The organism is Paracidovorax cattleyae (assembly GCF_900104515.1).
In the GTDB taxonomy this organism is placed as follows: domain Bacteria; phylum Pseudomonadota; class Gammaproteobacteria; order Burkholderiales; family Burkholderiaceae_C; genus Paracidovorax; species Paracidovorax cattleyae.
On sequence record NZ_FNJL01000014.1, the window covers coordinates 1 to 55426 of the forward strand.

58 protein-coding genes (1 of these 58 cut by a window edge) are annotated in these 55426 nt (G+C 68.3%); 34 read left to right on the forward strand and 24 right to left on the reverse strand.

Features of this window, described 5'->3' with window-relative positions:
- The 5 genes from BLR05_RS12925 to BLR05_RS25890 form a co-directional block, all read left to right on the forward strand.
- On the forward strand, positions 1-303 hold a 303-nt coding region (locus BLR05_RS12925; RefSeq protein ID WP_143015908.1), incomplete at its 5' end, for a transposase.
- 164 nt (positions 304-467) lie between these two features.
- Positions 468-1001: a hypothetical protein gene (locus BLR05_RS25885; protein WP_143015909.1), complete on the forward strand. Its 534-nt coding sequence runs from the start codon at positions 468-470 to the stop codon at positions 999-1001.
- 200 nt (positions 1002-1201) lie between these two features.
- Positions 1202-1435: a hypothetical protein gene (locus tag BLR05_RS12930; protein WP_208606013.1), complete on the forward strand. Its 234-nt coding sequence runs from the start codon at positions 1202-1204 to the stop codon at positions 1433-1435.
- Positions 1392-1667 (forward strand): Imm32 family immunity protein, encoded by a 276-nt coding sequence (locus BLR05_RS27750; protein WP_152034229.1) that lies wholly within the window; start codon positions 1392-1394, stop codon positions 1665-1667. The genes BLR05_RS12930 and BLR05_RS27750 overlap by 44 nt, the downstream gene beginning before the upstream one ends.
- A 13-nt stretch (positions 1668-1680) precedes the next feature.
- Positions 1681-2514, forward strand: a complete 834-nt coding sequence (locus tag BLR05_RS25890; RefSeq protein WP_143015910.1) for a hypothetical protein — start codon at positions 1681-1683, stop codon at positions 2512-2514.
- Between the two features lie 93 nt (positions 2515-2607).
- Here BLR05_RS25890 and BLR05_RS12935 read toward each other — a convergent pair whose 3' ends face one another.
- The 8 genes from BLR05_RS12935 to apbC all read right to left on the reverse strand — a co-directional run bounded on the left by BLR05_RS12935 (position 2608) and on the right by apbC (position 14581).
- On the reverse strand, positions 2608-3105 hold the full coding sequence (locus tag BLR05_RS12935) for a group II truncated hemoglobin (RefSeq protein ID WP_225978963.1): 498 nt from the start codon (positions 3103-3105) through the stop codon (positions 2608-2610).
- A gap of 112 nt (positions 3106-3217) precedes the next feature.
- Positions 3218-5749 carry an ABC transporter permease gene (locus BLR05_RS12940; RefSeq protein ID WP_092834872.1) on the reverse strand — a complete coding sequence of 844 codons (2532 nt, stop codon included), beginning with the start codon at positions 5747-5749 and terminating at the stop codon, positions 3218-3220.
- Positions 5750-5868: 119 nt separating this feature from the next.
- The gene (locus BLR05_RS12945; RefSeq protein WP_092834873.1) at positions 5869-6261 is read right to left on the reverse strand and encodes a hypothetical protein; all 393 of its coding nucleotides are present in this window, start codon (positions 6259-6261) and stop codon (positions 5869-5871) included.
- A 128-nt stretch (positions 6262-6389) separates the two neighbouring features.
- Positions 6390-7631, reverse strand: coding sequence for a formate dehydrogenase accessory sulfurtransferase FdhD (gene fdhD / locus BLR05_RS12950; RefSeq protein ID WP_092834874.1), 1242 nt, complete (start codon positions 7629-7631; stop codon positions 6390-6392).
- Positions 7632-7638: 7 nt separating this feature from the next.
- Positions 7639-9978 (reverse strand): FdhF/YdeP family oxidoreductase, encoded by a 2340-nt coding sequence (locus tag BLR05_RS12955; RefSeq protein ID WP_092835045.1) that lies wholly within the window; start codon positions 9976-9978, stop codon positions 7639-7641.
- A gap of 139 nt (positions 9979-10117) precedes the next feature.
- On the reverse strand, positions 10118-11638 hold the full coding sequence (locus tag BLR05_RS12960; protein WP_092834875.1) for a methyl-accepting chemotaxis protein: 1521 nt from the start codon (positions 11636-11638) through the stop codon (positions 10118-10120).
- Positions 11639-11653: 15 nt separating this feature from the next.
- The gene (locus BLR05_RS12965; RefSeq protein WP_092834876.1) at positions 11654-13294 is read right to left on the reverse strand and encodes an OFA family MFS transporter; all 1641 of its coding nucleotides are present in this window, start codon (positions 13292-13294) and stop codon (positions 11654-11656) included.
- Between the two features lie 195 nt (positions 13295-13489).
- Entirely contained in the window at positions 13490-14581 is a 1092-nt protein-coding gene (apbC, locus tag BLR05_RS12970; RefSeq protein ID WP_092834877.1) for an iron-sulfur cluster carrier protein ApbC, read from the reverse strand.
- Positions 14582-14702: 121 nt separating this feature from the next.
- On the opposite strand from apbC, the gene BLR05_RS12975 reads away from it, so the two are divergent.
- The 7 genes from BLR05_RS12975 (at position 14703) to BLR05_RS13000 (ending at position 22240) form a co-directional block, all read left to right on the forward strand.
- The gene (locus BLR05_RS12975; protein WP_092834878.1) at positions 14703-15290 is read left to right on the forward strand and encodes a restriction endonuclease; all 588 of its coding nucleotides are present in this window, start codon (positions 14703-14705) and stop codon (positions 15288-15290) included.
- Between the two features lie 13 nt (positions 15291-15303).
- Entirely contained in the window at positions 15304-16560 is a 1257-nt protein-coding gene (locus BLR05_RS12980) for a patatin-like phospholipase family protein (protein WP_092834879.1), read from the forward strand.
- An 89-nt stretch (positions 16561-16649) separates the two neighbouring features.
- Positions 16650-18401 carry a ubiquinone-dependent pyruvate dehydrogenase gene (gene poxB / locus BLR05_RS12985; protein WP_092834880.1) on the forward strand — a complete coding sequence of 584 codons (1752 nt, stop codon included), beginning with the start codon at positions 16650-16652 and terminating at the stop codon, positions 18399-18401.
- Between the two features lie 101 nt (positions 18402-18502).
- Entirely contained in the window at positions 18503-20608 is a 2106-nt protein-coding gene (gene metG / locus BLR05_RS12990; RefSeq protein WP_092834881.1) for a methionine--tRNA ligase, read from the forward strand.
- Positions 20609-20707: 99 nt separating this feature from the next.
- Positions 20708-21436 (forward strand): LysM peptidoglycan-binding domain-containing protein, encoded by a 729-nt coding sequence (locus BLR05_RS12995; RefSeq protein WP_225978965.1) that lies wholly within the window; start codon positions 20708-20710, stop codon positions 21434-21436.
- Positions 21433-21852, forward strand: a complete 420-nt coding sequence (locus BLR05_RS25895) for a hypothetical protein (RefSeq protein WP_143015911.1) — start codon at positions 21433-21435, stop codon at positions 21850-21852. The genes BLR05_RS12995 and BLR05_RS25895 overlap by 4 nt, the downstream gene beginning before the upstream one ends.
- Before the next feature lie 67 nt (positions 21853-21919).
- Positions 21920-22240, forward strand: coding sequence for a hypothetical protein (locus BLR05_RS13000; protein WP_092834883.1), 321 nt, complete (start codon positions 21920-21922; stop codon positions 22238-22240).
- Here BLR05_RS13000 and BLR05_RS13005 read toward each other — a convergent pair.
- Complete coding sequence (locus tag BLR05_RS13005; protein ID WP_225978966.1) at positions 22225-22860, reverse strand: YitT family protein; 636 nt, start codon at positions 22858-22860, stop codon at positions 22225-22227. The genes BLR05_RS13000 and BLR05_RS13005 overlap by 16 nt on opposite strands.
- A gap of 103 nt (positions 22861-22963) precedes the next feature.
- Positions 22964-23533 (reverse strand): outer membrane protein assembly factor BamE, encoded by a 570-nt coding sequence (locus BLR05_RS13010; protein WP_092834885.1) that lies wholly within the window; start codon positions 23531-23533, stop codon positions 22964-22966.
- A 156-nt stretch (positions 23534-23689) separates the two neighbouring features.
- Between BLR05_RS13010 and BLR05_RS13015 the strand changes: the two genes are divergently transcribed.
- The 9 genes from BLR05_RS13015 to BLR05_RS13055 all read left to right on the forward strand — a co-directional run bounded on the left by BLR05_RS13015 (position 23690) and on the right by BLR05_RS13055 (position 31245).
- Positions 23690-23893, forward strand: a complete 204-nt coding sequence (locus BLR05_RS13015; protein WP_092834886.1) for a DUF3460 family protein — start codon at positions 23690-23692, stop codon at positions 23891-23893.
- A 74-nt stretch (positions 23894-23967) separates the two neighbouring features.
- The gene (locus BLR05_RS13020) at positions 23968-24819 is read left to right on the forward strand and encodes a segregation and condensation protein A (RefSeq protein ID WP_092834887.1); all 852 of its coding nucleotides are present in this window, start codon (positions 23968-23970) and stop codon (positions 24817-24819) included.
- A gap of 66 nt (positions 24820-24885) precedes the next feature.
- Positions 24886-26475: an L-aspartate oxidase gene (gene nadB, locus BLR05_RS13025; RefSeq protein WP_092834888.1), complete on the forward strand. Its 1590-nt coding sequence runs from the start codon at positions 24886-24888 to the stop codon at positions 26473-26475.
- 34 nt (positions 26476-26509) lie between these two features.
- Complete coding sequence (gene bioA, locus BLR05_RS13030) at positions 26510-27877, forward strand: adenosylmethionine--8-amino-7-oxononanoate transaminase (protein ID WP_092834889.1); 1368 nt, start codon at positions 26510-26512, stop codon at positions 27875-27877.
- Positions 27874-28563 (forward strand): dethiobiotin synthase, encoded by a 690-nt coding sequence (gene bioD, locus BLR05_RS13035; RefSeq protein ID WP_092834890.1) that lies wholly within the window; start codon positions 27874-27876, stop codon positions 28561-28563. Before bioA ends, bioD begins: the two co-directional genes overlap by 4 nt.
- Positions 28560-29798 (forward strand): 8-amino-7-oxononanoate synthase, encoded by a 1239-nt coding sequence (gene bioF, locus BLR05_RS13040; protein ID WP_092834891.1) that lies wholly within the window; start codon positions 28560-28562, stop codon positions 29796-29798. The genes bioD and bioF overlap by 4 nt, the downstream gene beginning before the upstream one ends.
- The gene (queE, locus tag BLR05_RS13045) at positions 29795-30433 is read left to right on the forward strand and encodes a 7-carboxy-7-deazaguanine synthase (RefSeq protein WP_092834892.1); all 639 of its coding nucleotides are present in this window, start codon (positions 29795-29797) and stop codon (positions 30431-30433) included. The genes bioF and queE overlap by 4 nt, the downstream gene beginning before the upstream one ends.
- Before the next feature lie 32 nt (positions 30434-30465).
- Complete coding sequence (locus tag BLR05_RS13050; protein ID WP_092834893.1) at positions 30466-30843, forward strand: 6-pyruvoyl trahydropterin synthase family protein; 378 nt, start codon at positions 30466-30468, stop codon at positions 30841-30843.
- 42 nt (positions 30844-30885) lie between these two features.
- Positions 30886-31245 (forward strand): 5-carboxymethyl-2-hydroxymuconate Delta-isomerase, encoded by a 360-nt coding sequence (locus BLR05_RS13055; RefSeq protein WP_026433038.1) that lies wholly within the window; start codon positions 30886-30888, stop codon positions 31243-31245.
- 54 nt (positions 31246-31299) lie between these two features.
- On the opposite strand, the gene BLR05_RS13060 is transcribed toward BLR05_RS13055, so the two are convergent.
- The 5 genes from BLR05_RS13060 to nadC all read right to left on the reverse strand — a co-directional run bounded on the left by BLR05_RS13060 (position 31300) and on the right by nadC (position 37142).
- Positions 31300-32508 (reverse strand): hypothetical protein, encoded by a 1209-nt coding sequence (locus BLR05_RS13060; protein ID WP_092834894.1) that lies wholly within the window; start codon positions 32506-32508, stop codon positions 31300-31302.
- Position 32509: 1 nt separating this feature from the next.
- Positions 32510-33004 carry a hypothetical protein gene (locus BLR05_RS13065; protein WP_092834895.1) on the reverse strand — a complete coding sequence of 165 codons (495 nt, stop codon included), beginning with the start codon at positions 33002-33004 and terminating at the stop codon, positions 32510-32512.
- A gap of 241 nt (positions 33005-33245) precedes the next feature.
- Positions 33246-35045 (reverse strand): chorismate-binding protein, encoded by a 1800-nt coding sequence (locus BLR05_RS13070; RefSeq protein ID WP_092834896.1) that lies wholly within the window; start codon positions 35043-35045, stop codon positions 33246-33248.
- Positions 35042-36169 carry a quinolinate synthase NadA gene (nadA, locus tag BLR05_RS13075; RefSeq protein ID WP_092834897.1) on the reverse strand — a complete coding sequence of 376 codons (1128 nt, stop codon included), beginning with the start codon at positions 36167-36169 and terminating at the stop codon, positions 35042-35044. The genes BLR05_RS13070 and nadA overlap by 4 nt, the downstream gene beginning before the upstream one ends.
- An 88-nt stretch (positions 36170-36257) precedes the next feature.
- On the reverse strand, positions 36258-37142 hold the full coding sequence (gene nadC / locus BLR05_RS13080; protein WP_092834898.1) for a carboxylating nicotinate-nucleotide diphosphorylase: 885 nt from the start codon (positions 37140-37142) through the stop codon (positions 36258-36260).
- A 141-nt stretch (positions 37143-37283) separates the two neighbouring features.
- Here nadC and panB point away from each other — a divergent pair, with 141 nt between their 5' ends.
- Both panB and panC read left to right on the forward strand, forming a co-directional pair.
- Positions 37284-38174: a 3-methyl-2-oxobutanoate hydroxymethyltransferase gene (gene panB / locus BLR05_RS13085; protein WP_092834899.1), complete on the forward strand. Its 891-nt coding sequence runs from the start codon at positions 37284-37286 to the stop codon at positions 38172-38174.
- 71 nt (positions 38175-38245) lie between these two features.
- Positions 38246-39094, forward strand: a complete 849-nt coding sequence (gene panC / locus BLR05_RS13090) for a pantoate--beta-alanine ligase (RefSeq protein ID WP_092834900.1) — start codon at positions 38246-38248, stop codon at positions 39092-39094.
- Positions 39095-39369: 275 nt separating this feature from the next.
- On the opposite strand, the gene BLR05_RS13095 is transcribed toward panC, so the two are convergent.
- The 4 genes from BLR05_RS13095 to BLR05_RS13110 all read right to left on the reverse strand — a co-directional run bounded on the left by BLR05_RS13095 (position 39370) and on the right by BLR05_RS13110 (position 41787).
- A complete protein-coding gene (locus BLR05_RS13095; RefSeq protein WP_092834901.1) occupies positions 39370-40398 on the reverse strand; it encodes an NAD(P)H-dependent glycerol-3-phosphate dehydrogenase in 1029 nt (342 codons plus the stop codon).
- An 87-nt stretch (positions 40399-40485) separates the two neighbouring features.
- The gene (secB, locus tag BLR05_RS13100; protein WP_011796887.1) at positions 40486-40944 is read right to left on the reverse strand and encodes a protein-export chaperone SecB; all 459 of its coding nucleotides are present in this window, start codon (positions 40942-40944) and stop codon (positions 40486-40488) included.
- Between the two features lie 124 nt (positions 40945-41068).
- A complete protein-coding gene (gene grxC, locus BLR05_RS13105; protein WP_092834902.1) occupies positions 41069-41326 on the reverse strand; it encodes a glutaredoxin 3 in 258 nt (85 codons plus the stop codon).
- Between the two features lie 53 nt (positions 41327-41379).
- Entirely contained in the window at positions 41380-41787 is a 408-nt protein-coding gene (locus tag BLR05_RS13110; protein WP_092834903.1) for a rhodanese-like domain-containing protein, read from the reverse strand.
- Between the two features lie 88 nt (positions 41788-41875).
- On the opposite strand from BLR05_RS13110, the gene gpmA reads away from it, so the two are divergent.
- The 4 genes from gpmA to BLR05_RS13130 all read left to right on the forward strand — a co-directional run bounded on the left by gpmA (position 41876) and on the right by BLR05_RS13130 (position 45633).
- Positions 41876-42619, forward strand: a complete 744-nt coding sequence (gene gpmA, locus BLR05_RS13115; RefSeq protein WP_092834904.1) for a 2,3-diphosphoglycerate-dependent phosphoglycerate mutase — start codon at positions 41876-41878, stop codon at positions 42617-42619.
- Between the two features lie 169 nt (positions 42620-42788).
- Positions 42789-44228, forward strand: coding sequence for a S41 family peptidase (locus BLR05_RS13120; protein ID WP_092834905.1), 1440 nt, complete (start codon positions 42789-42791; stop codon positions 44226-44228).
- A 108-nt stretch (positions 44229-44336) separates the two neighbouring features.
- Positions 44337-45122: a HesA/MoeB/ThiF family protein gene (locus BLR05_RS13125; RefSeq protein ID WP_092834906.1), complete on the forward strand. Its 786-nt coding sequence runs from the start codon at positions 44337-44339 to the stop codon at positions 45120-45122.
- Positions 45123-45237: 115 nt separating this feature from the next.
- A complete protein-coding gene (locus BLR05_RS13130; protein ID WP_092834907.1) occupies positions 45238-45633 on the forward strand; it encodes a response regulator in 396 nt (131 codons plus the stop codon).
- A 202-nt stretch (positions 45634-45835) separates the two neighbouring features.
- Here the strand turns inward: BLR05_RS13130 and BLR05_RS13135 are convergent, their stop codons facing one another.
- Complete coding sequence (locus BLR05_RS13135; RefSeq protein ID WP_013596140.1) at positions 45836-46468, reverse strand: response regulator; 633 nt, start codon at positions 46466-46468, stop codon at positions 45836-45838.
- Between the two features lie 144 nt (positions 46469-46612).
- Between BLR05_RS13135 and BLR05_RS13140 the strand changes: the two genes are divergently transcribed.
- The 6 genes from BLR05_RS13140 to BLR05_RS13165 all read left to right on the forward strand — a co-directional run bounded on the left by BLR05_RS13140 (position 46613) and on the right by BLR05_RS13165 (position 51166).
- Positions 46613-47953, forward strand: a complete 1341-nt coding sequence (locus BLR05_RS13140; RefSeq protein WP_092834908.1) for a sensor histidine kinase — start codon at positions 46613-46615, stop codon at positions 47951-47953.
- Positions 47954-48228: 275 nt separating this feature from the next.
- Complete coding sequence (locus BLR05_RS13145) at positions 48229-48393, forward strand: DUF1328 domain-containing protein (protein WP_011796896.1); 165 nt, start codon at positions 48229-48231, stop codon at positions 48391-48393.
- Positions 48394-48444: 51 nt separating this feature from the next.
- Positions 48445-48840, forward strand: a complete 396-nt coding sequence (locus tag BLR05_RS13150; RefSeq protein WP_092834909.1) for a hypothetical protein — start codon at positions 48445-48447, stop codon at positions 48838-48840.
- A 98-nt stretch (positions 48841-48938) separates the two neighbouring features.
- A complete protein-coding gene (locus BLR05_RS13155; RefSeq protein ID WP_092834910.1) occupies positions 48939-49493 on the forward strand; it encodes a ferritin-like domain-containing protein in 555 nt (184 codons plus the stop codon).
- 112 nt (positions 49494-49605) lie between these two features.
- The gene (locus BLR05_RS13160) at positions 49606-49920 is read left to right on the forward strand and encodes a BON domain-containing protein (protein WP_092834911.1); all 315 of its coding nucleotides are present in this window, start codon (positions 49606-49608) and stop codon (positions 49918-49920) included.
- A 169-nt stretch (positions 49921-50089) separates the two neighbouring features.
- Entirely contained in the window at positions 50090-51166 is a 1077-nt protein-coding gene (locus BLR05_RS13165; RefSeq protein WP_092834912.1) for a zinc-binding metallopeptidase family protein, read from the forward strand.
- Positions 51167-51190: 24 nt separating this feature from the next.
- Here the strand turns inward: BLR05_RS13165 and coaD are convergent, their stop codons facing one another.
- The 4 genes from coaD to BLR05_RS13185 form a co-directional block, all read right to left on the reverse strand.
- Complete coding sequence (coaD, locus tag BLR05_RS13170) at positions 51191-51694, reverse strand: pantetheine-phosphate adenylyltransferase (RefSeq protein WP_092834913.1); 504 nt, start codon at positions 51692-51694, stop codon at positions 51191-51193.
- Between the two features lie 73 nt (positions 51695-51767).
- A complete protein-coding gene (gene rsmD, locus BLR05_RS13175; protein WP_092834914.1) occupies positions 51768-52397 on the reverse strand; it encodes a 16S rRNA (guanine(966)-N(2))-methyltransferase RsmD in 630 nt (209 codons plus the stop codon).
- On the reverse strand, positions 52394-53752 hold the full coding sequence (locus tag BLR05_RS13180) for a M16 family metallopeptidase (protein ID WP_092834915.1): 1359 nt from the start codon (positions 53750-53752) through the stop codon (positions 52394-52396). Before BLR05_RS13180 ends, rsmD begins: the two co-directional genes overlap by 4 nt.
- Positions 53753-53778: 26 nt before the next feature.
- Positions 53779-55233, reverse strand: a complete 1455-nt coding sequence (locus BLR05_RS13185; RefSeq protein WP_092834916.1) for a M16 family metallopeptidase — start codon at positions 55231-55233, stop codon at positions 53779-53781.
- 29 nt (positions 55234-55262) lie between these two features.
- Here BLR05_RS13185 and ftsY point away from each other — a divergent pair, with 29 nt between their 5' ends.
- A protein-coding gene (gene ftsY / locus BLR05_RS13190; RefSeq protein WP_092834917.1) for a signal recognition particle-docking protein FtsY crosses the window boundary here: on the forward strand, positions 55263-55426 show its start. 1120 nt of this gene lie beyond the right edge of the window; the window shows 164 of its 1284 coding nt (coding positions 1-164); the start codon lies at positions 55263-55265; its stop codon lies beyond the right edge, outside the window.

Genomic DNA, 55426 nt, shown 5'->3' on the forward strand with positions numbered 1-55426 from the left:
GGCCACTCGGTGAAGCGGGGTTGGGCGGATCAAGGCTACATGGGCGAGGCGGCAGCAGAGGCCGCACGGGACAACGGCATCGAGCTGCAGATCGTGAAGCTGCCCGAGGCGAAGAAGGGCTTCGTGCTGCTGCCGCGGCGCTGGGTGGTGGAGCGAAGCTTCGGCTGGCTGGCGAGGTTCCGCAGGCTTTCTCGGGATTATGAGCGGCTGCCCGAAGTGCTCAGCGGACTGCATTTCCTGGTGTTTGCAGTGCTCATGTTGCCCGCCGCCGCGCGGGTGCTGGCCGCAGCGGGAAGTTCATAACACCCTCTAGTTGGGATCGCCCCTATAGGAAGATCTGCTTGACTATCGGCGCAATTTAACCTGATTAATTTAATTGGCAATTTCAATTTAGCAAATCAAATCTTCCTCGTTTTTCTTCAAAGTAATACCCGCACCTTAATGCAAAACCCACGGAGTTATTGCAGATGATTTTACAAAGCTTACCACCAACATCAAAGTCTTTTGCAGAAAATAATTCATTCAATGAAAAATTTTTTAAAAATTTAACTACACGCTCACTACAAGCACTCGGAGGTTTAATTACTCATCAATTCTTCAAAGAAAAAGGAAAGATGACCAAAGACACTGATGCCTTAGTACTTCATCAGCTATCAATCTTGATCCAGGACAATCTCCTAGAGTGGGAAAATGTCGGAGCAACCCTGCCAATTAATGGCAGAGGCGATCCCGTCCCCGAGAGCTTCAAGAAAATAGATCAAGAGCTAAACGGCCTAGCGAGCCAAGTGACCGACTACTCAACAGAAATTGGACTGTGCGCCCTTTACACAAGCGATCACAGCGAATCTCGATCTTTTCTCCTACAATTATTAAGCGCAACCAATCTCACAAACCGCGAATCAATTGACGCAGCCATCTTGAATCTTTTACCAAGAGGGGACGGATGGGGACCGACTATTTCACAAGAAGAATACACAATAATAACAAGAAATATTGCGTAATTCGCCAGATACTTTATTTCTATCTTTATTTTTCCGAACACTCACGCTTGAACGGAAAATCGCAGATCGCCGGAATCCCACTCCCTTCACCAATAACCTCTACGAATCTTGAGGTTACTTGAGCTTCAGTGCATACACAGATATGGCCAGGAAAGGTGAAAAATATTCACCCGTACAGAGCGCCGCTACAGGACAAGGATGTGCAAAACAAGATTGACGAGCAAACATTCTTCGAGTCAAACAACGGAGAAGTAAATTTTTGGATTGAACAAGAATCATCAATACATCTAAAAGCAGTCACCAGAGACAGTGATCCTGTAGAGATTTCTGCGGAGGAAGCTATGGAAATTGCCGAGAAGCTTAAAGCATTCGCACTCCAAATTTTGACAAATGAAAATCAACAAATTCCAGCTGTACGCCACATCCAAGGATGATGCAATATCGTTTAAGACTCATGAGATCGCCATATCTGCCGACCCAGACACTTTGCGCAAAATAGGGCTATTTTTCATTAACTCTGCTCACGAAATGGATTTTAATGAAACGGACCACATCCACTTGCAGGACAGGTTTACAGAGTTCTCTCACAAGAAGCATTGCGAGATAGTTCTGATCAACAGGAAAAAAAATAAAACGGCAATGATTTCCGAAATGCCATCAAAGTGAAGAGAGATGACCATTGATAAAAGAGCATACCATTTCCACGCCGCCGTTCCTAACCCAGCTCTACATCGAAGAATTACCGGATCAAGGGCAAATATTTATCAAGAGTTTTATTTTCAGAGTTTCAGGCATCTTGTGCTCTTCGCCGGAGGAAGCTGCTGTACTTGGAACATACGCCCTGGATTTGGAGCAAGAAATCTCCAACATAGCAACCCAAGATCCGATAAGAAACACATTCAAATATGGCCATATTTCATTGCAGGCGATCGCTCCACATATTGCTAATGGAAGCTCATTGCTCGGCTTGCTGAAATCCGAAGAACATAAATTCAAGGTATTGAATGGTCCAGAATTTTTCGATGGCTACGAGGGATATCTAATCAAGTATCAAGATCACGACATTTTCTTCGGCGGCGAAGTATTTTTTGGTTTCCCCCTCAAAGCCCACTTCGTTCAGGTTCCATCTGGCAGCTATGAGAAACATGCTCAAAAGACACTTGCAATATTGAGAAAAGAGTACAGCGCAACTCATCAGCGCGCTTTTACCAATTTCATTGATTCCAATAGCGATAATTTTTTCATCTCCGAAACAGCGCACGAACATATTCCTCTATCAGCCAAAAAAATAATAGCAAGCTTCTTCATAGAAAATAATCTTCTTCGCGACTCGAAAAACCTCAACCGAAGATCATTAGAAATAAAATTCTCCGATCTCAACGAACTAGGCTGGGCAGTAAGCCAGTTCGCAAATAGAAAATGGATCCATACCAAAACCACTCGAAGCGGTAACCCAGACGTTGTGGCATTAAAGCGCGAGCTCGAAAACATCAAGAAAAGATTGGGTGCTTGAAGCCGCCTCCCTCTTGGTGCCCCAAGCGAATCCGGCAGACGGCCCTACAGGAGACAAGGAACTAACATATTGCTGAGCGCAATAGCAGGCCACTCACCCACCCCGATTCCTCATCCAATCCGCCGTCCCCATGAAACTCTCCCGCAGCCTCACCCGGAGCGCCTCGGGCACGCCGGTTTCCCCCATCGCCTGGTCCATGCACGCCACCCACTGGTCGCGCTCCTTGATGCCGATGGAAAACGGCATGTGCCGCATGCGCAGTCGCGGGTGGCCGAAGCGTTCGATATAGTGGTCCGGCCCGCCGAGCCAGCCGCAGAGAAACCAGAAAAGCTTGTCCCGCGCATCGGCCAGGGTGGTGCCGTGCGCGGCGCGCAATTCCTGGTAGGCCGGCTCCAGGTCCATCAGGTCGTAAAAGCGGTCCACGAGGGTGCGCACGGCGGGTTCGCCGCCGATCCAGTCGAAGGGCGTGGCGGCAGGAAGTAGCTGCTCCGCCGCCTCGGCAGAGGCTGTCGGTGACGGGGCCGCAGCGGGAGCGGGATTGGAAACGGAGGCCGGGTCTTGGGGAAAAGAAGAAGGATCGATCATCGTCATCCGCGGACTATGGCACGCCTCGCTGAATCCTCCTGCGGGCCGCGGGCCCTCATCCGGTCGATCCGTGCCCTGCCCTCCTTCTTCTCACTCAATCACTCACTTGTCGATTCAATCACTCCGCCGCCCGCCGCAACGTCTCCACCACCGGCCGCCGCAGCACTTCCCGCAGGCCCCACCACCCCGCAGCCAGCGCCAGCAGCGCCCCCGCAAGGGCCCCAGCCAGGGGCACCCAGAGGGAAGCGGTCCACTGGAAGTCGAACACGTAGCGCGCGAGGGCCCAGCCCACGGCGACGGCGACGGTGCTGGCCAGAAAGCCCGCGAGCAGGCCGATGCCGGCCAGCTCGGCGCGCTGCACCTGGCGCAACAGGCTGGCGCGGGCGCCGACGGCGCGCATGATGGCGAATTCGCGGGCGCGCTCTTCGCGGGTGGCGGTGACGGCCGCGAAGAGCACGACGAGGCCGGCCGCGAGCGTGAAGCCGAACAGGAATTCGACGGCCCGCACCACCTGCCCCAGCACGCGCTGCACCTGGGCCAGGGTGGCGCCCATGTCCACGTTGGTGATGTTGGGGAAGGCCTGCACCAGGTGGTTGTCGAAGCCGGGCGTGGCGGGCGCGCGGTAGGCCGCCAGGTAGGTGACGGGCAGCTCGGGCGGCATGCGGTCGGTGGTGTACATGACGAAGAAGTTGGCGCGCAGGGAGCTCCAGTCCACCTTGCGCAGGCTGGTGACGCGCGCCTCGCTGGCCACGCCGGCGATGTCGAAGCGCAGGGTGTCGCCCGGCTTCAGGCCCAGGGTGTCGGCGATGCCGTCTTCCACGCTGATCTCGCCGGCAGCGCCCTCCGTCCAGTGGCCGGCCACCACGGTGTTGTGTTCCGGCGCCTTCGCGGCGTTGGAAAGGTTGAATTCGCGGTCCACGAGGCGTTTTGCGCGGTCATCGGTGTAGTCCTGCGGGCCCACCTCGCGGCCGTTGATGGCCACGAGGCGGCCGCGGATCATGGGGAACCAGTCGTAGCGGCGCACGCCCGCATCGCGCAGCGCGGCCTGGAAGGCGTCGGCCTGGTCGGGCATGACGTTGATGACGAAGCGATCCGGCGCATCGGCGGGGGTGGCGCGCTGCCAGCTGTCGATGAGGTCGGTGCGCAGCAGCACGAGCAGCACCAGGGCGAGCAGGCCCACGGCCAGGCTGCTGACCTGCACGACGGCATAGACGGGGCGGGCGGCGATCTGGCGCGTAGCCAGCACCAGCCAGCGCGGGGCGGTGGCCTCGTTGACGCTGGCGCGCAGCACCTTGACGGCCAACCAGCCGAGCAGCGCGAACAGCACCACCGCGCCCGCGAAGCCGCCCACGGCGATGAGGCCGAGCTTGCGGTCGCTGCTCACGGCCAGCAACAGTGCGGCGAAGCCGGCCACGCCCACGCCGAGCACGGCGAGCGAAGCGGGCTTGAGGGCGCCCAGGTCGCGCCGGATGACGCGCAGCGGCGGCACGCGGGCGAGTTGCAGCACGGGCGGCAGGCCGAAGGCCATCATCAGGGTGAGCCCCATGCCGAAGCCGAAGGCCACGGGCCAGGGGCTGGGCGCGGGCAAGGTGGCCTCGACGAGGCCGGCGAGCAGCAGCACGAAGACGTGGTGTACCGCATAGCCCAGGGCCACGCCCACGGCGCTGGCGAAGAGGCCCACCAGCGCGAACTCCACCACGTAGCCGCCCGCGATGCCGCGCTGGCTCTGCCCGAGCACGCGCAGCAGGGCGGCGGCGTCCAGGTGGTCGCTGGCGAAGCCGCGCGCGGCCAGGGCGACGGCCACGGCGGAGAGCAGCGCGGCCAGCAGGGCCACGAGGCTGAGGAACTTGCGGGCGCGGTCGAGCGTCTGGCGCATTTCCGGGCGGCCGCTGTCGAGCGACTCCACGCGTACGCCATGGACGCCGGGCGCCTGCACGGCCTCGGCGGCCCAGGCCGTGTATTGCTGCACGGCGGCCGGCGCGTCGCCGGCCACGGCGAAGCGGTAGGTGAGCCGGCTGGCCGGCTGCACGAGGCCGCTGGCGGGCAGGTCGGCAGCGTTCACCATGGCGCGCGGCGCGAAGCTCATGAAGCCGGCACCGCGGTCGGGCTCGATGGCGATGGTGCGCGCGATGCGCAGGCGGGCGTCGCCCAGCAGCAGTGGATCGCCCAGTTTCAGGCCCAGGGATTCCAGCAGTGCAGGATCGACCCAGACCTCGCCGCGCGCCGGGATGTCACGCGTGGACGCCGCAGGCGCACCCGGCGCATCGGCGGTCTGCAGGCTGCCGCGCAACGGGTAGCCGGGCTCCACGCTCTTGAGGGCCACGAGCCGGCTGGCGCCGCCCTGGGCATCGTCCGCACGCCCCATGGTGGGAAAACCGATGGTGGTCACGCCGCGCAGCCCCAGGGTGCGCGCCTTGTCGATGAAGGCCTCGGGCGTGGGCTGGTCGCTGGCGATGACCACGTCGCCGCCCAGCAGCTGCAGTGCGTCCCGCTCCAGCCCGCCCTGCAGGCGGTCGGAGAAGAACCCCACGGAGGTGAGGGCCGCGACGGCCAGGGCCACGGCGACGGTGAGCAGGCGCAGGCCGCCCGCGCGCAGGTCGCGCCGGAGCATGCGCCAGCCCAGCTGGATGAAGGGCGGCAGGGAGGTCATGGGCGGCTACCTTAGCGCAAACGCGGCAGCCCTCCGCCGCGCCGGGGCACCCGGCCTTGCAGGGGCGTGCTGCGCGCCCGTCGTCCAGGAACTCAGGGCCACGGTGGCCGACGCGCCGGTCAGGCGCCGCCGATGCCGACGGTCACCCGGCCGGTGCCGGCGCACTCGGTACAGGGCGCGCCTGCACGCCGGCCCGTGCCGCCACAGGCGGGGCAGAGGTTCTCGCCCGTGCCGGGGGTACCGGGTGCGGCTTCGTCGCCCGGCGCCAGCGGGGGCATGGCCGGGCGTGGATCGCGTCCGCCATGCCCTGCGGGCTGGTCGGATGCGCCCGGCTGCGGCGCCGCGCCGGCCGGGCCGCTGGCCTGCGGCGTCTCATTGTCGAACGCCGCGCCCGGGTCTTCCTCGCCCGCGACCGAAATACCGAAGGACAGCGGATCGCGGCCGGGCCGGCCGCCCGGCGGCTGCGGGCTGGAAGGGGATGGCGGACGGGAATCGGAAGATGGGGTTGCCATAAGGGACGTGCCTCCTGAAGGAAAAGGCGAACCGGAGCGCCAACGCGGCGCCGCAGCCCGTCTCCGGGTCTGGCAATCCGCATGCCCGCGCGCGGCGCCCGCCGTGCGGCAGACAGGTACCGCGCCGTTCAGGAATCCGCGCTGGCGGTGTAGCGCACCGCGCGCGGCGGGCGGCACAGGCCCCAGAGCGCGATGCCGGCCTGGGCCGCCAGGTCCACGGCCAGGGAGGTCGGCGCGGAGACGGTGGCGAGCAGGGGAATGTCGAGCCGGGCGCACTTGCGCACCAGTTCGTAGCTGGCACGGCTGGACATCACGACGAAGCCGTCCTCGCCGGAGCGCCCCTGCAGCGCAAGGCGGCCGATCAGCTTGTCGAGGGCATTGTGGCGGCCCACGTCCTCCAGCAGGTCGGTCAGTTCGCCCTCCGGCGTGGCCCAGGCCGCCGCATGCAGGGCGCCCGCGGTGGCGTTCAGCACCTGCAGGCCCGGCATGGCGGCCACCGCGCGCAGCACCACGCCAGCCGGCAGCGCCGCGGCCCAGGGACGCGTGCGGACGCGTTCGGGCACGAGGTCCAGCGCCTGCAGGCTGTCGATGCCGCACAGGCCGCAGCCCGTGCGGCCGGCCAGCGCCCGACGCCGCTCCTTGAGGCGCGCGTAGCAGCGCGTGGCGATCTCCAGGTGCACCTCGCAGGCCGCGCCCCCGCCGCCGGCCTGCGGGCCGCTGCGCGAGAACACCTCGATGCCGCGGCAGTCCGCGGGCGTGTCGATCAGCCCCTCGCTGAGCGCGAAGCCCAGGGCGAAGGCCTGCAGGTCCGAGGGCGTGGCCATCATCACGGCGTGCGAGAGACCGTTGAAGACCAGAGCGACGGGCACTTCCGACGCCACGGCATCGTCCTGCCAGGCCAGGGCACCCGCAGGCGGTGCCCCGGCAGCGCCCGGCGTGTTGCCGGACGCCCCGGCATGGCGCTGCACGGCACGCGCCACCACAGGCTCCGGCACGGGCGCGGCTGGCGCCCCATCGCCCTCGCGATCCTCGTCGCCCCGTGCATCCGGGCCACCGGCAGCGGCCGGCATGGTGCATGCATCGGCCACCCCATGGGCCACCTCATCGGCCGCCCTGCCGGCCGCCCGCACGCGCCCGGCCTCGGTGAGACGGGCCAGCCAGCGGTCGCCATCCTGGGCCACGCGCACCCATCCCGGCCCCGGTATGCCGCCCAGCACGGCGTCGCCGAGCAGGTGCAGGCGGCGCAGCACGGCGCTGCCGGGCTGCTCCAGGCGCTTGGCGAGGCGCGGCAGGGACACGCCCTGCGGCGCATCCAACTCGGCGAGCGCCGCGAGCAGCGCAGCGGTGAAATCGTCGTCCGGAACGGCCAAGACGGGCTCAGACGGCGGCGAGCGCCACTTCGGCGGACGGGCCCGTGACCGCGGTCTCGGCCCCGGCGGCGCTGGGTACCAGCACGACAGGGATGGACTTGGAGGTCGGCGTGCCCGCGTTCAGCGCCACGGACGACAGCGGCACCAGAGGGTTCGTCTCGGGGTAATAGGCGGCGAGGTTGCCGCGCGGGATGTCGTAGCCCACCAGCTTGAAGCGGTCGGCGCGCCGTTCCTGGCCATCGCTCCACACGGTCTGGATATCGACCCAGTCGCCGTCCTTCATGCCCAGCGCGCGGATGTCCTCGGGATGGATGAAGACCACGCGGCGCTGGCCATAGACGCCCCGGTAGCGGTCATCGTGGCCGTAGATGGTAGTGTTGTACTGGTCGTGCGAACGCGTGGTGAGCAGCGTGAACACCACCGTGTCGCGCGTGCGGGCGCGGGCCTGGTGCACCGGCGTGTCCTGCGGCACCGGGTGGGCCACGAAGACGGCCTTGTGCGCCTCGGTGTTCCAGATGCGCTCGCTGGCCGTGTTGCGCAGGCGGAAGCCGCCCGGCACGGCGATGCGCTGGTTGAAGTCCTTGAAATCGGAGAACACCTGCTCGATTTTGTCGCGGATGCGGGCGTAGTCCTCGATGAGCCAGAGCCAGGGGACGCGGCTGCGCGCGCCCAGCGTGGCCGCGGCCAGCCGCGCGACGATGGCGGGCTCGGACAGCAGGTGCCCGGACGCCGGCGGGTTGATGCCCACGGAGATGTGCACCATGCTCATGGAGTCCTCCACCGTCACGCCCTGCGGCCCGCCGGCCTGCATGTCGACCTCGGTGCGGCCCAGGCAGGGCAGGATCAGCGCCTCGCGTCCGTGAACGATGTGGCTGCGGTTGAGTTTGGTAGTCACGTGCACCGTGAGGTCGCAGCGCTGCAGCGCCTTCCAGGTCTCGTAGGTATCCGGGGTGGCGGCGGCGAAGTTGCCGCCCAGCGCGAAGAACACGCGCGCCTTGCCGTCCAGCATGGCCTGGATGGCCTCCACCGTGTCCACGCCGGGCTCTCGCGGCGGCTCGAAGCCGAAGACTTCCTGCAGCCGGTCCAGCAGCGCGGCCGGGGGCTTCTCCCAGATGCCCATGGTGCGGTCGCCCTGCACGTTGCTGTGGCCCCGCACGGGGCACGGCCCGGCGCCGGGGCGTCCGATGTTGCCGCGCAGCAGCAGCCAGTTGACGATCATCTGGATGGTTGCCACCGAGTGCATGTGCTGGGTGATGCCCATGCCCCAGCAGGCGATGACGCTGCGGGCCTGGCGATAGACCTCGGCGGCGGCGCGGATCTGCGCCTCGGACAGGCCCGACTCCTGTTCGATGAGCACCCAGGATTCGGCCCGCAGGTCTGCCAGCAGCGCCTCGATGCCGGTGGTGTGCTCCCGGATGAAGGCATGGTCCAGCACGCCGCCATCGCGGTCCTCGGCCTCCACCAGATGCTTCATCATGCCCTTGACCACGGCGAGGTCGCCACCCACGCGCACCTGGAAGTAATGCGTGCTGATCGGCGTGGAGCCCAGGGTGGCCATTTCCATCTTGCTCTGCGGGTCGGCGAAGCGCTCCAGGCCGCGCTCGCGCAGCGGGTTGAAGCTCACGATCTGGGCACCGCGCTTGTGGGCCTCGCGCAACTCGCCCAGCATGCGCGGGTGGTTGGTGCCGGGGTTCTGGCCGAAGATGAAGATCGCGTCGGCCTGCTCGAAATCCTGCAGCGTGACCGTGCCCTTGCCCACGCCGATCTGCGGGCGCATGGCACTGCCGCTGGGCTCGTGGCACATGTTGGAGCAGTCGGGAAAATTGTTTGTGCCGTATTCGCGCACGAACAGCTGGTAGAGGAAGGCGGCCTCGTTGCTGGCCCGGCCCGAGGTGTAGAAGATGGCCTGGTCGGGGTCGGGCAGCGCGTTCAGGTGCCGGGCGATGAGCGCGAAGGCGTCGTCCCAGGCGATCGGCACGTAGCGGTCGCTCGCGGCGTCGTACACCATGGGATGCGTGAGGCGGCCCTGGTCTTCCAGCCAGAAGTCGCTCTGCGCGGCCAGCCCGGCCACCGTATGCCGCGCGAACAGCTCGGGGCCGGCGCGCCGCGCCGTGGCTTCAGCCGCCACGGCCTTGGCGCCGTTCTCGCAGAACTCGAAGGTGGAGGCATGGTTGCGGTCCGGCCACGCGCAGCCGGGGCAATCGAAGCCGTCGGGCTGGTTCGCCGAGAGCAGTGTCTTGGCGCCCTTGAGCGGGATGTCCTGACGCAGCAGGGTGTTCTTCACGCTGTTGAGCGCCCCCCAGCCTCCCGCCGGGCCTTTGTAGAACTCGATCTTCTGTTCGCTCATCATGGTCTCCTTGGAATGCAATCATCGCGGATGGAGGCGGCGCGGCCGCCGGAACCGCGCCGGACGCATCGCCCGGAGGCTACGCCCGATGGCCCGGCCCTTGCCAGCGACGGGTTATCGCGGCACCGGTGATGCAGGCTCATGCGGGCGTCCGGAATTTCGCGGCCGCGTCGGCCAGCCCCGCCGCCTGCTCGCGCATGCGCAGCGCCGCCGCCGCGGCCTGCTCGACCAGGGCGGCGTTCTGTTGGGTCATCTGTTCGATGCGGCCGACGCCTTCGTGGATGCCTTCGATGCCCTGGCTCTGCTCGCCGCTCGCCGCAGCGATGCCTTCGATCAGCTGCGTCACGTCGCCGATGGAGCCGGCGATCCCCTGCATGGACGTGCGCGCCGCATCCACGAGGCCGCTGCCGCCGTCCGCCCGCTCCACCGAGGCCGCGATCAGCGTGCGGATCTCCCGCGCCGCGCCGGCCGAGCGCTGCGCGAGGGCGCGCACTTCGGCCGCCACCACGGCAAACCCCCGGCCCTGCTCGCCCGCCCGAGCAGCCTCGACGGCCGCGTTCAGCGCGAGAATGTTGGTCTGGAAGGCGATGCCGTCGATGATGCCGATGATGTCGTGGATGCGGTGGGCATCCTCGCGCATGCCGGCCATGGTCTGCACCACGCGCTCCACGGCCTCGCCGCCCTGTGCCGAGGCCTGCGACACCCCGCCCATGAGGCTGTTCACCTGCCGGGCGTGCCCGGCGTTCTGCGCCACCGTGGCCGTGAGCCGCTGGAGCGCCGAAGCCGCGGCATTCAGTTCGCCCGCCTGCCGCTCGGTGCGCGAGGCCAGGTCGCCGTTGCCCTCCGCGATCTCGCGCGTGGCCACGCGCAGCGACTCGGCACCCTGGCGCACCTGCGTGACCAGGCCGGTGAGGCCCACGCCGATGCCGTTGATCGCCTGCAGCATCTGGCCCACCTCGTCGCGGCGATCGACGTGCATCTGCGTGGTGAGGTCGCCCGCAGCCACGCGCCGGGCAGCGGCGCAGCCCTCGGCCACGGGCCGGGTGATGCCGCGCCGCGCGAGGGCATGGACCAGGGCCGCGACGACCGGCGGCAGGGCCACCGACACCGCGAACCAGGCCGGCTGCAGCGGCGGCAGCAGTGCCCACGCCACGGCTCCGATCGCGTACTGCGCGGCCACCACCGACAGCGCCAGGCGCGCCGCCGCCCCCAGCGCGGGCATGCCGCTGACGTCCAGCCCCACGTAAAGCACGCCCACCACCTGGCCCGCCGCATCGCGGACCGGGTCGTAGCGCGTCAGGTTCTGCAGTCCGAACACCGTGGCGTAGCCGGCATACGCGTGCCCTGCGGCCAGCGCGCGGTAGGCGGGATGGGAGCGGTCCAGCAGCGTGCCCACGGCCCGCTCGCCGTCCTGCTTGCGCACCGATGTGGCGATGCGCACGAAGTCGTCGCCCTGGCGGGCGAACACCGTGGCACGCACGCCGGTCTGCGCGGTGAAGCGGTCGATCGCCGCGAAGTCGCCGTTCAGGACGCGGCCGCCGCAGCGCAGCACGGGCGGCTGGCCCGCAGGGGCGGGCTGCAGCTCGAAGCCGCCCTGGTGGATGGCGGCCAGGGCGCGCGCCGCCGCGCGGATCCGCCGCGCGAGGCTTCCGGGCAGCATGCCGGGCCCTCGCGTTCAGTGGAAGAACTTGGCCACGCTCACCAGGGTCTTGTAGATGCCCCAGGCGAGCGGTATGCCCACGGCGGCCCAGGCGAAGGCGACCAGCGCCGGGCTGGTGGTGCCGCCACCCGCGCCGGCGCCGACCTCGGCCGCAACAGCCTTCTCGTGGGCCAGTTTCTTCTCGTGGGCCAGTTCCTCGTCGCTCATGAACCACTTGTCCGCCAGCGGGCGCACCATGAGGTTGGCAATGAGGCCGATCACCAGCATGCCCACCAGGATGTACATGGTCTGGTTGTAGACCTGCTCGCGCGGGATGCCCAGGCCGAGCTGGTACTCGCGCATGTAGTTCACCACGACCGGGCCCAGGATGCCGGCGGTGGCCCAGGCGGTGAGCAGGCGGCCGTGGATGGCGCCCACGAACTGCGTGCCGAACAGGTCGGCCAGGTAGGCGGGCACCGTGGCGAAGCCGCCGCCGTACATGGAGAGGATGATGCAGAACGCGCCCACGAAGAGCAGCTTGCTGCCCGCGCTGGCGGAGCCCGGGATGCTCGCGTAGAGCAGGCCGCCCAGCACGAAGAACACCACGTAGGTCATCTTGCGGCCGAGCTTGTCGGAGAGGCTGGCCCAGAAGAACCGGCCACCGATGTTGAACAGCGACAGCAGCGCGGTGAAGCCGCCGGCCACGGCCGCAATGGCGGCCAGCTGGCCCTTGTCGAGTTCGCCGAACTTCGCGGGCACATTGATGAGCGAGCCGCCGAAGACTTCCTGCAGCATGGGCGAGGCCATGCCGATCACGCCGATGCCCGCGCTCACGTTCATGCACAGCACGATCCACACGAGCCAGAACTGCGGAATGCCCCAGACGCGCTTCACGTGCACGTGGCGCTGCGTGATCATCGCGTTGGCCGAGGGCGGCGGGGGCGTCCAGCCTTCCGGCTTCCAGCCCGTGGGCGGCACGCGGTAGCCCAGGGCGCCCGCGATCATGAAGACGAAATAGATCAGCGCCATCACCACGAAGGTCTGCGTCACGCCGACGTCGGTCGGGGTGGAAAACGCCCTCATGAGGTCCACCGCCAGGGGCGAGCCGATCATCGCGCCGCCGCCGAAGCCCATGATGGCCATGCCGGTCGCCATGCCGCGGCGGTCGGGGAACCACTTGATGAGGGTGGACACCGGCGAGATGTAGCCCAGGCCCAGCCCGATGCCACCGATCACGCCGGAGCCGAGGATCATGAGCCAGAACTGGTGCAGGTGGATGCCCAGCGCCGACAGCAGCATGCCGCCGCACCAGCACAGGGCCGAGACCACGCCGGCCTTGCGCGGGCCGGCGCGCTCCAGCCAGCCGCCCCAGATGGCCGCCGAGCAGCCCAGGAACACGAAGAAGAGCGTGTACATCCAGCCCAGGGTGGCCACGCGCCAGTCGCAGCCCGTGGCGAACAGCTCGGCAAAGAAGCTCATGTCCTTCGGGCAGGCGGTCGCGCCCGTGCCGGCAGTGGCCAGCGCCTTGGAGAGCGGCAGCCAGAAGACCGAGAAACCGTAGGCCATGCCGATGCACAGGTGGATGGCCAGCGCGGCCGGCGGCACCAGCCACCGGTTGAACCCCGGCCCCGCGATGATCCGCTCCTTGTCCAGAAAACCTGGTCGTGTGTCCGCCATGCCCGCTCCTTACTCAGCAAGGTTGTTGTGTTCCGCGCAATGAAAAATCCGGAAATAGTTACCGGATGCGCGGAGTTTCAACGCTGCGGTTGACGCGCGTCAATAGATCAAGTCAGCAAAAGCAATTGACTTTTTCTACTGAACGGGCGATCAATAAAGGGACTTGTGCGGTGCCGCCAGAGCGGCGCGGTCGGGTCACGTGTCCTTGCTGACCGCGATGGTGGGGAACTTCGAGGAAAAGTCCCTGGCCTGGGTCGCGATCTTCGCGGCCACCTCGCGCGCCACCCGGCGGTAGATGCTCGCCACCTCGCCATCGGGCTCCGCTACCACGGTGGGGGTGCCGCTGTCGGCCTGCAGGCGGATCTGCAGGTCCAGCGGCAGGGCGCCCAGGTAGGCCATGCCGTTCTCCTCGGCCATGCGGCGGCCGCCGCCCTCGCCGAAGATGTGCTCGACATGCCCGCACTGGCTGCAGACATGGACGGCCATGTTCTCCACCACGCCCAGGATGGGCACGCCCACCTTCTCGAACATCCTGATGCCTTTGCGTGCATCGAGCAGCGCGATGTCCTGCGGCGTGGTCACGATGACCGCCCCCGTGAGGGGCACGCGCTGCGAGAGCGTGAGCTGGATGTCGCCAGTGCCGGGGGGCATGTCCACGACGAGGTAATCCAGGTCCTGCCAGTTCGTCTGCCGCAGCAACTGCTCCAGCGCCTGCGTGGCCATGGGCCCGCGCCAGATCATGGCCTGGTCGGGCTCCACCAGGAAGCCGATGGACATCACCTGCACGCCATGGTTGCGCAGCGGCTCCATGGTCTTGCCGTCGGTGCTCTCGGGCCGGTCCGCAATGCCCAGCATCATCGGCTGGCTGGGGCCGTAGATGTCGGCGTCCAGCACGCCCACGCTGGCGCCCTCGGACGCCAGCGCCAGGGCCAGGTTGGCGGCCGTGGTGCTCTTGCCCACCCCGCCCTTGCCCGAGGCGACGGCGATGATGTTGCGCACCTGCGGCAGCACCTGCACGCCGCGCTGCACCGCGTGCGCGACGATGCGCGTGGCGATGGTGGCGGACACCCGCTCCACCCCTGGCACGGTGCGGGCGGCGGATTCCAGCTCGCCCGCCAGGGCAGCCTCCAGGCTGCGGGCCGGGTAGCCCAGTTCCACGGTGAAGGACACGGCGGCGCCGTCGATGCGCAGGTCGCGCAGCGCGCGCGTGGAAACGAAATCCTTGCCCGTGTGCGGATCGCGTACGCTCGCGAGCGCCGCGAATAGCGCCTGTTCAGTCACTGCCATATCGGTATATCTCCTTGGGGCCGGGTAGTCTATTCCCTGCTCTCCGCCCTCACGGGCCGCAGGACAATGCGGTGGTTTTCGTTTTTTCGCCTTTGAGGATTGCCGTTCCGTGAAACTGAAAATGGCCCCCAACTCGCTCTTCGCCATCCTGCTGCGCTCGCCGTGGTGGGTGAGCTTTCTCGCGGCGGGCGCCATCGCCCTGGCCTGCGGGGCGCTGCTGCCGGCGCACGTGGCGCCGTTCGCGGCGGTGGGCGTGCTGCCCCTGGTCGGCGTGGGCAGCATGGCCGCCTGGCGGCAATGGAACGCCCCCAGCGCCGCGCGCCTGCAGGCGGCGCTGGACGAGGCCGGCGTCCTGCCCTGGCGCCTGCTCGCCGACCGGCTCGAGCGTGCCTGGCTTGCCGAGGGCTACACCGTCCAGCGGCTGGCCGGCGGCGCGGCGGACTTCCGCCTCGACAAGGGCGGGCATGCCATGCTGGTGGGCGCCCGCCGCTGGAAGGCCGCCTCCCACGGCGTGGAGCCTCTGCGCGAACTGCAGGCCGCGGTGCAGGCGCAGGACAGGGCCTCCGGCGCCTACCTCGCGCCACTGGGCACCGTGAGCGACGCGGCCCGGGATTTCGCGCGCAGCCACGGGCTGGACATCCTGGACGGCCCCGCTGTGTCCGCCCTGCTGCTCAAGGCCCCGGCCGGCCCGGGCGCCACGGTCCGCTGACCGGCCATCCCCCATGGCAGCCGCGCCGCCCCGAGCCATTGCGCAGCGCCCGGCCGGCCTCGTGCTCACGGGCGGCGGCGCACGCGCGGCCTACCAGGTGGGCGTGCTGGAGGCGATCTCCGACCTGCGCAAGGCCTGCGGCGCGGGGCGCGAATCCAACCCCTTCCCCATCATCACCGGCACGTCCGCCGGGGCCATCAACGCCGCCGCCCTGGCCTGCGGGGCGGACCATTTCGACCGGGCCGTGCGGCGCATCGCTCACGTGTGGAGCGGCTTCCACGCCCAGCAGGTCTATCGCGCGGATTCACTGAGCGTGATGCGCAGCGGGGCACGCTGGCTCACCCTGCTGTCGCTGGGCTGGGCGCTGGCCCGCTGGCGGCGGATGCGCCCGCGCTCGCTGCTGGACAACGAACCCCTGGCCGGGCTGCTCGCGCGGATGGTGCCGCTCTCGCGCCTGCCGCGACTCATCCGGGCCGGTCACGTGCAGGCCCTGGCGGTCACCGCGTCCAGCTACACCTCGGGCGAGCACATCACCTTCTTCGAGGCCACCGACTCGCTTGCGCCCTGGCAACGGCAGCAGCGCCGCGCGGCACGCGGCCGCATCACCCATGCCCACCTGCTGGCCTCGTCGGCGATTCCGTTCGTCTTTCCAGCGACCGCGCTGGGGCTGGACGGCCGGACCGAGTTCTTCGGCGACGGCTCCATGCGCCAGTCCGCACCGATCGCGCCCGCCATCCACCTCGGCGCCGGCCGGGTGCTGGTGATCGGCGCGGGCCGCATGCACGAGCCGTCGGGCGATCTTTCCGCGGAGCCCGTGCCGGCCTACCCCTCCCTGGCCCAGGTGGCGGGGCACGCGCTGTCCAACATCTTCCTGGACGCCCTGGCGGTGGACGTGGAGCGCGCGCAGCGCATCAACCAGACGCTGGCGCTGATTCCGCCCGAGGCGCGGGCGCTGAGCCCGCTGCGGCCCCTCGACCTGCTGGTGATCGCCCCGTCGCAGCGGCTGGATGGGCTGGCGGCCCGCTACGTGGGCGACCTGCCTGCCCCCGTGCGCACCCTGCTGGGCGCCCTGGGCGTGACCGCCAACGAGCGGGACGTGCGCGGCGCCGCGCTGGCGAGCTATCTGCTGTTCGAGCCCGGGTACACGCGCGAACTCATGGCGCTCGGCCGGCAGGACGCGCTCGCGCGCCGCTCCGAGATCTGCCGTTTCTTCGGCTGGCACGACGCAGGCCAGCCGGTCCGGGCCCCGGCGCGGCAACCCCTCCACTGAAAGCGAAAACGTCCGACACTCAGGGTTTCCACCAATGGCGCTGCCATGCCTAGAATGACTTCACCACAACCTCCCGGGAGTTCTTGGCGATGGGCATTTTTGGTTCCTCCCAATCGAAATCGGTGGCCGACCTGTTGGTCGAAACGCTGGCGAGCGCGGGCGTGCAACGCATCTGGGGTGTCACCGGCGACAGCCTGAACGCCATCAACGACAGCCTGCGCCGGCACGGCGGCATCGAGTGGATGCACGTGCGCCACGAAGAGGCCGGCGCCTTCGCCGCGGGCGCCGAGGCCCAGGTCACGGGGCGGCTCGCCGTGTGCGCGGGCAGTTGCGGGCCGGGCAACCTGCACCTCATCAACGGGCTCTACGACTGCCAGCGCAACCACCAGCCCGTGCTGGCCATCGCCAGCCACATCCCCAGCAGCGAGATCGGCCTGGGGTACTTCCAGGAAACCCACCCGACCGAGCTGTTCCGCGAATGCAGCCATTTCTGCGAGATGGTGCAGGACCCGAAGCAGCTGCCCGAGGTGCTGCACCGTGCCATGCGCACCGCCATCGGCCGCCACGGGGTGGCCGTGATCGTGCTGCCCGGCGACGTGTCCACCCTCGACGCGCCCGAGAACGCCCGGCCGGATTTCGCGCCGCCGGCCGCGCCCCGCCTGCTGCCGGACGAGGCGGCGCTCGCGGACCTCGCCGCGCTGCTGAACCGCTCGGAGGCCGTGACCATCCTGGCCGGCGCCGGCACCGCCGGCGCGCACGACGAGGTGGTGGCCCTGGCGAGGGCACTGGCCGCACCGATCGTGCATGCCTTCCGAGGCAAGGAGCACATGGAATGGGACAACCCGTTCGACGTCGGCATGACCGGCCTGATCGGTTTCTCGTCCGGCTACCACGCGATGCGCGAGTGCGACACGCTGCTCATGCTGGGTACGGACTTCCCGTACCGCGACTTCTATCCGGACAACGCGGCCATCGTGCAGATCGACCGCGACCCCGGCGCGCTGGGCCGGCGCGCACAGCTGCGCCTGGGGCTGGTGGCCGACGTGCGCGAGGCCGCCGCCCTGCTGGCTCCCCTCATCGGGCCGGGCCGCGACACCGGCTTTCTCGACAAGGCGCGCGAGCATTACCACGCGGCGCGCAAGGACCTGGACGAACTCGCGTCGCCGCGCGCCGGCGACGGGCCTCTGCACCCGCAGTTCGTAGCGGCCACGCTCGACCGGCTGGCGGCCGACGATGCAGTGTTCACCTTCGACGTCGGCACCCCCGCCATCTGGGCCGCGCGCTACCTGCGCATGAACGGCCGGCGGCGGCTGATCGGCTCCTTCAACCACGGCTCGATGGCCAATGCGATGCCGCAGGCGCTGGGTGCGCAGGCCGTGCGGCCCGACCGCCAGGTGGTATCCATCTCCGGCGACGGCGGCCTCGCCATGCTGATGGGCGACATGCTGACGGCCGTGCAGATGAAGCTGCCGATCAAGATCGTGCTCATCAACAACGGCGTGCTCGGCTTCGTGCAGATGGAGCAGAAGGCCTCGGGCTACCTGGACACCAACGTCGCGCTGCAGAACCCGGATTTCAGTGCCATCGCGAACGGCATGGGCTTCCTGGGCCTGCGCGTCGCCCGCTCGGACGAACTCGAGCCCGCCCTGGTGCGGGCGCTGGCCCACGACGGCCCGGCCCTGGTGGACGTGCTGGTGGACCCGATGGAGCTGTCGATGCCGCCGAAGATCCGGGCCGCGCAGGTCAAGGGCTTCAGCCTGTACGCCGCGCGGGCGGTGATGAGCGGCCGGGGCGACGAACTCGTCGAGCTGGCGAAAACCAACCTGCTGCGCCGGAGGTGATGGCAGCCGGCGCCGCGCCGGGCCGGGGAGGCTCTTAAAATCATCCGTTGCGCCCGGAGCCGTCCGCCCGGGCCGCACTCCCCTCAGAAAGCCCGCTCCCGATGCCCGCACGCAAGATCTTCGTCACCACCGCCCTGCCGTATGCCAACGGCAACTTCCACATCGGCCACATCATGGAATACATCCAGGCCGACATCTGGGTGCGGTTCCAGCGCATGCAGGGCGCCGAGGTGAACTTCGTCGGCGCGGACGACACGCACGGCGCGCCGATCATGATCGCCGCCGAGAAGGCCGGCAAGACGCCGCAGCAGTTCGTGGCCGACATCGCCGCCGGCCGCAAGCCCTACCTGGAGGGCTTCCACATCCGCTTCGACAACTGGCACAGCACGGATGCGCCCGAGAACCACGAACTCGCCCGCCAGATCTACCGCGATCTGCAGGCCGCAGGTCTGATCGAGACACGCACCATCGAACAGTTCTTCGACCCCGAGAAGAACATGTTCCTGCCGGACCGCTTCATCAAGGGTGAATGCCCGCGGTGCCACGCCAGGGACCAGTACGGCGACAACTGCGAGAACTGCGGCGCGGTGTATGCGCCCACCGACCTGATCGAACCCTATTCGGCGCTCTCCGGCGCCAAGCCCGTGCTGAAAAGCTCCGACCACTTCTTCTTCCAGCTGTCCGACCCGCGCTGCGTCGCCTTCCTGCAGGAATGGACGCAGGACGGCCGCCTGCAGCCCGAGGTGGCCAACAAGGTCAAGGAATGGTTCTCGGTGCGCACCAACCCCGACGGCACCACCAGCGAAGGCCTGGGCGACTGGGACATCAGCCGCGACGCGCCCTACTTCGGCATCGAGATCCCGGATGCGCCGGGCAAGTACTTCTACGTCTGGCTGGACGCGCCCGTGGGCTACCTCGCCTCGCTCAAGAACCTGCTGGAAAAGCGCGGGCAGAGCTACGACGACTACGTGGCCGATCCGCAGCTGGAGCAGGTCCACTTCATCGGCAAGGACATCGTCACCTTCCACACGCTGTTCTGGCCCGCGATGCTGAAGTTCAGCGGCCGCAAGACGCCGGATGCGGTCTTCGTGCACGGCTTCCTCACCGTGAACAACGGCGAGAAGATGAGCAAGAGCCGCGGCACGGGACTCGATCCGCTCAAGTACCTGGGCCTGGGCATGAATGCCGAGTGGCTGCGCTACTACCTCGCTGCCAAGCTCAACGGCCGCAACGAGGACATCGACTTCAACGCCGAAGACTTCATGGCGCGGGTCAACAGCGACCTGATCGGCAAGTTCGTGAACATCGCGAGCCGCGCCGCGGGCTTTCTCACCAAACGCTTCGGCGGCCGGCTCGGCACGCCCGATGCCGACGGCGCGGCGCTGCTCGATGCCCTGCGCGCCCAGGCCGGTGCCATCGCCGAGGCCTACGAGCGGCGCGATACCGCACGCGCCGTGCGCGAGACCATGCTGCTGGCCGACCGCGTGAACGAATACGTGGATGCGCGCAAGCCCTGGGAACTCGCCAGGCAGGAAGGCCAGGAGGCCGCGCTGCAGGCCGCCTGCACCACCTGCATCGAGGCCTTCCGCCTGCTCACGCTCTACCTCAAGCCCGTGCTGCCGGCCCTGGCGGCGCAAGTGGAAGCGTTCCTGAACGTCCAGCCGCTCACCTTCGCCGATGCGCCCGCCCTGCTGGGCGAGGGCCACGCCATCGGCGCCTACCAGCACCTGATGCAGCGGGTGGACATCAAGCAGCTCGAAGCGCTCTTCGAGCCCCCGGCCGCCGCTGCCGCACCCGCAGCGTCCGCCGATGCCGATGCCGATGCCGATGCCGGAGCGGACGCGCCGGGCGGCGAAGCGATCGCTCCCACCGTCACCATCGACGACTTCGCGAAGATCGACCTGCGCATCGCACTGATCGTGAACTGCGAGCCGGTCGAGGGCTCCACCAAGCTGCTGCGCCTCACGCTCGACGTGGGCGAAGGCCGCCACCGCAACGTCTTCAGCGGTATCGCGAGCGCCTACCGCCCCGAAGAACTCGTGGGCAAATTGACCGTGATGGTCGCCAACCTCGCGCCGCGCAAGATGAAGTTCGGCGTGTCCGAAGGCATGGTGCTCGCGGCCAGCCACGGTGACGAGAAGGCGCATCCGGGCATCCATGTGCTGAATCCGTGGCCTGGGGCTACGCCGGGCATGCGGGTCAGGTGATTTCGTTTTCGATGATGTATTTGCATCAATCGATTCTCCGGGCACCCTGCTGAGAGGGCAGGGTGTCGGCATTAAATTATTAGCCAAGATAAATTAACATTGTCAAGCCCGCAAAAATCAGGTTTCGAAAAATGGCAAGACGGCATCAACAAAGCCGCAAACAACGCAAATTGGAACGTATTGGATTGTGAAATCCAGACCGCAGTCAATGAATATAACCGTCATCTCTCCGTCACACCAGGCTATATAGCACTGGATTGGCAACTCATCAAAGCAATGGTCTGGGTGGAAACCGGGGCAGAAAGCCCCAAATGGACATCAAACCCAATGCAAATAGGGAACCCTGGTGATCCAGGGCTCAGTGCTCTCCTCACGGGAGATGAAGGGGGCGATCTCATCATCCCACCTGCATGGAAAAGCAGATTGACGATTGGCACAGCAACCACAATACCATCACACAATATTCGCGCAGGAATTGGCTATCTGCTTATGCGCTTAGCCACTTACAACATTAAAAGTATTCCCGATGCGGACAATTTTGTTTATGAAGTAAAAATAAAATCCGGCGACAGCATTGCCAAGATTGCCAAAGAAAACAACAGCACAATCGAAACAATAAAAGCCCTCAATCCTGGTGTGCATATATTAAAAATTGGGCAATCGCTGAAATATCAAAAAGCGTCTATGAAGAAAATAATCACAGGATGGAACATGATCGCCACATCGAGCGTAGCTGAAAAATACAATGTAGGCGATCCTCTCTATTCAAGAAAATTGGATTACTGCCTTCTCCTCATCAGGAAAATCAAAGTCCCGATATGCGCATGATGGAAAAAATTTCATTAGCACTCTACTTGGGATGCTTTGCTTTCGTCACAGCTGCGGCGACGCAAAATTTTTTCGGCACATATGAAGGCACTGGCAGAGCATGCTCTGGAAGCTTGAACGTTCGAGAAAAGAGCGTCGAATGGCGATCAGCCTTCAGCGTCTGCCACACAGCGCGATACGAGGCATTGGAGAAGAATAACAACAGCAATCCAAAACGGATCGTTCTCCATTTGGAGAAAACGGCCAAAGAATGCCGCTATCCAGTCATCGAGATGGAACAGGCAGGAAATTACAACTGGAATGTGATAGGCTATCCGTCCCTGGAGGCATATCGCAACAGGAAATTGCCTGACTGGAGCAACTCATCATTGCCGGAAAGGCAAACACTGTCATGTCCGATGGTCGGCCCCAATTGAAACCGATGGGGCCGCGGCAGACAGCCCTTTGTACCGCGGTTTGCTGACACGAAAAGGAAGGGCCGCAATGCCTGCTGCTTCGCGCTTTTTGCGCGCCCTGACGCGGTCGTTCGCTCTAACAGCCTGCCTGTCCGGGCTCGCCGGCTGCACCGTGGTGAGCGTGGCCACCACGGCCGTCGGCGTCACCGCGAGCGCCGTCGGGCTGGCGGCCGATGCCGCCATCGGCACGGTGAAGATCGTCGGCAAGGGCGTGGGTATGGCGGCCGATGCCGTCACGGGTGGCGAATCAGACGACAGCGGCATCCACATCCGTGAGTCGATCCGTCCGGCCCCGGTGCAGGCCGCCCCCGCGCCGCCTTACCCGGCCACGCCCTATTCCCCCACGTAGCGACCCGGCCGGTGGCTGATCCAGAGGAACACGCTCATCACCACCGCCGCCAGCACCGAATAGCCCACGCGCCCGGGCGGCACCACGAAGAGCGCCAGCGCCAGCACGGTGCAGTCGATCGCCATCTGCACCTTGCCGGCACGGATGCCGTGCCGGTTCTGCAGGTACAGCGCGACGATGGTGGCCCCGCCCAGGCTCGACTTGTGCCGCGCCAGGAACAGGCAGCCCGTGCCCAGCAGCAGGCCGCCCAGCACCGCCGCGAACAGGGGGTCGAGGTAGTCCACGTGCATCACATGTGGAAACATTTCGGTGAGCAGCGACAGCAGGGCCACGCTCAGGAAGGTCTTGATGGTGAACTCCCTCCCCATGCGCGTCCAGGCGAACCAGTAGAAGGGCAGGTTGACGGCGAAGAACAGCTTGCCGAAGGACACATCCGTCAGGTAATGCAGCAGGAACGCGATGCCGGCCGTGCTGCCGATGAGCAGCCCGGCCTGCCCGAACAACATCAGGGCCATGGCCACGAACAGCGTGCCCGCGACCAGCGCCTGGACATCCTCGTAGCGGCCATGGCGCAGCGAAGGAATGGGAACCGGGATGGGATCGGGCGGCGTGGACGGCATGGCAGGCAGGATCGGCGAGAGGCGCAGAAGTGGATGTGCAGAAAGCATGCAAGCGGCGGGCCAGCGGCTTGCGGCCCTGCTGCGGCCCCTCCACCGCGCGAGCTCAGCGGCCGTCCTGCAGCTCGGCCGTGCTGCCGCTGCGCAGCACGCGGCCGCGGAGGTCGAAGGTTACGCTGAACGCCATCGGCTGCGTACCGCCGTCGTTCCAGCGCCAGTCCCAGACGGTTTCGCCCTTGCGTTCGAAGGTCATCATTTTCGCCGGCTTGCCGAGGCGTCGGCGCACCTCCTCCATGAGCATGCCGGGAGCGATGGTCTCGAACACATGCGGTGCGAGCACCTGGCGCAGCGCGCTCATGCGGCCATCGGGACCGATGGTGATCATGTAGTTCTGGTGTCCGGAAGGCTGGCGGTTGTACTCGAGCGTGCGCGCGCCGCCGGGCTCGTCCCAGATGCGCTCGGGCTCGCCGAAGCGGGCGCGCACGTCGGCCTCGGTCGAAACGCCTTCTTCCAGTTCGCGGATGCGCTGGGGGTCGCAGGCGGCAAGCAGCCAGAGCGCCGCGCCGCCCGCGGCGGCCACGGACAGCGCGCGGCGGCGCGCGGGAGAGGCAGGCCCCGCAGGGGCGGACAGGATCAGGGGGTGGAGGGAGGAAGCCGGGGACAGGGAAATCGTCATCGATGAGGAAAAAGGGAAGTGCGCGGCTGGCGCGGAATACGGATGGACTGGCGGCCCCGGGAACCGGAGCGGCGGGCAGAACGGCAGCCGGAAATGTAGCCTCGGCCGGCCCCCGGTAAAATCTCCGGTTGTTACAAAGACTCCGATCCGCCCGCCATGTCCTTCTTCCGCCGCCCCGACTACCAGTCCGACGCCACCCAGTTCATCCAGAAGCTCAAGTCCGACCGGCCCGAACTCGACACCCAGCAGGTGGCGGGCCGCGCCCTGCTGTGGGACAAGCAGGTGGACCGCGACATCTGGGAGGAATATGACGAAGCCCGCGTGTCCCAGAAGCCCTACGTGTACCAGACCCAGGGCTGACCACGCCAGCCCATGGAACGGCTGGCACGCCGGTGCTCCGCAGGCGGCCCGCACCATCCGGCTGAAGGCAGCGCATGAGCGCAGACATCGTGGACTCCCCGCCGCAGGCCGGTGACGCCGTGCAGGACGCCGCTGGCGGCCCGGCCGGCGACGCCGTGGCGCGGCTCTACGGAGAGCCCCTGTTCGCCCTGCCGCAGGACCTCTACATCCCGCCCGATGCGCTGGAAGTGTTCCTGGAGGCCTTCGAGGGCCCGCTGGACCTGCTCCTCTACCTCATCCGCAAGCAGAATTTCAACATTCTCGACATCCCGATGCTGGATGTCACGCGGCAGTACCTGGGCTACGTGGACGAGATCCGCAGCCGCAACCTGGAACTGGCGGCCGAGTACCTGCTCATGGCCGCGATGCTCATCGAGATCAAGTCGCGCATGCTGCTGCCGCCCAGGAAGCAGGAAGGCGCCCAGGAGCCGGAAGACCCGCGCGCCGAACTGGTGCGCCGGCTGCTGGAATACGAGCAGATCAAGCTCGCGGCGGCCAACCTGGGCAGGGCCCCGCAGTACGGCCGTGACTTCCTGCGCGCGCAGGTCCACATCGAGCAGAGCCTGGTGCAGCGGTTTCCCGACGTCCACGTGGCCGACCTGCAGGAGGCCTGGCGCGACATCCTCAAGCGCGCGAAACTCGTGCAGCACCACCGCATCACCCGAGAGGAACTGAGCGTGCGCGAGTATATGAGCGCCGTGCTCAAGACGCTGCAGGGCCGGCGCTTCGTCGAGTTCGAGGAACTGTTCGATCCCTCCAAGGGCTCCACGGTGCTGGTGGTGACCTTCATCGCCCTGCTGGAACTGGGCAAGGAAACGCTGATCGAGATCACGCAGGCAGAGGCCTTCGCACCCATCTACGTGCGCCTCGCCTACACCCCGGTGTGAACCGCCGCCGCGGCGCCGCCTTCCGGCGGACAGCGGCCCCTTCCGACCCCCATCCTCCCGAACCGCATGGCCTCCTTCGACTACGACGTCCTCATCATCGGCAGCGGCCTCGCGGGCCTGTCCACCGCGCTGCACCTCGCCCCAACGCACCGCGTGGCCGTGCTCACCAAGCGGGGGCTGGCCGACGGCGCCAGCGGCTGGGCCCAGGGCGGCATCGCTGCCGTGCTGGCCGAGGGCGACACTTTCGATGCCCACGTGCACGACACGCTCGTGGCGGGTGCGGGGCTGTGCGACCTCGCCGCCACGCGCGCCGTGGTCGAGGGCGCGCCGCAGGCGATCCAGTGGCTGCAGACCCTGGGCGTGCCGTTCTCCGAGGAAGCGCCGGGCCGGCTGCACCTGACGCGCGAAGGCGGCCACGGCGCCCGGCGCATCGTGCATGCCACCGATGCCACCGGCGCGGCCGTGCAGCGCACCCTGCTGGACAAGGTGCGCGCCACGCCCGGCATCACCCTGCTGGAGCAGCACACGCTGGTGGACCTGATCACCGCCCGCAAGCTCGGCCTGCCCGGCCCGCAGCGCTGCCTGGGGCTCTATGCGCTCGACGAGGCCACCGACACCGTGCACACCTTCCGTGCGCAACACACCGTGCTGGCGACGGGCGGCGCCGGCAAGGTGTACCTCTATACCAGCAACCCGGACACGGCCACGGGCGACGGCATCGCCGCCGCATGGCGCGCAGGCTGCCGGGTGCAGAACATGGAGTTCATCCAGTTCCACCCCACCTGCCTCTACCACCCGCAGGCCAAGTCATTCCTGATCAGCGAAGCGGTGCGCGGCGAGGGCGGGCGCCTGCTGCGGCCCGACGGCACGCGCTTCATGCCGGCGCACGACGAGCGCGCCGAACTCGCCCCGCGCGACGTGGTCGCCCGGGCCATCGACTTCGAGATGAAGACCCACGGGCTCGACTGCGTGCACCTGGACATCTCGCACCAGAGCCCGGAATTCCTGCAGGCGCACTTCCCGACCATCCTCGCGCGCTGCGCGGAGCTGGGCATCGACATCACGCGCCAGCCCATCCCCGTGGTGCCCGCCGCCCACTACACCTGCGGCGGCGTGCTCACCGACCTCGCGGGGCGCACCGACCTCGCGGGCCTGCATGCCATCGGAGAAACCGCCTGCACCGGCCTGCACGGCGCCAACCGCCTGGCGAGCAACTCGCTGGTGGAGTGCATGGTGTTCGCACGCGCCGCCGCCGGCGCCATCCTTGCCGCACAACCGGCCTCCATCGCACCAGCGGCCCTGCCCGCCTGGGACGACAGCCGCGTGACCGATGCCGACGAGCGCGTGGTCATCTCGCACAACTGGGACGAGCTGCGCCGCTTCATGTGGGACTACGTGGGCATCGTGCGCACCGACAAGCGCCTGGAGCGCGCCGCGCACCGCATCGCGCTGCTGCAGGCGGAGATCGCCGAGTTCTATGCGAACTTCCACGTCTGCCGCGACCTGCTGGAGCTGCGCAATCTCGTGCAGGTGGCCGAGCTCATCGTGCGCTCGGCCCAGCAGCGGCGCGAAAGCCGCGGCCTGCACTACAGCCGCGACTGGCCCGCCATGGCCGCGCCCGCGGCCCCCACCCTCCTGGTGCCGCCGGTCCGCTGAACACAGCCCGGCCCCTTTCTCCTTTTTTCGACGCATGGTCCGAGACGACACCTCCCTCGCCGCCCGCAGCATCGCCAGCGTGTGGCATCCCTGCACCCAGATGAAACGCCACGAGGCCGATCCGCCCGTGGCCATTGCCCGCGCGGCCGGCCCCTGGCTGGAAGGGGACGACGGCCGCCGCTACCTGGACGGCATCAGTTCCTGGTGGGTCAACCTTTTCGGCCATGGCCACCCCCATATCCGCGAAGCCATCGCCGACCAGCTGGCGCGGCTGGACCACGTGATGCTCGCGGGATTCACGCATGCGCCGGTGGTGGAGCTCTCCGAGCGCCTGGCCGCCCTCACCGGGCTCGGCCATGCGTTCTACGGCAGTGACGGCTCGGCCGCTACGGAGATCGCGCTCAAGATGAGCGCGCATTTCTGGCGCAACCACGGCCGGCCCGGGAAATGCCGGTTCATCGGCCTGGCCGGCGGCTACCACGGGGAGACCGTGGGTGCGCTCGCCGTGACCGACATCGGACTGTTCCGCGAGGCCTACGCGCCCCTGGTGCGCCTGGGCGCCACCGTGCCCAGCCCCGACGCGCGCGGCGCCCTGCCCGGCGAGGACGCCGCCGCCGTGGCGCGCCGCGCCGCCGCCGCGCTGCAGGACTGGCTGGAGGAGCATCACGCCACCACCGCCGCGCTCATCGTGGAGCCGCTCGTGCAGTGCGCCGCCGGCATGGCGATGCACGACGCCGAATACCTGCGGCAAGCCCGCGCGCTGTGCGACCGCTACGGCGTGCACCTCGTCGTGGACGAGATCGCGACCGGCTTCGGCCGGACCGGCACGATGTTCGCGCACCAGCAGGCCGGCATCCGCCCGGACTTCATCTGCCTCTCCAAGGGCCTGACGGGCGGCACCCTGCCGCTGTCGGCCGTGCTGACCACCGACGCGGTGTATGCCGCGTTCTACGACGACGACGTGGCGCGCGGCTTCCTGCATTCGCACTCCTACACCGGCAACCCGCTCGCCTGCCGCGCGGCACTGGCCACGCTCGACCTGTTCGCGCAGACCGATGCGCTGGCACGCAACGCACACCGCGCGCCACGATTCCACGCGGCCTTCGCTCCGCTCTCGGCACACCCGTGCGTGCGGCACGCGCGCCACCTCGGCATGCTATGGGCCTGGGACGTGGAAGGCACGGCTCCCGACTTCGCGCGCCGCTACCACCGCCACGCGATGGCGCGCGGCCTGCTGCTGCGGCCCATCGGCCGCACCCTCTACGCCATGCCGCCCTACGTGCTGGACGACGACGCCATCGCGCACCTGGGCCGGCAGGCGCTCGCGGCGCTCGACGCCACGCTGGCCGAAGAGGACAGCACGCCCGGCACGGTCCCGGCCACCGAAGGGAGCCTGCCATGATCGGCTGCTTCGTCACCGGCACCGACACCGGCGTGGGCAAGACCCTGGCCAGCGCCGGCCTGCTGCATGCGCTCGCGCGGCACCATGCGCGCGTAGTGGGCATGAAGGCCATCGCCGCGGGCGCGGAACCCATCGGCCCCGGCGGCACGCTCGCCAACGAGGATGTGCTGGCCCTGCGCGCCGCCTCCACGGTCCAGGTGGCGCCCGCGCTGGACAATCCCGTGCTGCTGCCCGACCCGCTCTCACCGCACATCGCCGCGCAGCGTGCGGGCACGCGCATCGACGTGGCAGCCATCGTGCATGCCTACGGAGCGCTCGCCGCGCAGGCCGATGCCGTCGTGGTGGAAGGGGCCGGAGGCTTCCACGTGCCGCTGTCGGACACCGAGACCGGCGCCGACCTCGCCCAGGCGCTGGGGCTGCCGGTCGTGCTCGTCGTCGGCCTGCGGCTGGGCTGCCTCAGCCACGCGGCACTCACGGCCGATGCCATCCTCGCGCGCGGACTGCCCCTGGCCGGCTGGATCGCCAGCCGCATCGACCCCGCCATGCTGGCCGCAGAGGACAATATCGCCTGGCTGCGGCAGCGCCTGCAGGCGCCCCTGCTCGCCGACATCCCGCACCAGCGGCAGCCTGACCCGCGCGCCACGCCGTTCGCGCTGCCCGAATCCTGGACCACGCTCTCCGCATGACGACCTTTCCCTTCGCCCCCTCCTGGCTCGACGAGCTGCCCGCCCGCCTGGCGGAACTCGACGCCGCCCACCTGCGCCGCCGCCGCCGCGCGGTGCGGCCGCTGCAGGGCGCGCACCTGGACGTGGACGGGCAGCCCATGCTTGCCTTCTGCAGCAACGACTACCTGGGCCTTGCCGGCCACCCTGCCCTCGCCGATGCCGCCTGCGCGGGAGCGCGCGAATTCGGCGTGGGATCCGGCGGCTCGCCGCTGGTGAGCGGCCACAGCCAGGCCAACGCCGCGCTCGAGGCCGACCTCGCGCGTTTCGTGCAGTTGCCCCGGGCGCTCTACTTCTACGCCGGCTACGCGACCAACATCGGCATCGTGCCGGCGCTGGTCGGCGCGGGCGACGCGCTTTTCTCGGATGCGCTCAACCATGCCTGCCTGATCGACGGGGCACGCCTCTCGCGCGCCACCATCCATCGCTATCCGCACGGCGACCTCGCCGCGCTGGAGGCGCTGCTCGCCTCCAGTCCCGCACGGCGCAAGCTCGTGGTCAGCGACGCCGTCTTCAGCATGGACGGCGACGTGGCGGACATCCGCACGCTGCATGCGCTCTGCGAGCGCCACGACGCCCTCCTGCTGCTCGACGATGCCCACGGTTTCGGCGTGCTCGGCCCGCAGGGCCGTGGCGCCCTCGCCGAAGCGGGCCTGACCGGGCCGCAGGCTTCGCAGCGCGTGCTCTACATGGCAACGCTGGGCAAGGCGGCAGGCGCCGCCGGGGCCTTCGTCGCCGGCAGCGAGGTCCTCATCGAATGGCTGCTGCAGAAAACGCGCAGCTACATCTTCGCCACCGCCGCGCCCGCGCTGCTGGCGCGCACGCTCCAGGCCAGCCTCGGCCTCATCGAGCGCGGAGATGCCCTGCGCGCCCATCTCGACGCCCGCATCGCGCAGTTGCGCGCGGGCCTCGTGCCCGTGCTGCAGGGAACCCACTGGGAACTGGGCACGTCGCGCACGGCGGTCCAGGCGCTCCTGATCGGCGCCAACGACGAAGCACTGGCCACCATGGAAGCGCTCCGCACGCGGGGCCTGTGGGTGCCCGCGATCCGGCCGCCCACGGTGCCGGAAGGCACGGCGCGGCTGCGCATCGCCCTCTCGGCAGCGCACACCGAGGCGGACGTGGCACGGCTCGTGGACGCACTGGCCGAACTCGCTCCCGCGGCCCGGTCCGCACTGCCCCAGGAGGCCACCGCATGACCTACAGCGTCAAGGAAATCTTCTACACCCTGCAGGGCGAGGGCGGCCAGGCCGGCATGCCCGCCGTCTTCTGCCGCTTCGCGGGCTGCAACCTCTGGAGCGGCCGCGAGGAGGACAGGACCACTGCCGTGTGCCGCTTCTGCGATACCGACTTCGTCGGCACCGATGGCACACTGGGCGGCAAATATGCGCGGGCGGACGCGCTGGCCGACGTCATCTCCGCACAATGGCCGGCGCACGACGCCGACCACCGGCTGGTGGTGCTGACCGGCGGCGAGCCGCTGCTGCAGCTCGACACCCCGCTCATCGACGCGCTGCACGCCCGGGGCTTCCGCATCGCGGTGGAAAGCAACGGCACCGTCGCCGCCCCGCCCGGCATCGACTGGCTCTGCGTGAGCCCCAAGGCGGGCGCGCCCTGGGTGCAGCGCGAAGGCCAGGAGCTCAAGCTGGTCTGGCCGCAGCCCGGCTTCGACCTCGCGGAACTCGAAAGCGCAACCCGCTTCGCACACCGCTTCCTGCAGCCCATGGACGGGCCCGTGCAGGCAGAAAACACCGGCCTGTGCATCGCCGCCTGCATGGAGCGGCCCGCCTGGCGCCTGAGCCTGCAGACCCACAAACTCACGGGCATCCGCTGAAGCGGCGCCCCTTTCGCTATCGTCTCCCGACCATGCTGCTCACCGTCCACCAACGCTTCTTCTTCGATGCCGCGCACACGCTGCAGCGCGAAATCGAATCCGAAGGCAGCCGCCGCATCCACGGCCATACCTACCATGCGGAGATTTCCGTCACCGGCCCGCGCCATCCCGCGACGGGCATGGTGATCGACCTGGGCCACCTGCGCGCGCGCTGCGCCCAGTTGCGTGAACGGCTGGACCACCATCTCCTCGACGAAGTGCCGGGCCTGGGCCCCGCCACGCTGGAGAATCTCTGCGTGTTCATCGCCGATGTGCTCGGCGACCTCGATCCGCCGCCCAGCCGGGTGCGGGTCTGGCGCGAGGCCGTCGGCGACGGCTGCGTGCTCGACCTGGCACGCCCCCGCGGCTGACCTTTCCTTCAGCCACCCCTTTTCAGCCAACCCAGCGACGCCATGCCCCACCTCGTCATCGAATACAGCGACAACCTGCGACCCTTCCCGGAAGCGCAAGTGCTGGAGGCGGTCAATGCCTCCCTCACTGCCAGTCCCGAGATCCTGGCCGAATCCGACCTCAAGAGTCGCTTCGCCACAGCCGAACGGTTCGCCATCGGCACGCAGCCGGCCGGGCGCGCCTTCGTGCATGCGCAGTTGCGCCTGCTCTCCGGACGCACGCCCGAGGCGAAGCAGGACCTCGCGGGCCGCGTCGGCGCGGTACTGCGCGAACACACACCCAGGCCTGCCGGCGTGATGGTCCAGCTCAGCGTGGAGATCGTGGACATGGACCGCGCCTCCTACGTGAAGGAAAAGCTCTGACGTAATCCGTCCCGCCACCGGGCGCCAGCGCCCGGAGACGAACCGGCAGCGGAATCAGCCGACCACCGGCCGCATCATCGACGCGATCGCCTGGAAAGCGCCGATCGACTGGCCGACGGTACGGGCACTGCGCTGCAGCGCGCTGCGCTCAGGCGCATCGTCCGCCAGGGCGCGTGCCTGCGGCAGCGAAGCGAAATCCGACACCGACCGGGCGAGTTCCACCATCGCGGCGGACGAGCGGCCCACCGATTGCGCGGCGCGCCGCGTCAGCATGCCCTGCACCGGGCTGGGTGCACGCGCCGCCGAATCCACGGCCGCGGGCTCCGCCATGAACAGCGGAGCAGCCACCGCGGTTTCCATCACCTTCGCCAGCGCGGCCTGCCCACGGGCGGCCCCTGACGAGACGGCCTCGCGCAGCACGCCCAGGTCCGGCACCGACAGCGTGGAAGCCTGCAAGCGCAGCACCAGCGCGGCGCCCACGTGGCGGCCGGCCTCCGCAGATGCGCTACGGCCCACGGCCCCCAGCGCGATCTGGGCGGCCAGCACATTGCCGTCGCTGCCGGGTGTCGTGATGTCCTCCTGCAGGGAGCGGGCCTGCTCGCGCAGCGCCGTTCCGGAGGTCGGCTCCAGCGCGTTCATCGCATGCACCACGGCGTCCGGCACGATCGCGCGCTCGTCGATCGGCTCGAACGGCAGCGGCGGAAGCGTCGCCATGGCACCGACCATCGCCTCGGCGCGCCGGCTGGCCGCGCCATCCAGCAACGCTTCCACGGCTGTGTCCGGCATCCTGCCGGTGCCATGCAGCGCGCCGAATGCCAGCGCAGCCTGCTCTGCGCCCCGGCGCGCACCCGCGAGGTCGGAAGGCAGCGAACGGCCCAGCCCGGCGAGCGCCGCCTGCCCATGCCGGATCGCCTCCCCGTGGGCGGCCTCCTGGTGGCCTGGCATCGACAGGTCCTGCAGCAGGGCAGCGAGCAGCCGGGTACCGTCGGCGGCGCTGGAGGCGGCCTTGCGCTGCGCAGCCACCGGCGTGCCCATCGGCGAAGCAGCCTGGCGCGCCACCGCCGGGCGCTGCGGCAGGGCCGCGGTTCTCGCCCTGCCGGCTACGCCGCCGTCGGCCTGGGGCGCACGCCGCGCCAGGCCGGCCGGAGCGGCCAGCGCCTCGGGAGACGGCCGGGCGGCCGGCGCCTCTGCAGGGCGTGTCTCGGTGGCGCGTGCCGCATCCGGCCCGGTCTGGGGGCCCTTGCGCGAAATGGGGGCGGTCATGTCAGCCTCCTGCGGCGCCGGTGGAAAAGACCAGGGTGGCCAGGCGTGCGGTGGCCACCATTTCGCGGGCCAGCGCCTGCCCTTCGGCATCTCCGGCGGGCAGGGTCACCCGGCGGTGCAGGGTCGCCTCGCCTTCCGGCAGGCAGCCGATCACGGCGTCGAACCCCGCCAGCAGCCCGGGCGCGTTGGACAGCAGCGCGGACGCATCCTGCGCCGGCATCTCGGAGAACCGCTGCCGCATGACCACGGTGAGCATCACCTGCACCTCGGACTGCGGCATCGCGCCCTGCCTGCCGGGCGGCGGAGACAACGGCGCCACCGTGATCAACAGGTCGCCGATCGCGCAGCCGCCATCCTCCGCCGCACGGTCGATCCCGGCGTTGTCCATGCCCAGCGCACGGGCGGCGGCGCGGACGAAATCATGGGTATCGAGCGGCGGGCTCTGGAAACTGGCGGCTCCGTTGTCGGCTGCCGCGGGCGAATGAGGCGATCGCATGAGAAATCCTTGTCGTGTATCGGAAAGCGGCGGTTCCGGCGAAAACATGCACTTTTGGAACACGCCCGCGCGGGCACGTGCGGCAGGGCGGCAACGGATGCCCGGCCGCCGCGACCCGCAACCACAGGTCCGCCCCAGCAGGGTACCGATACGGCTGCCGCACCGGCCGGGCAGCACGAAGCCATGTACGGCGATGCGAAACCGTCGGCCGTCGAACCGAAGCCTGCGCCCCGGAGAGCCATCAGAAACCGGAGTCCAGTTCCGCAGACAGCCAGCCCCGCAGGCTGTTCAGGAAGGCCCATCCGCGCACGCGGGGCACGTCGCTGCGCCGGACCACGGCCTCCACCACCCGCCCCTCGCGCAGCGCCACCGCCCGCCCCACGCCAGGCAGCAGCCCGCAGGCCAGCGGCGGCGTGACCCATCGCCCATCCAGCAGCGCCGCGATGTTGCCGAAGGTCCCCTCGGTGATCTCCCCGGCTTCGTTCCAAAGTACCGTATCGAACACCCCCGGCACCGCAGGCGCGAAGGCCGCGTAGTGCGCGCGCCGCGTGGTCTTGTGGCGCACGAACTCGCTGTGCGCCGCCCCGAAAGGCCGGTCCGCCAGCGCCAGCCGCACCGGCACCGGCACCTCCGGGCAGGCGAACACCTCGGCGCGCGGCCGGCCGCCGGCATCCAGCAGCAATCGCGCGCGCCACCGCCCCTGCGGATGCGTCGCCGCCAAAGCGTCCAGGCAGGCATGCACGCGGCCGGCATCCCACAGAAAGCCGAAATGCGCCGCAGACGCAGCCATGCGTACCAGGTGCTCGTCCCGATGGCGAAAGCCCCCGTCCTGCAGCGCCAGCGTCTCGAGCACCTCGAAAGGCTGGCTGGCCCGCTCCACGAAAGCCCGCTTGTGGCGCCACTCGTTCCACTCGGCATCCGCCTGCGCATCGGAGGTGATGCCGCTGCCGATGCCGCATTCCGCCGCGCCGCCAAGCAGCACCACGGTGCGGATCGGCACGTTGAAGGTGGCCGCAATACCCCCCTCTCCGGGCCCGCCGGCGGGCCGCACCACCCCCAGCGCGCCGCAGTACACCCCGCGCGGCCCGGCCTCCAGCGCGCGGATGGTCCGCATCGCCTGCACCTTCGGAGCGCCCGTGACCGACCCGCAGGGAAAGAGCGCCGTGAACACGTCCGCAAGACCCAGGCCCGGCCGCGTACGGGCCGTCACGTCCGACGTCATCTGCCACACGGTGGGCAGCGCCTGGGTGCGAAAGAGCGCTGGCACGCGCACGCTGTGGGGCTCGGCGATGCGCGAGAGATCGTTGCGCAGCAGGTCCACGATCATCACGTTCTCGGCCCGCTCCTTGGGGGCCGTGCGCAGATGTTCCGCCCACGCCTCGTCCGCCTCGGGGGTGGTACCCCGCGGTGCCGTGCCCTTCATCGGGCGGGCCAGGATCGATCCGCCCTCAGGCCCCGATCGCCAGTCGAAGAACAGCTCGGGAGAAACCGACAGTACCTGCTCCCCTCCGGTATCGATGTACGCGGCATACCCCCCCGGCTGGGCCCGCTGCAGGGCCTCGAACAGCGCCGCCGGGCTGCCATCGAAGCGCCCCCGAAGCGGGGCTGTGAAGTTGACCTGGTACAGCGCGCCGTCACGGATGGCCTGCTGGATGCGTCCGAACGCCGTATCGAAGGCCTGGCGGCCCAGACCGCCCCAATCCTCCACCGATGCGGATGCCCCGCTGGCCTCGGCCATCCCGCCGATGCCCGCCGCGTCGCCTGCCGGCGAGGGAGCGCCATACACCGCGAACCACGCCAGCGGCCCGTCGGCCGGATGCGCCGCCAGCGCCGCATCGAACGCCCCTGCCGCCTCGTAGCGCAGATAGCCCACGCACCATTTCCCCTGCAGCGCCGCGGCGTGCACCGCATCGAGAACGGGGCGGACTTCCTGCGGCGAGCGGGCCACCAGCACGTCGCACGGCTGGGCGAAGGCATGGAGCAGCCGCGGCGCTGCCGGGTCCAGCGGCGTGGAGAAATCGATGCGGGCCGACGGGGTCATGCCGCGCCGATGCGAGGCACCAGGGCGCCCGCAGGCTGCCCCCCCTTGAGCGCCGCGGTGAACGCGAGCATGCGGTCGATGGGCTGGCACGCACGCGGAATCAGCGCCGGATCGACATGGACGGCGTTCGCGCCAGTCTCCAGCACGCGTGCCACGTCGGCCAGCCCGTTCATCGCCATCCAGGGGCAGTGCGCGCAGCTTTTGCAGGTGGCGCTGTTGCCGGCCGTGGGGGCCTCGTGGAACACCTTGTCCGGGTTGAGCGCGCGCAGCTTGTGCATCATCCCGTTGTCCGTGGCCACGATGAATTCGCGGGCGTCCATCTCGCGCGCCGCCTTGAGGATCGCGCTCGTGGAGCCCACCGCATCCGCCAGCGCCACCACCTCGGCCGGGCTCTCCGGATGCACCAGCACCCGGGCCTGCGGATGCTCCCGCTTGAGCGCCTCCAGTTCCGCCGCCTTGAACTCGTCGTGCACGATGCAGGCACCGTTCCAGAACAGCATGTCCGCCCCGGTCTCCCTCTGGATGTAGGCCCCCAGGTGCCGGTCGGGCGCCCACAGGATCTTGTGGCCCGCCGCATGCAGCGCGCCCACGATTTCGAGCGCGCAGCTGGAGGTGACCAGCCAGTCGGCCCGCGCCTTCACCGCGGCGCTGGTGTTGGCATACACGACCACGGTGCGGTCCGGATGGGCATCGCAGAAAGCGCTGAATGCATCCACGGGGCAGCCCAGGTCCAGCGAGCAGGTGGCGTCCAGGTCGGGCATGAGCACGGTCTTTTCGGGCGACAGGATCCTGGCCGTCTCGCCCATGAAGCGCACCCCCGAGACGACCAGCGTCTGCGCGGCGTGGTCGCGCCCGAAGCGGGCCATCTCCAGCGAATCGCTGACGATGCCCCCGGTTTCCTCCGCCAGGTCCTGCAGATCGGGGTGCACGTAGTAGTGCGACACCATGACCGCGTTCTTCTCGCGCAGCAGTGCGCGGATGCGTTCCTTGAGCGCGGTGCGCTCGGCCGGCAGGGGTTCCGCGGGCACGCGGGCCCAGGCGTGGCGGGTGGAGCACACGCCCCCGCCCTCGCTGACGGGCTGTTCGTATTCCACGGGCTTGAGGGCGAGGGTGTCGGTGGTCATGGCGGGGTGCCTATCGGGCCGGTTCTGCGGGGCCTCGTCGGGGTTTCGGAAAAACGCGTGTTGCAACGTGCGGAGGGCAGCGGGCGACTCAGTCCGGATCCTGCATGCGCATCGAAAAATCGGTGGCCTTCACATCCTTGGTCAGCGTGCCGATGGAGATGCGGTCCACGCCTGTCTCGGCCAGCGCACGCAGGCCCTCCAGCGTCACGCCCCCGGAAATCTCCAGGATGGCCGGTCCCCCAGGGTGCGCGGCATTCAGGCGCACGGCGTCGTGCAGCATCGGCAGCGGCATGTTGTCCAGCAGCACCATGCGGGCGCCGGCCGACAGCGCCTCGTCCAGCTGCTCCAGCGTCTCGCATTCGATCTCGATGAACTTCGCCTGCGCGGCCGCGGCGCGCGCCGCATGCAGCACGGCCGTGACGCCTCCCGCGGCGGCGATGTGGTTTTCCTTGATGAGCACCGCGTCGTGCAGCCCGATGCGGTGGTTGGTGCCCCCACCCATGCGCACGGCGTACTTCTGCGCCAGGCGCAGTCCGGGCAGGGTCTTGCGGGTATCCACGATCTGCGCGCGGGTGCCCGCCACCGCATCGACGTAGCGCCGGGTCTTGGTGGCCACGGCCGACAGCAGTTGCAGGAAATTGAGCGCCGTGCGCTCGGCGCTCAGCAACGCCCGCGCCCGGCCCTCGATCTCCAGCACCACCTGGTCGGCCGCGCAGCGCTGGCCCTCGGCCACCTTCCAGGTCAGCCGCACGTCCGGATCCAGCGCGCGCAGCGCGGCCTCGGCCCAGGGCGCACCGCAGATCACGGCCTCTTCGCGGGCCAGCACGCGCGCGCGTGCACGCCGCACCGGATCGATCAGGGCGGCGGTCAGGTCGCCCGCGCCCACGTCCTCTTCCAGGGCCCGGGCCACGTCGGCGCTCACCACGGCCTGCCATTGCGCATCGCCCACCGGGCCGGCGGCTGGCTGAAACATATTCGTCATGGAGCGCGAGCATACCGGCAACGCGCCAGCGCGACAGCAGGCACACCCCGCCGCCCGGAGGTCACTCCGGCGGACCGGGCCGGACGCCGGCTTAGACTCGCGGCTCATTCGCGTTTCCCGAGGATTGATTGCATGACCGCGCCAACGCCGACCCCTGCCAACGCCGCCACGCCCTACGGCACCCTGCCCCCTGCCTCCCCGCTGCCGCAGCGCCGTCCCGTGAGCCTGCCGCGCCTGGCGCAGATGCGCGAGGCCGGCGAGAAAATCACCATGCTGACGGCCTATGACGCCACCTTCGCCGCGGTGGCCGACGCAGCGGGAGTGGAATGCCTGCTCGTGGGCGATTCGCTGGGCATGGTCTGCCAGGGCCTGCCCAGCACGGTGGGCGTGTCGCTGGACACCATGGCCTACCACACGGCCAGCGTGGCGCGGGGCCTGCACCGGGTGCAGGGCACGGCTTGGCTGATCGCCGACCTGCCCTACGGCAGCTACGCGGAAAGTCCCGAGCAGGCCATGCGCAGCGCCTGCGCGCTGATGCAGGCCGGCGCACACATGGTCAAGCTCGAAGGCGGCGGCTGGACGGCACCCACCGTCCGGTTCCTGGTCGAGCGCGGCGTGCCGGTCTGCGCGCACCTGGGCCTCACGCCGCAGACAGTGCATGCCCTCGGCGGCTACCGCGTCCAGGGCCGCAGCGACGAGGCCGCGCGCGCGCTGCGCAGCCACGCCAACGAACTGCAGGATGCGGGCGCCGCCATGCTGGTGCTCGAGATGGTGCCCGCCACGCTGGCGCGCGAGGTGACCGACGCCCTGCCGCGCTGCCACACCATCGGCATCGGGGCCGGCAGCGGCACCGCCGGCCAGGTGCTGGTACTGCACGACATGCTGGGCGTGAACCTCGGCAGGAACCCGAAGTTCGCGCACGATTTCATGGCCCAGGCCGGCAGCGTGCGCGGCGCCATCGCAGCCTACGTGCAGGCAGTGAAGGAGGGGCGCTTCCCCGACGACGCACTCCACGCCTGGTGACGCGGCCTACCCCGACGAGCCCTGCAGCCGATTTTCCGCCGCCCCTCCCAAGTTTTTCCAGCCGCTCCCCCATGCTCATCGCACACTCCATCGCCGACCTGCGCGCCGCGCTCGCCCGCCGGGGCCGCCCGGCCTTCGTCCCCACCATGGGCAACCTCCACGAGGGGCACCTCTCCCTGGTGCGGCAGGCCGGCGCCCTCGGCGACGTGACCGTCGCCAGCATCTTCGTCAACCGCCTCCAATTCCTGCCGCACGAGGATTTCGACAGCTATCCCCGCACCTGGGAGGCCGACCGCGCGCACCTGGAGGCCGCGGGCTGCGACATCCTCTTCGCCCCGCGCGAGGCGGACCTCTACCCCCAGGCACAGACCTTCAAGGTCCAGCCCGACCCGCAGCTGGCCGACCTGCTCGAAGGGCACTTCCGCCCCGGCTTCTTCACGGGCGTCTGCACCGTGGTCATGAAGCTGTTCTCGGCCGTGTTCGGCACCACCGGCGGTGGCACGGCCCTGTTCGGCAAGAAGGACTACCAGCAGCTGATGGTGATCCGCCGCATGGTGGAGCAGTTCGCCCTGCCGGTGGAGGTCGTGGCAGGGGATACCTGCCGTGCGGCGGACGGGCTCGCCCTCAGCTCGCGCAACGGCTACCTGGGGCCGGCCGAACGCGCGCAGGCGGTCGAACTGTCACGGGCCCTCCAGGGGCTTTCTGACGCCGCGCTCTCGCGTCCCGTCGCCGACTGGCCCGAACTGGAGGCCGCGGCGAGCGACGCGCTGCGCAACCAGGGCTGGCAGCCCGACTACCTCGTGGTGCGCCGCAGGGCCGATCTCCAGCGCCCCGATACCGCCCCCGAACCCGGCACGCTGGTGGCCCTGGGTGCAGCCCGGCTGGGCGCGACGCGGCTCATCGACAACCTCGAATTCTGAACAGCCCGGCACGAGATGTCCCGCGCGCCCGGAAGGTGCGCACCTACGCGGGCAGGTGCCACCCGCGCACAATCCGCGGGGCATGCGGGTCTTAAGGTAGAGGCATCTTCAACCCACCTTTCAGGAGAAAGAACATGCCCATCATCCTGTGGCTCCTCGGCGTCCCGCTGTCCCTCGTCCTGCTGCTGATGCTCTTCGGCGTGGTGTGATGCGTGTCCGTGGCGCGGGCTGCCGGTACTCCGGCGCCCACGCCCACACGCTGCAGACGGCAGCGTTCAGCAGGAGCGCAATTCCACGGCGGGGCCGCGCCCCATCAGCCGTGCCACCGCCTCGGATGCGGTCGATCGGCCATCCAGCAGCGCAACCACTTCCTGCGCGATCGGCATGTCCACGCCGAGTTGGCGCGCACGGCGCACGACGGTCCGTGCGCTGTACACCCCCTCGGCCACGTGGCCGAGCGACTCCACTGCCTGATCCAGTGTGAGCCCCCGCGCAAGCGCTAGGCCCACGCGGCGGTTGCGGGACAGATCCCCCGTCGCGGTCAGCACCAGGTCGCCCAGCCCGGACAGCCCCATGAACGTCTCCGCCCGCGCGCCGAGTGCAAGGCCGAGCCGGCTCATCTCGGCCAGCCCCCGCGTGATGAGCGCGGCGCGCGCGTTCGTGCCCAGGTCCAGCCCGTCGCACAGCCCGGTGGCAATGGCCAGCACATTCTTCACAGCCCCCCCTACCTCCACGCCCACGATGTCCTCGTTGGCGTACACACGCAGCGTGGGCCCATGGAAAGCCTCCACCAGCAGTTCACGTACTCGCGCATCGCGGCTCGCGGCCACCAGTGCGGTGGGCCGCCCCTGGGCCGCCTCCAGCGCGAAGCTCGGACCGCTGAGCGCGCCCGCGCGCAATTGAGGGGCCACCTGGCTGCAGATCTCGTGCGCCATGAGGCCCTGGGCGGCCGCCTCTCCGCTGGCGGGAACGGCCTCGAAGCCCTTGCAGAGCCAGGCCACGGGAACGGACGCGGCACGCAGTTCCTCCAGCATGCCGCGCAGGCCGGACATGGGGGTTGCGACGATGGCGAGATCGGCCTGGCAGGACGCGAGCGCCTCGAAAGGCGCACCGCTCGCGAGGCCGAGCACCGCGGGAAAGGCGATGCCCGGAAGATAGCGGGCGTTCTGGCGCGCCGCCTGCATGGCCGCGGCCTGCCCGGCATCGCGCGCCCAGAGGGTCACGCCATGTCCTGCCGGGTGCGCTGCTGCGCTGAGCGCCATGGCCGTGCCCCAGGCGCCGGCACCGAACACGATGATCTTCATGAAGGGAGGTCGTTGCGGTTTCGGCAGGGGAACCGCTCGCAGTCCCCGGCTGCGATGCGCCGCCGCGCGGCGGCGCCTGGAGGGAAATTACTGCGTGACGCCCGGCGTCGGTGCGGCCGAAGCCAGCTGCGACTGCTGCTGCTCGTACATGGCCTGGAAGTTGATCTCTGCCAGATGCACGGGCGGGAAGCCGGCGCGCGTGATCACGTCGGCAATGTTGCCGCGCAGGTACGGATAGACGATCTGCGGGCAGGCGATGCCCATGATCGGGCCCATCTGGTCTTCGGGAATGTTGCGGATCTCGAAGATGCCGGCCTGCTTGGCCTCGACCAGGAACACCGTCTTGTCCTTGATCTTGGTCTGCACCGTGGCGGTCACGGCCACTTCGAAAATACCGTCTGCAACGGGTGCCGCCTCGACGCCCAGCTGGATGTCCACATTGGGCTGCTCCTGCTCCAGCAGGATCTGGGGCGAGTTCGGCTGCTCCAGGGACAGATCCTTCAGATACACGCGCTGGATCTGGAACACGGGATTTTCTTCGGACATGAGGTCGTTCTTTCGATTCGGAAACGGGAAAAGGGCCAGGTAAGACAAAGCCCGCCGGGGACGTCGCGTTCCCGCAGCGGGCAGCACCCGGGGCCGCATTATGCAGCGCCCGGCCAGCGCGCCTTCAGGCGCCGAGCAGAGGCATCAGGCCACCGCGGCCGTCGAGCGCGACCAGGTCGTCGTGGCCGCCCACGTGGGTGTCGCCGATGAAGATCTGCGGCACCGTACGCCGCCCGGTGATCTCCATCATGTGAGAGCGGGCCTCCGGGTCGAGATCCACGCGGACCTCCTCGATCTGCTCCACCCCCTTGGCCTTGAGGATCTGCTTGGCCCGGATGCAGTAGGGGCAAACGGCGGTGGTGTACATCTTGACGGGTTGCATGGGGCGGCCTTCCTGGAAGATTGCGTGGGGTGTGAAAGGGACGTGGTGCCGCTTCAGGCCTTTTCAACCGGCATGCTGGCGTCCTTCCAGGCCTTGAGCCCGCCGGCGAGCGCCTCGGCTTTCTCGTAGCCGAGCTTGCGGGCCACGGTCGCGGCCTTCTGGGCCCGGCCACCCTTGGCGCATACCAGCACGAGCGGCACCGACTTGTTCCTGACCACCTGCGGCAGGCGTTCTTCCAGCTGACCCAGCGGCACGTTCTTCGCACCGCCGACATGGCCGGCCGCGAACTCATCGGGCTCGGAGACATCGACCACCACGGCCTTCTCGCGGTTGATGAGTTGCACCGCGCGCGCCGCGGTGAGCGAGCCGCCCGCGGCTTCGCGGAAGACCGGCAGGAGCAGCATCGCGCCCGAAACCAGTGCGACGAGGACGAGATACCAGTTGTCGATGAAGAAATTCACGGAAGTCCTTGGGGAAAGCAAACCCCGCAATTTTAGAATGCGGCGTTTGACCCGACCGATTCCACAGCTTCCCATTCCTCCAGCCACCATGCACAAACTCGTCCTGATCCGCCACGGCGAATCCACCTGGAACCTCGAAAACCGCTTCACCGGCTGGACCGACGTGGACCTGACGCCTACCGGCATCGAGCAGGCCAAGACGGCCGGCCGCCTGTTGAAGGCCGAAGGCTACGAGTTCGACCTGGCCTTCACCAGCGTGCTCAAGCGCGCCACGCGCACCCTGTGGCATGTCCTGGACGAGATGGACCGCACCTGGCTGCCCGTGGAGCACAGCTGGCGCCTCAATGAACGCCACTACGGCGCCCTGCAGGGACTCAACAAGGCCGACATGGCCAAGCAGTACGGCGACGCGCAGGTGCTCGTCTGGCGCCGCAGCTACGACACCCCCCCGCCGGCCCTGGAGGCCACCGACCCACGCAGCGAGCGCGGCGATCTCCGCTATGCCGGCCTCGATCCCGAGCAGATCCCGCTCACCGAATGCCTGAAGGACACCGTCGCCCGGGTGCTGCCCTTCTGGAACGAGCGCATCGCGCCTGCCATGCGGTCGGGCCAGCGCGTGGTGGTCGCCGCGCACGGCAATTCCATCCGCGCGCTGGTCAAGTACCTGGACGGCATCTCCGACGACGACATCGTCGGGCTGAACATTCCCAACGGCATTCCCCTGATCTACGAACTCGACAGCGACCTGAAGCCGCTGCGCCACCATTACCTCGGCGATGCCGAAGCCGCGGCGAAGGCGGCCGCGGCGGTGGCGTCCCAGGGCAAGGCCTGAGTCCCTGCGGGCCGCCGCCGGCTGCCGTCCATGCGGCGGCTGGCGCACCGGGTAAACCCGCGGGGCGGCCCCGGCGTGCCAAAAAGCCCGGCGCGCGCGGAACTGCGCCGCGCCTGCCCTTTCCAAGGGGGTGTATATTGGACCTAGAACCGGCAAAGGTGTTTTTCGAATGGGCCACAAACTCAAAATCGCAGGATGGGTGTCGGTCGGCGTCGTTGCCGGCGCCCTGACCACGGTCTCCCTGCAGACCGTCGCCCGCGGAGCCATGACTCCGCTTCCCCTCGAGGAAATCCAGCAGCTCTCCGCGGTGTTCGGACTCGTCAAGACCGACTACGTCGAGCCCGTGGACGACAAGAAGCTCATCACCGATGCCATCTCCGGCATGGTGTCCAGCCTCGACCCGCACTCCCAGTACTTCGACAAGAAGTCCTTCAAGGAATTCCGCGAAGGCACCACGGGCCGTTTCGTCGGCGTGGGCATCGAGATCACCCAGGAAGACGGTCTGATCAAGATCGTGTCGCCCATCGAGGGCTCGCCGGCCTTCCGCGCGGGCCTGAAGACCAACGATCTCATCACCAAGATCGACGACACGGCCGTGAAGGGGCTCGCCCTCAACGAAGCCGTGAAGAAGATGCGCGGCGAGCCCAACACCCAGGTCACGCTCACGATCTTCCGCAAGGACGAGAGCCGCACCTTCCCGGTCACCGTCACGCGCGAGGAGATCAAGACCCAGTCCGTCAAGGGCAAGGAGATCGAGCCCGGCTACGCCTGGATCCGGCTGTCGCAGTTCCAGGAACGCACGGTGGACGACTTCGTGCGCAAGGTCGAGGAGATCTACCGCCAGGATCCGAACCTCAAGGGCATGGTGCTGGACCTGCGCAACGATCCCGGCGGCCTGCTCGACGCGGCGGTGGCCATCTCCGCCGCCTTCCTGCCCGAAGACGTGACCGTCGTGTCCACCAACGGCCAGCTCGCGGAAAGCAAGGCAGTCTACAAGGCCTCCCCCGAGTTCTACCAGCGCCGCGGTGCCGGTGATCCGCTCAAGCGGCTGCCCGCGGCGCTCAAGAACGTTCCGCTGGTGGTGCTGGTGAACGAAGGCTCCGCCTCGGCCAGCGAGATCGTGGCCGGCGCGCTGCAGGACCACAAGCGCGCCACCATCTTGGGCAGCCAGACTTTCGGCAAGGGATCGGTACAGACCGTCCGCCCCCTGGGCCCGGACACCGGCATCAAGCTCACCACGGCGCGCTACTACACGCCCAGCGGCAAGTCGATCCAGGCCAAGGGCATCGTGCCCGACGTCATGGTGGACGACAGCCCCGACGGCGATCCCTTCGCCGCGCTGCGCATGCGCGAGGCAGATCTCGAAAAGCACCTGACCAGCGGCCAGGGCGAGGAGAAAAAGGATGAAGCGCGCGAAAAGGCCCGCGAGGAAGCCCGCAAGCGCCTCGAGGAAGAAGCCAAGAAGCCGGCGTCCGAGCGCAACAAGATGCCGGAGTTCGGCACCGAGAAGGACTTCCAGCTCACCCAGGCACTCAATCAGCTCAAGGGCCTGACGGTGGTCGTCAGCAAGACACAGACGGAGCGCAAGGAAGAGAAGAAGGACAACTGACCGGCACGGGTGCATCCTTTCAGCCAAGGCCGGACTCCGAGGGGTCCGGCCTTTTGCTTTGCGCCTCCGTGCCGCCACCGCTCCGCCCGCACCACGCACTCCACGCCCATGAACGACGACCAGCTCCTGCGCTACTCCCGCCACATCCTGCTCGATGAAATCGGCATCGAGGGGCAGGAGCGGCTGCTCGCTGCCCATGCGCTGGTCATCGGCGCCGGCGGCCTGGGATCGCCTGCAGCCCTGTTCCTCGCTTCGGCAGGCATTGGCCGCCTGACCCTGGTCGATGCGGACACCGTGGACCTGACCAATCTGCAGCGGCAGATCGCCCACACCACGCAGCGCGTCGGCCAGCCCAAGGTGGGTTCTGCAGCGCAGGCCGTGCACGCCATCAATCCCGGCGTGCAGGTGGAGGCGCTGCCCCTGCGCGCGGATGCGGCCTGGCTCGATGCCCACGTGCCGTTTGCGGATGTGGTCCTCGACTGCAGCGACAACTACGCCACGCGGCAGGCCGTGAATGCCGCCTGCGTGCGCCACCGCGTGCCCCTGGTGGCCGGCGCGGCAATCCGGTTCGACGGACAGATCACGGTGATCGACCCGCGCGCATCCGACGCGCCCTGCTACGCCTGCCTCTTCCCTCCGGATGCAGCCTTCGAGGAGGTGCAGTGCTCCACGATGGGCGTGTTCGCGCCGATGGTCGGCATCATCGGTGCCATGCAGGCAGCCGAGGCACTCAAGCTGCTGTCCGGGGCCGGCCAGTCGCTCGCCGGGCGCCTGCTCATGCTCGACGGCCTCGCGATGGAGTGGACCGCTATGCGCGCCGGACGTGACCCGGGCTGCAGCGTGTGCGGAAAACGGCACGCGAAAGAAGGGGCCGGTGGCGAAGCGCCCCGGTAGGAGAAATCCTACCGGGGTAACACCCTGCTGCTGGCAGAATGCCGGCTCTCTCCCTATAAAGTAGAACCGTGATCAACACCTCCCATCCGGCGCCTTCAACGGCACCGACCTCACAGTGAAACTGCGTACTTATATCGTCGAAGACAACGCCACGATCCGGGAGAACCTGATCGGCACGCTGGAGGAGCTGGCGGAAGTCGAAGCCGTGGGGGTCGCCGAAACGGAGGACGAGGGCAAGGAGTGGCTGGCCGCGAACCCTGAGCAGTGGGATCTGGCCATCGTGGATCTGTTCCTTCGGCAAGGCAGCGGCCTGGGCATCCTCGCGGCCTGCCGCGACCGCACGGCACGCCAGAAGATGGTCGTCCTGAGCAACTACGCCACCCCCGATGTCCGTGTCCGCTGCGCCCAGCTCGGCGTGGACGCCGTCTTCGACAAATCCAACGAGATCGACGCCCTCGTGGACTACTGCGTGGAACACAGCACGCTGCGCAATTCCGCCAGCAGCGCCTGATCGCGCAATCGTTTTCCGTGCAACTCCGGGCCCGAGCCCGGCCCGATGATCCCCAAAGACACGAAAAACCCCGGATGGATTGCTCCGTCCGGGGTTTTTCCGTGTCTGGCAGACTGGCGCCGGCAGGCGCCGCACAGCACGCGCGCCCACGGCACCGGCTGCAAGCGCCGACCGCAGCCAGCCGGTCGCGAAGAGCCAGCGATCAATCGATCAGCTTGTTCTTCAGTGCGTAGTAGGTCAGGTCGCTGTTGGACGACAGCGCCATCTTCTCCATCAGGCGCGTGCGGTAGGTGCTGACGGTCTTGACGCTGAGGGACAGCGACTTGGCGATATCGCCCGCGGTCTCGCCCTTGGCCAGCTTCAGGAACACCTGGAACTCACGCTCGGACAGTTGCTCGTGCGGAGGCGCGTCGTCCTTGCGGTTGAGCTGCTGCGCGAGCAGGTCGGCGACGGCAGGGGTGAGATAGCGGCGGCCCAGCGAGATGGTGCGGATGGCTTCCACGATCTCCTTGGGATCGCATTCCTTGTTCAGGTAGCCGCTGGCGCCCTGGCGGATGAGGTTGATGGCGTAGTGCTCTTCGGGGTACCCGCTCAGGATGAGGATGCCCATGTCCGGCGCCTTGGCGCGCAGCATGGCCAGCGCATCGAGGCCGCTCTGGCCGGGCATCGACAGGTCCATCAGCAGCACGTCGATCTCGTGGTTGCGCACGAGGTCGATGGCTTCGCGGCCATTCGAAGCCTCGCCGACTACGCGAAGGTCTACATGTTCTGACAGAAATTGTCGCAATCCCGAGCGGACAATCGCATGGTCATCCACAATGCCGATCTTGATCATTGAGAGTTCTTTCAAGAGGCAGCTAGGCTGCCCGTCGTTGGTCAGGTGGCACATCCACCATTGCGGGAGCATGCCTGCGGCGGTTGCTGCGGGCTGGTGACATTATCCAGAATTCACCCCCGTCTCTTTCGGAGAAACATACATATGCGCTGGTCCAATTTTCGCAAGATGGCTGTCAGCCTGCCCCTGGCGCTGCTGGCAGCCGCTGCGTTGGTTGGCATCAATGAGGCCGGATACGCACGATCCAACGAGGCCGTGCAGGCACTGTCGAGCACCTACACGACCCGCGCCGCCCTCAACCGCATGATGCAGAACATGCTGGACGCGGAAACCGGCCTGCGCGGATATCTGCTCACGGGTGATGATCGCTACCTGCAGCCCTACCAGAAGGCGGCGGCCACCATCGATGGCAACCTGGAAGAACTGCGCGGCATCTACCGCTCCTCCCCGGAAGACCAGGAAGACTTCACGCAGCTCTCCAGGCAGATCTCGCGCAAGATGTCCGAACTGGATCTGAGCCTGCGCCTGCGCCGCCAGAACAACGACGACGCCTGGAAATTCGTGCTCTCCACCGATGTCGGCAAGGAGAACATGGATGCCATCCGCACGCTGTCCGGCCGCCTCGCCCAACGCAGCGTGGATCGCTCCACGCACCACACCGACGAGATCCTCCATTCGCTCACCCTCTCGCGCGTCGGCATCGCGACCGTCGTGGTCATCGGCCTGCTCGCGTTCTACATGTACCTGCGGCAGGCCAGCGCCCTGCAGACCGCCCAGGAGCGCGAGCAGGAAGCCCTGCAGCGCGAGCGCGACCGGCTGGAGCTGCTGGTGCGCGAACGCACGGCGTCGCTGACCGAGCTGGCGAACCACCTGCAACAGGTGCGCGAGGACGAGCGGGGCCACCTGGCCCGTGAACTCCATGATGAACTGGGCGCACTGCTCACCGCCGCCAAGCTCGACGTGGCGCGGCTGAAGTCGAAGATCGATGCGCAGTCGCCCGAGATCGCCGAGCGGCTCAAGCACCTTACCGAAACCCTGAACAGCGGCATCGCGCTCAAGCGCCGGATCATCGAAGACCTCCGGCCCTCGTCCCTCTTCAACCTGGGGCTCACCGCGTCGCTGGAGATCCTGGCGCGCGAGTTCGAGCAGCGCAGCAGCGTGGACGTGGAGCTCAACCTCGAACCGGTGGAACTGCCGGAGCCGGTGCAGCTCACGATCTACCGCATGGTGCAGGAGTCGCTGACCAACATCGGCAAGTACGCCAATGCCACCAAGGTGCTGGTGGCCGTGCACAACTATCCCACCCACGTGGCGGTGCAGATCCGCGACAACGGCTCCGGCTTCGACACCAGCAAGGTCCAGGCATCCGCCCATGGACTCATGGGCATGCGCCACCGCGTCGAGGCCGCCGGCGGGCGCCTGACAGTCACGTCCGAGGCCAGCGAGGGCACGCTCGTGTCCGCCGTGCTGCCCGTCGTGCACTGAGCGCCGGAGCGCCACCGCGCGCTCCATTTACCTGCTGCTCCCGTACTGGCTCCGTGCCGGCATCCAGCGCTTCTGCCGCTGTTTTCTCCGGGTTTTTCCTGTCGTCTCCTGGCGTTGCGCACATGGCGCGGCGGCGGTCGGCCGCGTCCTACAGCGCAGCGCGCCAGGGGCCGGCAGCCTGTGCGCGTCCCCAAATCTACATTGGATCCAGGCGCCAACGCGACAGCGCCATCGACCAACCACCGACCGGCCTTCCGGTCCAAGAGGAGAAAGATATGTTGCATTACGCAGTCGTTTTTCTGGTGATCGCACTGATCGCCGCACTCTTCGGCTTTGGTGGGATCGCAGCGGGCGCCGTCGGCATCGCCAAGATCCTGTTCTTCGTGTTCGTGATCATGGCCGTCGTCACCTTCGTGCTGAGCCTGCTCAAGCGCGGCTGAACACACCGACCCGCCTGCCCTGACGTCCCGACTACCTGAGGAACAGAAACCATGGAAGCACAGAAAATCGCCGACAAGGCTGCAGACACCGCGCACGACGTGGCCGACGACATGCTGGACACCGCGCAGGACGCCGTGCGCACTACTCGCAGCGCAGCCAACAAGACCCTGGACAAGGCCGAACGCAAGGTGCGTGAGCTGCAGAGCGACGTAGACCCCGTGATCGACGACTTGGCCGCCCGCGCCCAGGACCTCGCCTCCCGCGGTATCGCCTATTGCGCAGACACCAGCGAGCGCGCCCGCCGGCAACTCAACCAGGCTGCCGACGCCACCGCCCGTTACGTGTCGGAGCAGCCCGGCAAATCGTTGGCCCTGGCCGCAGCAGCAGGCGCCTTCGTGGCTACGCTGTGCATGCTGGCACGCCGCCCCCGCGGCCGCGACTACTGATCTCCCGGTTTCCGATAGCGGGACCGGACACGGAGGATGGCAGCAGTCCTCCACCACCGGCCCGCCCCATATCCACAACAACATTCCACGGGCGCTCCATGACCACCCCGAACTCCACATCTACGGCAACTGCATCGCTCACCCTGGACGAGAAAGCGCTCCAGTACGCGGCCACCCAGGACCTCGACGAAGGTGCCGTCACGCCCGCGTATGGCCCGCACCGTGACGCCATCGTGAAGCTGCTGAACGATGCACTGGCCACCGAGCTCGTATGCGTGCTGCGCTACAAGCGCCACTACTTCACGGCAGACGGTCTGGAGTCTCCGGCAATCGCCGCGGAATTCCTGGTGCACGCCAATGAGGAAGCGGCACATGCCGATCTCATCGCCCAGCGCATCGTGCAACTGGGCGGCGAGCCGGACTTCCGCCCCTGCACGCTCGAGGAACGCAGCCACGCGCAGTACGACGAGTCGTCGGACCTCAAGGCGATGGTGCGCGCCAACCTCGTTGCCGAGCGCATCGCCGTCGAAGCCTATCGGCAGATGATCTCGCTGATCGGCGACAAGGACCCCACCACGCGCCGCATGCTGGAAGGCATCCTCGCCGACGAGGAAGAGCATGCCGACGAACTCAAGGATTGGCTGCACCGCTGAAGGCGCAGCCGGCCCTCGCAGGCAGTCCACCGGCAAGGAGGGTGCAGAAGGCCGGCGGACTGAAGGATGTCCCCAGCACCCGTGTTCTCTCAACCAAACCAAGGAAATAATCATGAAGTACGCTCGTGCTCTCGCCTTTGCAGCCCTCGCTGGCGCCACCATCGTCACCACCGGATGCTCGGTGGCACGTGACCAGCAGACCGTGGGCTCCTACGTGGATGACGCCGGCATCACCACCGCCGTGAAGGCCAAGATGGCCGAAGACAAGTCGGTGTCCGCCACGTCCATCAGCGTGGAAACGCTGAACGGCACGGTGCAGCTGTCCGGCTTCGCCAAGTCGCAGGCTGAGAAGGACCGCGCTGAAGCCGTCGCACGCAACACCAAGCACGTGCGCGAAGTGCGCAACAGCATCGTCGTGCGCCCCTGATGCGCGCGGGCCGGCGGGCCTTCCTGCCCGGCCCGACCCCTTGCAGACAGGCTCCTCGCGGAGCCTGTTTTTCTTGTGCCGCTTCCGCGCAAGATCCACGGGCGCCTGCGCGCCAGGCGTCTCGCCCTTGTCCTACCAGGATGGCCCACAGGCCCTATGCTTCGCGACCATGCAGGTTTTCAATTGCGACCAATGCGGTCATCTCGTTTTCTTCGACAGCGTCCAGTGCCTTCATTGCGGAGCGAGGCTGGCGTTCCTGCCCGATCACCTCACCATGGCGGCCCTGGTGCCGGCCGTGTCGGGCCTGCAGGGCGATGCCGACCTGTGGCAGCGGGTGCCGTCGCGCCGCCAGGGCAGCGCCTCGCCGCTGTACCGGCTTTGCCATAACCGGATAGCGCACGCCGCTTGCAACTTCGCCGTGGCGGCCGATGATCCGCAGCAGTTGTGCAGGTCGTGCCGCCAGACGCGCATCCTTCCCGACCTCTCCGAGCCAGCCAACCTGCGCCGCTGGAAGCAGATCGAGCATGCCAAGCGGCAGCTCTACTACACCCTTGCACGACTGGGCCTTCAGCCCGCGCCGGATGGCGCCAGTCCGGCCTTCGAGTTCCTGGCCGACCAGCCCGGCAATCCCGTGATGACGGGGCATGCCGCAGGGACCATCACGCTGAATGTGGCCGAGGCGGACGATGACGAGCGCGCCCGGCGTCGGCTCGCGCTGCACGAGCCCTACCGCACCCTGCTGGGTCACCTGCGGCACGAATCGGGCCATTTCTACTGGGACCATCTGATGCAGGGCTCCAGCCGGCTGGAGGAGTTCCGATCGGTCTTCGGCGACGAGCGCCAGGACTACGGCGCTGCCCTGCAGGCCTACTACGCCAGCAGCCCGCACCTCGGCGCATGGCGCGAGCGCCACGTGAGCGCCTATGCCACGGCCCACCCCTGGGAGGACTGGGCCGAGACCTGGGCCCATTATCTGCACATGGTGGATCTGCTGGAGACTGCCTCGAGCTACCACACGGCGCTGGACATTCCGGAAAGCGGCGCTGTGCAGAGCTACCGCGTGGGCAACCCGTTCGCCACGGACGGGCCGGACTTCGATGCGATGGTGCAGGAATGGGTGCCGCTGACGCTGCTGCTCAACAGCCTGAACCGGAGCCTGGGTCAGCAGGACGCCTACCCCTTCGCCCTGTCTTCCGGGGCGCTGGCCAAGCTGCGCTTCGTGCACGACATCGTCCACGCCACCTGAGGCCCATCCGGCCCCGCGGAAGGATCAGCCCGCCGGTGCCATCGCCCGGACCCTGTCGGCGAGCCGCTGGCAGACCCCCGGGGAGACGAACTTGTCCACTTCGCCGCCGAGCACGGCGATCTCGCGCACGAACGTGCTGCTGATGAACTGGAACTTGTCGCTCGGGGTGAGGAAGACGGTCTCGACCTCGGGCATGAGGCTGCGGTTCATGCCGGCGAGCTGGAATTCATAGTCGAAATCAGTGACGGCACGCAAGCCGCGCACCATGGCCTTGCCGCCGCGGGCGACCACGAAGTCGCGCAGCAGCCCGGAGAAGCTCTCCACCTGCACCTGCGGATAGGGCCGGACCGCCTCGCGCACCATCTCGATGCGCTCCTCCAGGCTGAACAGCGTTTTCTTGTGATGGCCCGCCGCGACCGCCACGATCACGCTGCCGAACAGCTGCGTGGCGCGGCGCACCACATCCTCGTGGCCCAGCGTGATAGGGTCGAAGGTGCCGGGATAGACGGCGATGACGTTCTGGACCATGGCGGGCGGATCTCCTGGATGAAGGCAGTCGGTTGGAGCGGATTATTGCGGCGCTCTTGCGCCCGAGGCCCGGCTAGCCCTTGCGGATCAGGTGGGCATGCACCGCGCCCGCCCGCACATGGCGATGGATGGAAAGCCCCAGGGATGCCAGTGCCGCATCGTCCCAGGGCTGCGGCGCCTCGAGGTAGATGAATCCATCTTCCGCAAGCACCGGAACCGCAGCGGCGAGGGCCGCATCGAACAGCCCGCCGTCGAAAGGCGGATCGAGCAGTACCAGATGCGCGGAGCCCGGCGCACGCTGGCGCAGGACGGCCACGCCGTCGCCCCTCTGCACGCGCGCCGTGGTGGCGCCCAGTTTTTCACAGGAACGCCGCAGCTGATCGGCCAGGCCTGCATCGCTTTCCACCAGCAGCACCTCCACCGCTCCGCGGGATGCAGCCTCCAGGCCGAGCGCGCCCGTGCCGGCGAAGGCATCGATGCAGCGCCATCCCGACAGGTCCTGCCCCAGCCAGTTGAAGAGGGTTTCCCGGACCCGGTCCGGCGTGGGCCGCAACCCTGGGCGCGACGGCACCGGCAGCCGGGTGCGTTTCCAGAGCCCTCCGATGATGCGCACCTCTCCCGCACCGGCATGCCCGCCCTGCCGGGCGCTGGAGGCCGCCGCGGGCCGCTGGGACGCCGCGGGCTTGCGCGGCGCCGGGCTCATGGCGCGCTCCCGCCGACCACCACGGTCACCATCCGCGCGGGCTGCAGCTTGCGCGCCATCGCCGCTCGGATGTCCTCCGCGGTCAGCGCCTCCACCCGGTCGGTCCAGTGCTCGAGATAGTCGAGCGGCAGGTCGTTCCAGGCAATGTTCACGACGTTGCCCAGCAGCTTGCGGTTGCTGTCGATGCGCAGCGCGAAGCCGCCGATCAGGTTGTCCTTGGCGGCGCGCAATTCCGCGGCCGTGGGACCTTGGGCGACGAAGCGGGCGAGCACGTCGCGCGAGACCTCCACGGCCTGCTCCGCCTGGTCCGGGCGCGTCTGCAGCGCGACGACGAAGGGACCGGCATCCAGTCCCGGGGAGAACTGGCTGTACACGCTGTAGCTCAGGCCGCGCTTTTCGCGCACCTCCTCGGTCAGACGCGACGTGAACCCGCCGCCGCCCAGGATGTGGTTGCCCACGAGCAGCGCCAGGAAATCGGGATCCTTGCGCGGGAAGCTGGGCTGGCCGATCAGCACGTGCGCCTGGGCCGAGGCGAAGGGAATGCGCTGCTCCTGCGCCCGGGCCAGCGGTTGCACGGGCGGCACCGGGGACAGCGCGGAGCAACCCGAGGCATCCGTGGCCGGCAGGCGCGAAAGCAGCGTCCGGGCCAGGACCCGGGCCTGTTCCCGGCTGACGGCGCCCACGATGCTCACGCGCGCGCGGCAGGCCTGCAGATAGCGGTCGTGGAAGCCCTGCAGGTCCGCGACCTCGATGCGCGCCAGCGTCTCGGGGGTGGCACGCTGGCCATAGGGGTGGACGCCATAGACGGCCTGCGAGAAAGCCCTGGCAGCCACCGTGCCGGGCCGTGTTTCGGCCTCCTTCAGGGAGGCGCTCCAGCGCGCGCGCTCGCGCTGCCAGATGTCCTGCGCAAAGGCGGGCTGGGCGATCTGCCGCGCGGCCAGCCGGGCGGCGCGGTCCAGCAGGTCCGCATCGGTGAGCGAACGCAGCCCGTAGCTGAAGCCGTCGCGCTCCGCGGACGCCTGCAGGCTCGCGCCCAGATCGGCCCAGGCCTCGCCCAGGGCGTTCTCGTCCATCGCGGGCTCGGCCCCTTCGGCACGCACGCCCTTGGACGACATGGCGGCCACGGCGGCCGCAAGGCCGGCCTGCGGCGCCGGATCGCGCCGGGCCCCGGCATCGAAATCGACCTGCACGTCCACCATCGGAATGCCGGGGCTTTCGACGAGCCAGACACGCGCGCCGCTGGGTTCGGTCCAGTGCTGGATGGGCAGCAGCGCCCAGGCGGACTGTACGGCCAGCAGGCCCGCCGCCGCGAATGCCGCGCGCAGGGCGGCCTTTTTGATTGCAAGGTGCATCATGGGAAATTCCTTCGGCCGGCGGCCCGTCAGTGCATGCGTCCGTCGGCGTTCGCGGGCGCGGCGGGGCGGCGGGAACCGGGGGCGACCGGCTGTGGCACCAGGGTGGCCACGGTCAACTGGTCATCGCCGAAATAGCGGGCTGCCACGGCCTGCACCTGGGCCGGCGTCACTTCGCGCAGCAGCGCCAGCAGGCGCGAGTCGGCATCGGGCGGAAGACCCTGGACCCAGTTGCTTCCCAGGTCGCTCGCCTGTGCCTGCAGCGAATCGCGCGCATAGATGGTGGATGCCGCCCACTGCGTCTTCACGCGCGAAAGCTCGGCATCGCCCACCCCTTCCCGGGCCACGCGGGCCACCTCGGCGCGCAGCGCGGTATCGACCTGCTGCGCCGTCTGGCCGCCCGCGGGAACACCGCTCAGCAGGAACAGGCCCGGCCCCCGGCCCATGACCGAGGCGCCGCTGTCCGCTCCGTCGGCCACGCGGTCGGCGCCCTGCGTGAGAGATCGCTCCAGCCGCGCGCCGTCGTAGCCGCTCAGCACGCCCGAGAGCATCATCAGCGCCAGCGCATCGCGGTCGGAATCGGTGAGCTGTTCCAACCGCTGCAGCGCCGGCACCCGGAACGCCAGCGCGACGAAGGCCTGCTCCGCAGGTGCCTTGAAATCGATGCGTCGCAGGCCGCGCTGGGCCGGTTCGGTGCGCGGCTTGCGCACCGGCACCACCGCCGCGGGAATGCGGCCGTAGGTGGCCTCGGCGAGCTTGCGAACGGCTTCCGGATCCACGTCGCCGGCCACCACGATGGCGGCATTCGCGGGCACGTACCACTGGCGGTGGAACGCGCGGACATCGTCCGGCGTCATCGCATCCAGGTCGCTCATCCAGCCGACCACCGGCCGCCGGTAGGGAGATGCCGTGAACACGGCGGCGTTGAGCTGCTCCATCAGGGCCGCGCGCGGCTGGTCGTCCGTGCGCATGCGCCGCTCCTCCTTGATGACCTCGATCTCCTTCTTGAACTCCGCGTCCGGCCACTGGTTGTGCGCGAACCGGTCGGACTCCAGCCGCATGACCTCCGCGAGGCGCTTCGCGGGAATCTGCTGGTAGTAGCCCGTGTAGTCGCGGTTGGTGAACGCGTTTTCCTGCCCGCCCAGCGCGGCCACGCGGCGCGAGAACTGGCCTGGCGGCACCGTCTTCGTGCCCTTGAACATCATGTGCTCCAGGGCATGGGCCACGCCCGAGGTGCCGTCCACTTCATCCATCGATCCGACCCGCACCCACACCATGTGCACCGCGGTCGGCGCACGCCGGTCGGTCTGCACGAACAGCTGCATGCCGTTGCGCAGCGTGTACTCGCGCACGCCGGGCGCCTGCGTTCCGGGCTGGGCGCCTTGCGCCGACGAAGGCGAGGGATAGGAGGTGGTGGTGGCGGGGGTCTGTGCCCCGGCGTGCACGCAGGCCAGCAGGCCCAGGAGGGTGAGTGCGTGTTTCATAGAATGGGTGCGATTCTAAGAACCTGCCAATGTTCAGTTTTTTCAAGAAAAAGCCCGCCCCGCCTCCCGCTGAGGAGACCCCTTCCCCGGTACCGTCCGGCGGCGTTCCGGCCGTGCCCGATGCGATGCCGGCCGCCCCGCCCTTCGCGGCGGAAGCCGAGCCCGCGGCAGCCGAAGCGCAGGGCGCCTTCGG

Bases quoted from the DNA above. Each gene is read 5' to 3' on its own strand.
- BLR05_RS13185 (WP_092834916.1), bottom strand. From the start codon at position 55,233: ATGAAACACGCACTCACCCTCCTGGGCCTGCTGGCCTGCGTGCACGCC.
- BLR05_RS13095 (WP_092834901.1), bottom strand. From the start codon at position 40,398: ATGAAGATCATCGTGTTCGGTGCCGGCGCCTGGGGCACGGCCATGGCG.
- BLR05_RS13165 (WP_092834912.1), top strand. From the start codon at position 50,090: ATGCAGGTTTTCAATTGCGACCAATGCGGTCATCTCGTTTTCTTCGAC.
- BLR05_RS13140 (WP_092834908.1), top strand. From the start codon at position 46,613: ATGCGCTGGTCCAATTTTCGCAAGATGGCTGTCAGCCTGCCCCTGGCG.
- BLR05_RS25885 (WP_143015909.1), top strand. From the start codon at position 468: ATGATTTTACAAAGCTTACCACCAACATCAAAGTCTTTTGCAGAAAAT.
- BLR05_RS12940 (WP_092834872.1), bottom strand. From the start codon at position 5,749: ATGACCTCCCTGCCGCCCTTCATCCAGCTGGGCTGGCGCATGCTCCGG.
- queE (WP_092834892.1), top strand. From the start codon at position 29,795: ATGACCTACAGCGTCAAGGAAATCTTCTACACCCTGCAGGGCGAGGGC.
- BLR05_RS13180 (WP_092834915.1), bottom strand. From the start codon at position 53,752: ATGATGCACCTTGCAATCAAAAAGGCCGCCCTGCGCGCGGCATTCGCG.
- coaD (WP_092834913.1), bottom strand. From the start codon at position 51,694: ATGGTCCAGAACGTCATCGCCGTCTATCCCGGCACCTTCGACCCTATC.
- BLR05_RS13145 (WP_011796896.1), top strand. From the start codon at position 48,229: ATGTTGCATTACGCAGTCGTTTTTCTGGTGATCGCACTGATCGCCGCA.
- BLR05_RS12935 (WP_225978963.1), bottom strand. From the start codon at position 3,105: ATGACGATGATCGATCCTTCTTCTTTTCCCCAAGACCCGGCCTCCGTT.
- panB (WP_092834899.1), top strand. From the start codon at position 37,284: ATGACCGCGCCAACGCCGACCCCTGCCAACGCCGCCACGCCCTACGGC.
- bioA (WP_092834889.1), top strand. From the start codon at position 26,510: ATGGTCCGAGACGACACCTCCCTCGCCGCCCGCAGCATCGCCAGCGTG.
- BLR05_RS13120 (WP_092834905.1), top strand. From the start codon at position 42,789: ATGGGCCACAAACTCAAAATCGCAGGATGGGTGTCGGTCGGCGTCGTT.
- BLR05_RS13070 (WP_092834896.1), bottom strand. From the start codon at position 35,045: ATGACCCCGTCGGCCCGCATCGATTTCTCCACGCCGCTGGACCCGGCA.
- metG (WP_092834881.1), top strand. From the start codon at position 18,503: ATGCCCGCACGCAAGATCTTCGTCACCACCGCCCTGCCGTATGCCAAC.
- BLR05_RS13005 (WP_225978966.1), bottom strand. From the start codon at position 22,860: ATGCCGTCCACGCCGCCCGATCCCATCCCGGTTCCCATTCCTTCGCTG.
- BLR05_RS13010 (WP_092834885.1), bottom strand. From the start codon at position 23,533: ATGACGATTTCCCTGTCCCCGGCTTCCTCCCTCCACCCCCTGATCCTG.
- nadA (WP_092834897.1), bottom strand. From the start codon at position 36,169: ATGACCACCGACACCCTCGCCCTCAAGCCCGTGGAATACGAACAGCCC.
- BLR05_RS13125 (WP_092834906.1), top strand. From the start codon at position 44,337: ATGAACGACGACCAGCTCCTGCGCTACTCCCGCCACATCCTGCTCGAT.
- rsmD (WP_092834914.1), bottom strand. From the start codon at position 52,397: ATGAGCCCGGCGCCGCGCAAGCCCGCGGCGTCCCAGCGGCCCGCGGCG.
- gpmA (WP_092834904.1), top strand. From the start codon at position 41,876: ATGCACAAACTCGTCCTGATCCGCCACGGCGAATCCACCTGGAACCTC.
- BLR05_RS12955 (WP_092835045.1), bottom strand. From the start codon at position 9,978: ATGAGCGAACAGAAGATCGAGTTCTACAAAGGCCCGGCGGGAGGCTGG.
- BLR05_RS12960 (WP_092834875.1), bottom strand. From the start codon at position 11,638: ATGCTGCCCGGAAGCCTCGCGCGGCGGATCCGCGCGGCGGCGCGCGCC.
- BLR05_RS13055 (WP_026433038.1), top strand. From the start codon at position 30,886: ATGCCCCACCTCGTCATCGAATACAGCGACAACCTGCGACCCTTCCCG.
- secB (WP_011796887.1), bottom strand. From the start codon at position 40,944: ATGTCCGAAGAAAATCCCGTGTTCCAGATCCAGCGCGTGTATCTGAAG.
- BLR05_RS12980 (WP_092834879.1), top strand. From the start codon at position 15,304: ATGGCAGCCGCGCCGCCCCGAGCCATTGCGCAGCGCCCGGCCGGCCTC.
- apbC (WP_092834877.1), bottom strand. From the start codon at position 14,581: ATGGCAGTGACTGAACAGGCGCTATTCGCGGCGCTCGCGAGCGTACGC.
- BLR05_RS13135 (WP_013596140.1), bottom strand. From the start codon at position 46,468: ATGATCAAGATCGGCATTGTGGATGACCATGCGATTGTCCGCTCGGGA.
- BLR05_RS13155 (WP_092834910.1), top strand. From the start codon at position 48,939: ATGACCACCCCGAACTCCACATCTACGGCAACTGCATCGCTCACCCTG.
- nadB (WP_092834888.1), top strand. From the start codon at position 24,886: ATGGCCTCCTTCGACTACGACGTCCTCATCATCGGCAGCGGCCTCGCG.
- BLR05_RS13020 (WP_092834887.1), top strand. From the start codon at position 23,968: ATGAGCGCAGACATCGTGGACTCCCCGCCGCAGGCCGGTGACGCCGTG.
- poxB (WP_092834880.1), top strand. From the start codon at position 16,650: ATGGGCATTTTTGGTTCCTCCCAATCGAAATCGGTGGCCGACCTGTTG.
- BLR05_RS13150 (WP_092834909.1), top strand. From the start codon at position 48,445: ATGGAAGCACAGAAAATCGCCGACAAGGCTGCAGACACCGCGCACGAC.
- BLR05_RS13050 (WP_092834893.1), top strand. From the start codon at position 30,466: ATGCTGCTCACCGTCCACCAACGCTTCTTCTTCGATGCCGCGCACACG.
- BLR05_RS25895 (WP_143015911.1), top strand. From the start codon at position 21,433: ATGATGGAAAAAATTTCATTAGCACTCTACTTGGGATGCTTTGCTTTC.
- BLR05_RS27750 (WP_152034229.1), top strand. From the start codon at position 1,392: ATGAAAATCAACAAATTCCAGCTGTACGCCACATCCAAGGATGATGCA.
- BLR05_RS12965 (WP_092834876.1), bottom strand. From the start codon at position 13,294: ATGGCGGACACACGACCAGGTTTTCTGGACAAGGAGCGGATCATCGCG.
- BLR05_RS12975 (WP_092834878.1), top strand. From the start codon at position 14,703: ATGGCCCCCAACTCGCTCTTCGCCATCCTGCTGCGCTCGCCGTGGTGG.
- grxC (WP_092834902.1), bottom strand. From the start codon at position 41,326: ATGCAACCCGTCAAGATGTACACCACCGCCGTTTGCCCCTACTGCATC.
- bioD (WP_092834890.1), top strand. From the start codon at position 27,874: ATGATCGGCTGCTTCGTCACCGGCACCGACACCGGCGTGGGCAAGACC.
- BLR05_RS13160 (WP_092834911.1), top strand. From the start codon at position 49,606: ATGAAGTACGCTCGTGCTCTCGCCTTTGCAGCCCTCGCTGGCGCCACC.
- bioF (WP_092834891.1), top strand. From the start codon at position 28,560: ATGACGACCTTTCCCTTCGCCCCCTCCTGGCTCGACGAGCTGCCCGCC.
- BLR05_RS13065 (WP_092834895.1), bottom strand. From the start codon at position 33,004: ATGCGATCGCCTCATTCGCCCGCGGCAGCCGACAACGGAGCCGCCAGT.
- BLR05_RS13060 (WP_092834894.1), bottom strand. From the start codon at position 32,508: ATGACCGCCCCCATTTCGCGCAAGGGCCCCCAGACCGGGCCGGATGCG.
- BLR05_RS12945 (WP_092834873.1), bottom strand. From the start codon at position 6,261: ATGGCAACCCCATCTTCCGATTCCCGTCCGCCATCCCCTTCCAGCCCG.
- nadC (WP_092834898.1), bottom strand. From the start codon at position 37,142: ATGTTTCAGCCAGCCGCCGGCCCGGTGGGCGATGCGCAATGGCAGGCC.
- BLR05_RS13015 (WP_092834886.1), top strand. From the start codon at position 23,690: ATGTCCTTCTTCCGCCGCCCCGACTACCAGTCCGACGCCACCCAGTTC.
- BLR05_RS13000 (WP_092834883.1), top strand. From the start codon at position 21,920: ATGCCTGCTGCTTCGCGCTTTTTGCGCGCCCTGACGCGGTCGTTCGCT.
- panC (WP_092834900.1), top strand. From the start codon at position 38,246: ATGCTCATCGCACACTCCATCGCCGACCTGCGCGCCGCGCTCGCCCGC.